General features: G+C 70.2%; 40 protein-coding genes, 1 tRNA gene and 3 rRNA genes (1 of these 44 cut by a window edge). 35 read left to right on the top strand and 9 right to left on the bottom strand.

What is annotated here, in order from left to right; translation table 11 throughout:
• From eccD to J8403_RS13305, 10 genes are all read left to right on the top strand, one after another.
• Positions 1–61 carry the end of a type VII secretion integral membrane protein EccD gene (gene eccD / locus J8403_RS13350; RefSeq protein WP_211123390.1) on the top strand. The gene continues 1397 nt to the left of window position 1, outside the view, so 61 of the gene's 1458 nt are visible here — the last part of the coding sequence; the start codon falls outside the window, past its left edge; it ends in the stop codon at positions 59–61.
• Positions 62–127: 66 nt separating this feature from the next.
• A complete protein-coding gene (locus J8403_RS13345) occupies positions 128–2560 on the top strand; it encodes an outer membrane protein assembly factor BamB family protein (RefSeq protein WP_211123389.1) in 2433 nt (810 codons plus the stop codon).
• 23 nt (positions 2561–2583) lie between these two features.
• Positions 2584–4710 carry an outer membrane protein assembly factor BamB family protein gene (locus J8403_RS13340; RefSeq protein ID WP_211123388.1) on the top strand — a complete coding sequence of 709 codons (2127 nt, stop codon included), beginning with the start codon at positions 2584–2586 and terminating at the stop codon, positions 4708–4710.
• Positions 4711–4721: 11 nt separating this feature from the next.
• Entirely contained in the window at positions 4722–6911 is a 2190-nt protein-coding gene (locus J8403_RS13335; protein ID WP_211123387.1) for a serine/threonine-protein kinase, read from the top strand.
• A gap of 78 nt (positions 6912–6989) precedes the next feature.
• Entirely contained in the window at positions 6990–9047 is a 2058-nt protein-coding gene (locus tag J8403_RS13330) for a serine/threonine-protein kinase (RefSeq protein ID WP_211123386.1), read from the top strand.
• A 241-nt stretch (positions 9048–9288) separates the two neighbouring features.
• Complete coding sequence (rpsO, locus tag J8403_RS13325; protein ID WP_020868053.1) at positions 9289–9576, top strand: 30S ribosomal protein S15; 288 nt, start codon at positions 9289–9291, stop codon at positions 9574–9576.
• 393 nt (positions 9577–9969) lie between these two features.
• The gene (locus tag J8403_RS13320) at positions 9970–12225 is read left to right on the top strand and encodes a polyribonucleotide nucleotidyltransferase (RefSeq protein WP_211123385.1); all 2256 of its coding nucleotides are present in this window, start codon (positions 9970–9972) and stop codon (positions 12223–12225) included.
• Entirely contained in the window at positions 12222–13601 is a 1380-nt protein-coding gene (locus J8403_RS13315; RefSeq protein WP_211123384.1) for a M16 family metallopeptidase, read from the top strand. The genes J8403_RS13320 and J8403_RS13315 overlap by 4 nt, the downstream gene beginning before the upstream one ends.
• Before the next feature lie 39 nt (positions 13602–13640).
• Positions 13641–14393, top strand: coding sequence for a 4-hydroxy-tetrahydrodipicolinate reductase (gene dapB / locus J8403_RS13310; protein WP_211123383.1), 753 nt, complete (start codon positions 13641–13643; stop codon positions 14391–14393).
• Positions 14394–14403: 10 nt separating this feature from the next.
• The gene (locus tag J8403_RS13305) at positions 14404–14865 is read left to right on the top strand and encodes a tetratricopeptide repeat protein (protein WP_211123382.1); all 462 of its coding nucleotides are present in this window, start codon (positions 14404–14406) and stop codon (positions 14863–14865) included.
• A gap of 26 nt (positions 14866–14891) precedes the next feature.
• Here the strand turns inward: J8403_RS13305 and J8403_RS13300 are convergent, their stop codons facing one another.
• Together J8403_RS13300 and J8403_RS13295 are read right to left on the bottom strand one after the other, a co-directional pair.
• Entirely contained in the window at positions 14892–15443 is a 552-nt protein-coding gene (locus J8403_RS13300; RefSeq protein ID WP_211123381.1) for a hypothetical protein, read from the bottom strand.
• 65 nt (positions 15444–15508) lie between these two features.
• Positions 15509–15751: a hypothetical protein gene (locus tag J8403_RS13295; protein WP_211123380.1), complete on the bottom strand. Its 243-nt coding sequence runs from the start codon at positions 15749–15751 to the stop codon at positions 15509–15511.
• Positions 15752–15930: 179 nt separating this feature from the next.
• On the opposite strand from J8403_RS13295, the gene thyX reads away from it, so the two are divergent.
• The 8 genes from thyX to J8403_RS13255 all read left to right on the top strand — a co-directional run bounded on the left by thyX (position 15931) and on the right by J8403_RS13255 (position 26180).
• On the top strand, positions 15931–16671 hold the full coding sequence (gene thyX, locus J8403_RS13290) for an FAD-dependent thymidylate synthase (protein WP_043235624.1): 741 nt from the start codon (positions 15931–15933) through the stop codon (positions 16669–16671).
• Positions 16672–16869: 198 nt separating this feature from the next.
• On the top strand, positions 16870–17769 hold the full coding sequence (gene dapA / locus J8403_RS13285) for a 4-hydroxy-tetrahydrodipicolinate synthase (protein WP_211123379.1): 900 nt from the start codon (positions 16870–16872) through the stop codon (positions 17767–17769).
• Positions 17770–17893: 124 nt separating this feature from the next.
• Positions 17894–19579, top strand: a complete 1686-nt coding sequence (locus J8403_RS13280) for a ribonuclease J (RefSeq protein ID WP_211123378.1) — start codon at positions 17894–17896, stop codon at positions 19577–19579.
• A gap of 510 nt (positions 19580–20089) precedes the next feature.
• Positions 20090–21616, top strand: a 16S ribosomal RNA gene (locus J8403_RS13275).
• 288 nt (positions 21617–21904) lie between these two features.
• Positions 21905–25022 (top strand): 23S ribosomal RNA (locus J8403_RS13270).
• A 103-nt stretch (positions 25023–25125) separates the two neighbouring features.
• Positions 25126–25242, top strand: a 5S ribosomal RNA gene (gene rrf, locus J8403_RS13265).
• Together the 16S, 23S and 5S rRNA genes form the textbook arrangement of a ribosomal RNA operon.
• A gap of 105 nt (positions 25243–25347) precedes the next feature.
• Complete coding sequence (locus J8403_RS13260) at positions 25348–26046, top strand: DegT/DnrJ/EryC1/StrS family aminotransferase (protein ID WP_211123377.1); 699 nt, start codon at positions 25348–25350, stop codon at positions 26044–26046.
• Between the two features lie 61 nt (positions 26047–26107).
• Positions 26108–26180 (top strand) — tRNA-Thr (locus J8403_RS13255).
• A 105-nt stretch (positions 26181–26285) separates the two neighbouring features.
• Here J8403_RS13255 and J8403_RS13250 read toward each other — a convergent pair.
• Positions 26286–28913, bottom strand: coding sequence for a SpoIIE family protein phosphatase (locus J8403_RS13250; RefSeq protein WP_211128228.1), 2628 nt, complete (start codon positions 28911–28913; stop codon positions 26286–26288).
• Positions 28914–29164: 251 nt separating this feature from the next.
• Between J8403_RS13250 and J8403_RS13245 the strand changes: the two genes are divergently transcribed.
• From J8403_RS13245 to J8403_RS13200, 10 genes are all read left to right on the top strand, one after another.
• Positions 29165–34720 (top strand): HAMP domain-containing protein, encoded by a 5556-nt coding sequence (locus J8403_RS13245; RefSeq protein WP_211123376.1) that lies wholly within the window; start codon positions 29165–29167, stop codon positions 34718–34720.
• 274 nt (positions 34721–34994) lie between these two features.
• Positions 34995–35672 (top strand): response regulator, encoded by a 678-nt coding sequence (locus J8403_RS13240; RefSeq protein ID WP_020868040.1) that lies wholly within the window; start codon positions 34995–34997, stop codon positions 35670–35672.
• A gap of 176 nt (positions 35673–35848) precedes the next feature.
• Positions 35849–38683: a DNA translocase FtsK gene (locus J8403_RS13235; protein WP_211123375.1), complete on the top strand. Its 2835-nt coding sequence runs from the start codon at positions 35849–35851 to the stop codon at positions 38681–38683.
• Between the two features lie 189 nt (positions 38684–38872).
• Positions 38873–39703: a helix-turn-helix domain-containing protein gene (locus J8403_RS13230; RefSeq protein ID WP_211123374.1), complete on the top strand. Its 831-nt coding sequence runs from the start codon at positions 38873–38875 to the stop codon at positions 39701–39703.
• 63 nt (positions 39704–39766) lie between these two features.
• Positions 39767–41263 (top strand): 30S ribosomal protein S12 methylthiotransferase RimO, encoded by a 1497-nt coding sequence (gene rimO / locus J8403_RS13225; RefSeq protein ID WP_211123373.1) that lies wholly within the window; start codon positions 39767–39769, stop codon positions 41261–41263.
• A complete protein-coding gene (gene pgsA / locus J8403_RS13220; RefSeq protein ID WP_211123372.1) occupies positions 41260–41892 on the top strand; it encodes a CDP-diacylglycerol--glycerol-3-phosphate 3-phosphatidyltransferase in 633 nt (210 codons plus the stop codon). Before rimO ends, pgsA begins: the two co-directional genes overlap by 4 nt.
• A complete protein-coding gene (locus J8403_RS13215) occupies positions 41889–42407 on the top strand; it encodes a CinA family protein (RefSeq protein ID WP_211123371.1) in 519 nt (172 codons plus the stop codon). The genes pgsA and J8403_RS13215 overlap by 4 nt, the downstream gene beginning before the upstream one ends.
• Positions 42408–42516: 109 nt before the next feature.
• Positions 42517–42903 (top strand): helix-turn-helix domain-containing protein, encoded by a 387-nt coding sequence (locus J8403_RS13210; RefSeq protein WP_014055327.1) that lies wholly within the window; start codon positions 42517–42519, stop codon positions 42901–42903.
• A gap of 139 nt (positions 42904–43042) precedes the next feature.
• The gene (locus tag J8403_RS13205) at positions 43043–43525 is read left to right on the top strand and encodes a Dps family protein (protein WP_211123370.1); all 483 of its coding nucleotides are present in this window, start codon (positions 43043–43045) and stop codon (positions 43523–43525) included.
• Positions 43526–43877: 352 nt separating this feature from the next.
• The gene (locus J8403_RS13200; RefSeq protein ID WP_211123369.1) at positions 43878–44201 is read left to right on the top strand and encodes a hypothetical protein; all 324 of its coding nucleotides are present in this window, start codon (positions 43878–43880) and stop codon (positions 44199–44201) included.
• Here the strand turns inward: J8403_RS13200 and J8403_RS13195 are convergent.
• Entirely contained in the window at positions 44135–44941 is an 807-nt protein-coding gene (locus tag J8403_RS13195; protein WP_211123368.1) for an Fpg/Nei family DNA glycosylase, read from the bottom strand. The two genes, J8403_RS13200 and J8403_RS13195, sit on opposite strands and share 67 nt — an antisense overlap.
• 161 nt (positions 44942–45102) lie before the next feature.
• Positions 45103–49767: an ATP-dependent helicase gene (locus tag J8403_RS13190; RefSeq protein ID WP_211123367.1), complete on the bottom strand. Its 4665-nt coding sequence runs from the start codon at positions 49765–49767 to the stop codon at positions 45103–45105.
• Positions 49768–49848: 81 nt separating this feature from the next.
• On the opposite strand from J8403_RS13190, the gene J8403_RS13185 reads away from it, so the two are divergent.
• From J8403_RS13185 to J8403_RS13175, 3 genes are read left to right on the top strand one after another with little or no spacing between them, the layout of a single operon-like run.
• Entirely contained in the window at positions 49849–50700 is an 852-nt protein-coding gene (locus tag J8403_RS13185) for an AraC family transcriptional regulator (RefSeq protein ID WP_211123366.1), read from the top strand.
• A 28-nt stretch (positions 50701–50728) separates the two neighbouring features.
• A complete protein-coding gene (locus J8403_RS13180; protein WP_211128227.1) occupies positions 50729–51442 on the top strand; it encodes an AzlC family ABC transporter permease in 714 nt (237 codons plus the stop codon).
• The gene (locus tag J8403_RS13175; protein ID WP_211123365.1) at positions 51439–51741 is read left to right on the top strand and encodes an AzlD domain-containing protein; all 303 of its coding nucleotides are present in this window, start codon (positions 51439–51441) and stop codon (positions 51739–51741) included. The genes J8403_RS13180 and J8403_RS13175 overlap by 4 nt, the downstream gene beginning before the upstream one ends.
• Before the next feature lie 19 nt (positions 51742–51760).
• On the opposite strand, the gene J8403_RS13170 is transcribed toward J8403_RS13175, so the two are convergent.
• Positions 51761–52753: a hypothetical protein gene (locus J8403_RS13170; protein ID WP_211123364.1), complete on the bottom strand. Its 993-nt coding sequence runs from the start codon at positions 52751–52753 to the stop codon at positions 51761–51763.
• A gap of 79 nt (positions 52754–52832) precedes the next feature.
• Here J8403_RS13170 and J8403_RS13165 point away from each other — a divergent pair, with 79 nt between their 5' ends.
• The 4 genes from J8403_RS13165 to recX all read left to right on the top strand — a co-directional run bounded on the left by J8403_RS13165 (position 52833) and on the right by recX (position 56203).
• On the top strand, positions 52833–53027 hold the full coding sequence (locus J8403_RS13165) for a DUF3046 domain-containing protein (protein WP_014055336.1): 195 nt from the start codon (positions 52833–52835) through the stop codon (positions 53025–53027).
• 79 nt (positions 53028–53106) lie between these two features.
• On the top strand, positions 53107–54312 hold the full coding sequence (locus J8403_RS13160; RefSeq protein ID WP_211123363.1) for an AI-2E family transporter: 1206 nt from the start codon (positions 53107–53109) through the stop codon (positions 54310–54312).
• A 136-nt stretch (positions 54313–54448) separates the two neighbouring features.
• The gene (gene recA / locus J8403_RS13155) at positions 54449–55588 is read left to right on the top strand and encodes a recombinase RecA (protein ID WP_211123362.1); all 1140 of its coding nucleotides are present in this window, start codon (positions 54449–54451) and stop codon (positions 55586–55588) included.
• Positions 55589–55591: 3 nt separating this feature from the next.
• Positions 55592–56203, top strand: a complete 612-nt coding sequence (recX, locus tag J8403_RS13150) for a recombination regulator RecX (protein ID WP_211123361.1) — start codon at positions 55592–55594, stop codon at positions 56201–56203.
• 124 nt (positions 56204–56327) lie between these two features.
• On the opposite strand, the gene J8403_RS13145 is transcribed toward recX, so the two are convergent.
• The 3 genes from J8403_RS13145 to J8403_RS44580 all read right to left on the bottom strand — a co-directional run bounded on the left by J8403_RS13145 (position 56328) and on the right by J8403_RS44580 (position 57443).
• Positions 56328–56720: a rhodanese-like domain-containing protein gene (locus J8403_RS13145; RefSeq protein ID WP_425519783.1), complete on the bottom strand. Its 393-nt coding sequence runs from the start codon at positions 56718–56720 to the stop codon at positions 56328–56330.
• Positions 56717–57259 carry a cupin domain-containing protein gene (locus J8403_RS13140; protein ID WP_137967700.1) on the bottom strand — a complete coding sequence of 181 codons (543 nt, stop codon included), beginning with the start codon at positions 57257–57259 and terminating at the stop codon, positions 56717–56719. The genes J8403_RS13145 and J8403_RS13140 overlap by 4 nt, the downstream gene beginning before the upstream one ends.
• 94 nt (positions 57260–57353) lie before the next feature.
• A complete protein-coding gene (locus tag J8403_RS44580; RefSeq protein ID WP_309471148.1) occupies positions 57354–57443 on the bottom strand; it encodes a putative leader peptide in 90 nt (29 codons plus the stop codon).
• Between the last annotated feature and the right edge of the window lie 228 nt (positions 57444–57671).

Raw genomic sequence — 57671 nt, 5'->3', positions numbered from 1 at the left:
ACCCCTGTGCCTCGCCGTGCTGGACGTCTACAGCTCGGCACGGAGCCTGACCAGTGGCTGAGAGCCTGGCCACCCCTCCGGGAGGGCCGTCCACCGTACGGCCGACCGAGGAGTTCGGGAGGCGCGGGTGGAGCCGCTGAGGGAGGACGACCCGCGGCGGCTCGGGCCGTATCACCTCATCGCGAGGCTGGCTCCCGGTGACGACGACCCCCCGGCGGCCGCCCGTCTCTTCCTCGCTCGCAGTGCCGGTGGGGTCCGCACGGTCCTGATCAGCACGCCGTCTGCCGAGTTCGCCCACGACGCGGCGTACCGGGGCCGCTTTCTGACGGAGGCGGAGAACGCACGGCGGCTCGGCGGCACTCGGCCGCTTTCCTGTCTCGCCCCCGCAGAGATCTCCGGCAACGCGTCGGACCTCCCCTGGAGCGCGCTTCCGTACCGCCCGATGCTGCCGCTGCCGGGCGCATTGCAGGTGTGTGGAGGGCCGCTTCCGATCCGGACGGTATGTGCGCTGGGGGCGGCTCTGGCCGAGACGCTGGCCGAGATCCACGGGGCGGGCCTCACCCACGCGGGGATCACGCCGGGGACCGTGTTCGTGACGGCTGACGGGCCATGGCTGGGAGGCTTCGGCGCGGTGCGGACAGCGGGGCCGGACGGGCAGACGCGGAGGGGCCTTTCCGGGCTGGCCGCCGACGACCTGCCTCCGGAGCAGGCGGCGGGCGGGCGCCCGCGGCCGCTGGGGGACGTCTATGCGCTGGGCGCCGTCCTGGCGTACGCGATGACCGGGCGGCGGCTGCCCGGCGCGGGCGAGCTGCCGCAGGAGCTGAGGAGCATCGTGCTCCCGTGCCTCGCTCCGGACCCGGCGGACCGGCCGACGGCGGCGGCGCTGGCGGACGGGCTGACCCGGGGCGTGCGGTTCCCACTGCCGGGAGGCGTGACGGCGGGCCCCTCAGGACCCACGCCGACGGTCCTCGACGGCGGGCCAGCGCGTCCGCCCGCGCCGGTGCCGTCCGGCGGGCCCGGTTCGACCGCGCTGGACGGGGGCAGCCGCGGGGCGGCGGCGTTGCTGAGCCCCGGCTGGCTGCCGGCACCGGTGGTCGTCGCACTGGCCGAGCAGTCCGCGGCGACGCTGGCGGCGGAGGTCGAGCCGGCGGAAGCGGAGTCGACGGCGGACGCGCCGCTCGGAGAAGGGGCACCGGTTCCGGGAGAGACGCCCGGCGCGCCCCAACCCATCGCCGCGGGCAGGGGGGACACGCCCGGCGGCCCGCACGCGCCGACCCGGCTGTCAGGCGGCGTGACCGCTGCCACGAGTCCGTCTCGGCAGGACGCCGTACGCCCGTCCAGGCGAACGCTGCTCATCGGGGCGGCCGGTGGCACGGCGGGTATCGCGCTCGGCGGCGGTGCGACGTGGATGGCGACTGACGAGGACCCTCCGCCGCCCACCACAGCTGAGCGGCTGGCGGCGGCCGGCCACTCCCGCCGTCGGCTCGACGGCGCCCCGCCCACACCGCTGTGGCGCCATGACGTGGCCGGCGGACCGCCGACACACCCTCCGCTCATCTGGGCGGACAAGGTAGCCGTCGTCGCGAACGACGCGGCCGTCACCGGAGTCGACCTCCATACGGGCAAGCGACTCTGGACGCAGGACCACGTCCGGCCCAGGGGACGGCTTCTGCCCATCGGTAAGGATTCGATCCTGGTCCCGGGAGACGGACTCGCCGCGCTGTCCGCCGGCACCGGCGACATCCAGTGGCGGCCGAAGAGCTTCCGGCCGGATGGCCGCACGCCGTACGCCGCCCTGCTGGCGGCCGCGGGCGGGACCGTCTGGCTCGCGGCGGGCGGCCGGGGGAGCGGCTCGGCCGACGACCGTGTCCTGATCGCCTACGACCTGACCGGGCGGGAAGAACTCTGGCGCAGTCCCCTGCCCGCCGGCGTCGACGAGGGGTATCTGACCCAGGACGCCCTCGTCGTGCGGGGTGACACCTTCCAGGCGTTCGACCGGGACCGGGGGACGCGGCGGTGGAAGCGGTCCTATGACGGCGTGACCGGCGGACGGCCGGTGACCACCGACGGCCGCAGCACCCTCATCGCCGCTGTCAGCACCACCCTGCGCGGATACGGCCTGGAGCACGGTGGCGGGCCCGCGTGGAGCGTGCGGGCCAAGGGCGAGGCCGGGTCCGGGCACACCGCGGATTTCGGTGCTCCGGTCGTGCACGACGACGTCGTCTACGCCTCCGACGGAGGCTACGCGGTCCACGCGCTCTCCACGGCCACCGGAGAGGTGCGATGGCAGCGCACCTACGCCTTCGCGATGAAGTCGCTGTCCGGGGCCCGCACACCCGACACGGTCGTGGATCCGTCCGGGCGCACGGTGCTCACGGCGAATGACGTGGAAGTCGACGCCTTCGACGCGAAGGACGGCGCCCTGCGGTGGCGCTTCATGGACCTCGGCGCCGCGTCGGACAAGGGGTCATCCGTCGTGGCTCGGCGCCGGGTGGCCGTGACGGAGGACCTGGCCGTCGTCGTCAGCGGGAGCAGCGTCTACGCCCTGCCGTTGAGCTGAGCCAGGACGCCAGGGAGGAGTGAATGGAACCGCAGCGAGAGGCCGAACCGACCCGGCTCGGCCCGTACCGCGTCATCGGCACGCTCGACGCCGGTGGGCACGCCGACGACGCGCGCCGCCGTATCGTCCGGGACGAGCGCACCGGCCGCACGGCCGTGCTGATGCTGCCGCACGAGACCCTCGCCGACGACCCCGGATACCGGGTGCGGTTCCGGTCGGAGGCAGCGAACTCCCGTCGCCTGACCGGGCCTTGGGCCGCCCCCGTGATCGATGTCGCCGGGCCCGACGCGGATCTCCCCTGGGTCGCGTATGCCTGCTTCCCCGCCCTGCCGCTTCCCGCCGCGCTGGCCGTGTATGACGGCCCCTTTCCCGAACTCACGGTGCGCGCGCTCGGCGCGGTCCTCGCTCACGCCCTCGCGCACTGGCACGCGAGCGGCCTCGTGCACGCCGGGATATCGCCGCAGGCCACGCTCCTCATGGCGGACGGGCCCCGGCTGACCGGGTACGGACTGGTGCGAGCGGCGACGCCGCACGGCCCGGACCGCGGCGCACCGCTCGGGGCCGACGCCTTCAGCCTGCCGCCGGAGCAGCGAGCGGGTGAACGGCCCAGCCCGGCGGGGGACGTCTACGCGCTGGGCGCCGTGCTCTGCTACGCCGCGACGGGCCGCCCGGACGTGGCCGAGCCGGCGCGCGCGGCACTGCCGGAAGCGCTGGGAGAGCTGCTCGCGGCCTGTCTCGCCCAAGAGCCCGGGCAGCGGCCCCGGCCGGACACGGTGGCCGGGGAGCTCCTGGCGGCATCGGCCCCCGAAGCGGTCGGCCGTCTGCCCGAGGCCGTGGCGACGGCCCTTGCCAGGCAGGCCGCGGCGTATCCGGCGGAGGTTCCCGTGCGGGCCCCCGAGCCCGTCGAGGAGGCGGCCGCCGCCGCGCCGCCGCGTCACTTCCGGCGCGCCCTGGTCGTCGGTGGCCTCTCCGGAGCGGTCGGCCTCGCGCTCGGGGCGGGCGGAGTTGCCGGTTGGCGGGCGGCCGGCGAGGGCGCGGGATCCCGTGGGGCGTCCGACCGGCGAGGGATCGCGCCCGCTCCGCTGTGGCGCCACGACATCGGGAGCGAGCCACAGCAGACACCGCTGCTCTGGCGTGGCAGGACCGCCCTTGTCTCGACCACCGACTCCGTGACCGCGCTGAACCTCCGGACCGGCAAGAAGATCTGGTCGCGTGACGACCTCTATCCCATGTCCGCCCTCACGTTGCTCGACAACGGGACGTTCGTCTCCCCGGACACCTCGGCCTTTTCCCTGGTCTCGCTCGCCACGGGCCGCATCAAGGGGGTGGAGCGGCGGTACGACGGAGTGGACGGCCCGGCGATCTACCAATTCCTCGGGGCCGTCAAGGACATCTGCTGGTTCCTGACCAGGAGGTACGGCGATGGGGGAGCGGAGAGCGGGGACCATGCGGTGGTCTCCTACGACTCCGTGCGGCGCAAGGCGATATGGAGCACGCCGCTTCCCGCTCCCTATCGCGGAGACGGCACGACCACCGCGCTGTGGCACAGCACGATGCTGCTGCTGCCGAGCCAAGGGGACGACGCGGGCGAGGACGCCTCCTCGTACCTGGCACTCGACCGCCGTAGCGGCCGGAAGCTGTGGACCCGGAAGTTCCCCGGGATGAAGGACGAGAGCGCCGAGCAGCGTCTGGTGGCTCCGGGAGATCTCCTGGTCTCCTGCGACGACCATGTGCTGAGGGCGTTCCACATCGCCGGCGGCGAAGAACGCTGGCGGATGGCGACCAAGGGGAGGGTGTCCGGCACGCCGGCCGCTCAGGGGCGGTCGCTCTACGCCACCGATTCCCGCGCCATCACCTATGCCGTCGATGTGCGCAGCGGAAGCGCGCGTTGGCGGCGCGGAAGTGCCGCTCCCCTGGAGTCCTCGTCGTTGAGAGGCGGCACCGCGGTGAGCCACTCGGGCGCCACGGTCTTCCAGGTGACCGATTCGGAGATCGAGGCCCTGGACGCGGCGGACGGTTCGCTGCGGTGGCGGTCGGCGCTCGCCGGAAGGGGCCAACAGGCCGCGGTCCCGGGCCAGGTCGTGGGCGTCGCGCCCGGAATCGTCCTCGTACTGAACGGCACCATCCTCTACGCACTGCCAGTGGACTGATACGGATACCGATGGTCTCTCCTCTCACCCATGACGATCCGCGAGCGCTGGGTTCGTACACCCTTCTCGCCCGGCTCGGCGGCGGCGGAATGGGCACCGTCTACCTCGGCCGCTCGCCCAGGGGACGGATGGTCGCCCTCAAGACCGTGCACACCCAGTACGCCGGGCAGGCCGAATTCCGTGCCCGGTTCCAGCTGGAGACCGACGCGGCACGCGTCATCGGCGGACAGTACGGCGCACAGGTCATCGACGCCGATCCCCTTGCCCCGACACCCTGGCTCGCCACCGAATACGTCCTCGGCCCGCCGCTGGACGACGCGGTCGCGCTCTGTGGCGCCCTGCCCGAACGGGCCGTACGGGCGCTCGGAGCCGCCCTGTGCGAGGCGCTCGCCCAGCTGCACCGGTCCGATGTGGTCCACCGCGACCTCAAGCCCTCCAACATCCTGCTGACCGCCCTCGGCCCCAAGGTCATCGACTTCGGCATCGCCCGTGCGGCGGGCGACGACCGGCTGACCCGTACGGGCGCGGCGGCCGGAACGCCCGCCTATATGTCGCCCGAACAGGTGGCCGGTGGTGAACACGCGGCCGCGGGCGATGTGTTCGCCCTCGCCGGAGTGCTCGTCTTCGCGGCCACCGGCCGCCCGCCCTTCGGCAGCGGACAGCCCGCCGATCTGCTCTACCGGGTGCGGTACGCCGAGCCCGACCTGTCCGGGCTGCCGGAGGGGCTGAGGGCGACGCTGGCGCCGTGTCTCGTCAAGAATCCCGGAGCGCGGCCCGGCACGCTGGAGCTGGGGGAGTGGCTCCGCGCGGGCACCGATCACGCCGATGACCTCCGGCGGTTCGCGGACCACCTGCCGGACCCGGTCCTCGCGGAGATCGCCCGGCGCTGCACGGCCGTATGGGAGGTCCGGCCCGGCAGGCTCCCGGCTCCCCGGGCAGAGCCCCATACCGAGACCGCCGGGCCGCGGCGGGTGGGAGCCGCACTCTCCCGGCGGAAGCTGATCGCGGCGGTGGGCGGCGGTGCGCTCGTGGCCGGCGGGGCGGCCGGGGCTTGGGCCTGGTTCGGGCCGGACGGATCCGACGGCGGTACGGCCGCGGCGCCCCGCTCCACCCGGCGCCCTGCCGGTGCGGGACCACGTCTGCTGTGGAAGATGTCGGTCTCCGGGGCGACCACGGATGTCAAGTCCCTGATCGTCGGCGACCATGTCGTGATCGTCCATGACAACGGATTCCTTTGCGTGGACGCGAGGACGGGCGAAAAGCGGGGCGAGAGCGACCGAACCGTCCCCGTCGTCGTCGACGGGGACCGGCTCCTCGCCTGCGAGGCGGACGACGGGAGCGACGCCACCACGATCGCTCCCGTCAACCTGGAGACGGGCAATCTCGGAACCCCGATCGCCCGTACCGGCTCCCTGGGCCTCGAGCCGAAACTTCTCGCCGTGACGGACGGCACCTTGTTCGCCGAGGGATACGCGAAGGGCGGAGAGAAGCGGCTGGCCATCAGTCTGCGTACCGGGAAACGACGGTGGAGCCGTGCCATCGCCGCGGGGACCAGCGATCCCATCGCCGCGGTAACCGCCGGTGCCTCACTCCTGCGCTTCTCGGGGGAGGAGGCCATCTCGATCGACCCACGCGACGGGGACCAGCGCTGGTCGAAGCGGATTCCGCTCGGAACGGACGCGGTGATCGCCCTGGACAGGTGCTTCGCCGTCACCGAAGACCACCTCTTCACCGGTGGGCGGGAGCTTCTCGCACTGCGCACCACCGACGGCGCGACCGCATGGCGGTTCGGCGCGCAGCGGACATCCGGGGAGAGCTACGACCCGAGCATGGAGCACTACGGCCCGCCGGTCGTCAAGGACGGTGTGGTCTACAGCGTCGAGCGGCGGAGCGGCCTCATCGCCCTGGACGCGAAGAGCGGACGGCTGCTGTGGCAGGAGAGGGCGGGAGCCGACCGGGCGACCGCCTCCGAAGCCTATGAATCCACTCCGGTCGTCGGCGAGAAGTACTTCTACGGCTCGCCGGAGAAGGACCGATGGGCCAGGGCTGTCGACCTCCGCACCCATCGCGCGGCGTGGACCTTCCAGGGCCCTTCCGGTGACAAGGACGGCGTATCCGCCTCCGTGATGCGGGCCCACCGGCGCGCGGGCCTGGTCGTCATCACCAGTGGCAAGACCGTATGCGCCATCCCGCTGGAATGACCTGGCACGCGGTCCGCCCGGCCGCCCCGCGGCCTCGTTGATCCCGACCAGCCCCCATCGACCAGGAGACCCTTCGTCATGAAACCCCTCGGCACCGGCGATCCGCTGCGCCTGGGCCCGTACCGCCTCATCGGCGTTCTGGGCGCGGGCGGCATGGGCCAGGTCTACCTCGGGCGGGACGGGCAGGGCCGGACGGCCGCCGTGAAGGTACTGCGGCCCGAAGTGGCTCACGATCCCCACATGGCCCAGCGTTTCGTGCGCGAGGCGCATGCGGCCCAGGCCGTGCGGGGCGACGGTGTGGCGCGGGTGCTCGCGGCGCAGACCGAGGGCGGGCGGCCGTGGATCGCCACGGAGTTCCTCGCCGGGCCCACGCTCGACCAGGCCGTCGAGCGGTACGGCGCCCTGGAGGAGCCCGCCGTAAGGGCGTTGGGAGCCGCGCTCGTCCGCACGCTCCACGACATCCACGGTGCCGGGCTGGTCCACCGCGACCTCAAACCGTCCAACATCGTGCTGACCTCCCGCGGCCCGAGGGTCATCGACTTCGGGATCGCCCGGCCCGAGCACGGGCTGACCCTGACCACCACGGGACAGACCGTCGCCACCCCCGGCTACGCCGCGCCCGAGCAGGTGCTGGGGCAGCGGACCGGGCCCGCGGGTGATGTGTTCTCCCTCGGCGTGGTCCTCGCCTACGCGGCGGGCGGACGACCGGTCTACGAAGGCGGCCATGTGGCCGCCGTGCAGTACCAGGTGGTGCACGGCGAACCGGAGCTGGGCTCGGTGCCCGGCGCACTGCGGCCTCTGGTCGAGCCCTGTCTGTCCAAGGACCCCAGGGGCCGCCCCGGTCTCGACTGGATCGGCCAGGCGCTGGCGCCGCCCCGCGGCGCGGACCGGGCCTGGAAGAGCGGACCGCTCGCGCAGGACATCGCACGGCGCGAGGCGGATGCCCGGCGCATGGCCGCGCTGCCCGGCGACCGTACGGGCCCCTCCCGGCGGCGGCTCATCGGCACGCTCGCCGCCGGCGGCACCGTGCTCGCGGCGGGTGGTGGAGGCGTCGCGTGGTGGCTGCTGCGCGGTGACGAGGCGGAGGCCGGCGGGCGGCCCTGGGAGGCCGAGCCGCTGTCGCGCTATGACGAAGGAACGGCCCCACAGCCGCTGTGGGGTCCGGTCCGCGTAGCGGAGACGTCCGGCACCGCTCTGCCCGCTCCGCTGCCCGTCCACGACCTCGTGGTCGTCGCGACTCCGAGCGGTGCTCTGCGCGCGTACGACGTGCGGAGCGGGGAGCGGCGGTGGACCTCCGAACGCACCGCCGCCGTCACCGCCCGCGTGCTCGCCGCGTCCGACGACGTCATCCTTACGACCGACACCAAGGGGGCGCTGCTCGCGCTGGGCACCAAGGACGGCAGGAAGCGGTGGTCGGCGCCGCGTGCCGACGTGGCGGTGCTGCTCGGCGCCGACGAGAGCGCGGCGTACCTCGCCACACGCGGCGGTGGGATACGCGCCGTGGACCTCACCTCGCACAGCACTCTGTGGACGGTCCCGGCGCCCGTGAGCACATCCGCCAAGGCACCGGCCGAAGCGGTGGTCGCCGAGGGGCGCCTGGTGATCCACGGATCGGACGGCCGCGTGGCCGCCCTCGACACCCGCACGGGCAGGACCGCGTGGGGCCCGCATCAGCAGGGGACCACCTCCGCCCTCACCCCCGCCGCCGCGGACGGCGTCGTGTACCTCGGAGGGAAGAGTCTGAGGGCCCTCGCCCTGGCGAGTGGTGAGGAGAAGTGGGCCCGCGCCGGACAGGGCGGGAGCGGCTGGAGCGCGCCGGCCGTTCGGAAGGGCGTGGTGTACGCCGTGGACGGAAGCGACCTCTCGGCGCGGCGGGCGGATGACGGGGCGGAGACGTGGACGCTGCCGTTCGCGGCCGACGATCGTCCGCTTGACGCCCCCGTCGCCGAGGGCGGCAGCGTGTGGGCGGCTGTCGACATGCGCGGGGACCAGGGTGTGGTGGCGGTCGATGTCCGCAGCGGAAGCATCGCTTGGCCGTACGCGCCGGGGGCCGAGGGAGGATGGCGGCTCGCGGCAGCCGGGAACCGCGTGTTCGCACTGCAGTCCGGCACCCTGACCGCCATGCCCGTCTTCTGACCCCACCGCCCCACCCCCAGCGCGCCCTCCTCACGCGCCCTTCCCCATCCCGCCCCCCAACCTCCCGCCCACCCCCCGCCAAGACGCTGGTACTCTGTGTGCTGGCCGTTTGCGTACGCGTCCCCGGAGGCCCCGAGTCTCGGGAGACAGCGCCCAGCGGACCCCGCCTCCCGAGTCACGGAAGATCCCCTGAGACAACGACCAGGGGCACTCGGCGGCTGATACGAACAAGGAGTACCGAGTGTCGCTCGACGCCGCTACGAAGAAGCAGATCATGACCGAGTTCGCCACCAAGGAGGGCGACACCGGCTCCCCCGAGGTCCAGGTCGCGCTGCTCACGCGCCGCATCTCCGACCTGACCGAGCACCTCAAGACCCACAAGCACGACCACCACTCCCGCCGTGGTCTGCTGCTCCTGGTCGGCCAGCGCCGCCGGCTGCTGCAGTACCTGGCGAAGAAGGACATCACGCGCTTCCGTGCGCTGGTCGAGCGCCTGGGCATCCGCCGGGGTGCGGCGGGCGCCAAGTAAGACGCCAAGGAGGGAGCGGTTCCCGCTACGGGGGCCGCTCCCTTTGCCATACACGGCGACGTACGGTTTCAGCCAAAGGTGACCCGTACGGCCTTCACGCCGGTACGTAGCCAGTGCGCTACGTACCGTAGGGGCCGGAGAGCACAGCCGTCGTGATGACGGCCGAAGCTTTGTAGTCTGGTCCCAACAACGCCATAACGAACGAGGAGGAGCGCCTCATTCCCGCCGCACCGGCGCCACAGGAGCCGGTCCTCGGTAGTGGCCCCCGGAACTGGCAATTCCGGTGGCTTCGATCGAAGACCGGCCCGGCCGCCGGCCCGCAAGGCCAGGGGCGCTGCTCCACCACCGTCCACCGTCACACGGACGAGGGACGCAGAAGAGGAGATTTCCCTGGTGGAGAACGAGACCCACTACGCCGAAGCAGTCATCGACAACGGCACCTTCGGCACCCGCACCATCCGTTTCGAGACGGGCCGCCTGGCCCGTCAGGCCGCCGGTTCGGCCGTGGCCTACCTGGACGACGACACCATGGTGCTGTCGGCCACCACCGTTTCCAAGAACCCCAAGGACCAGCTCGACTTCTTCCCGCTCACGGTGGACGTCGAGGAGCGGATGTACGCGGCGGGGCGCATCCCCGGCTCGTTCTTCCGCCGTGAGGGCCGCCCCTCCGAGGACGCGATCCTCACCTGCCGTCTGATCGACCGCCCGCTGCGCCCGTCCTTCAAGAAGGGCCTGCGCAACGAGATCCAGGTCGTCGAGACGGTCATGGCGCTCAACCCCGACCACCTCTACGACGTGGTCGCGATCAACGCCGCCTCCTGCTCCACGCAGCTGGCGGGCCTGCCCTTCTCCGGCCCCATCGGCGGTACCCGCGTCGCCCTGATCAAGGGCCAGTGGGTGGCCTTCCCGACCCACTCCGAGCTGGAGGAGGCCGTCTTCGACATGGTCGTCGCCGGCCGGGTGCTGGAAGACGGCGATGTCGCGATCATGATGGTCGAGGCCGAGGCCACCGACAAGACCATCCAGCTGGTCAAGGACGGCGCCGAGGCTCCCACCGAGGAGATCGTCGCCGCCGGCCTGGAGGCGTCGAAGCCCTTCATCAAGGTCCTGTGCAAGGCGCAGGCGGACCTCGCCGCCAAGGCCGCCAAGCCGACCGCCGAGTTCCCGATCTTCCTCGACTTCCAGGACGACGTCCTGGAGGCGCTGACCGCCGCCGTCCGCGACGAGCTGGCCCAGGCGCTGACGATCCCGGGCAAGCAGGAGCGCGAGGCCGAGCTGGACCGGGTCAAGGGTCTGGCCGCCGAGAAGCTGCTGCCGCAGTTCGAGGGGCGCGAGAAGGAGATCTCCGCCGCGTACCGCGCGCTGACCAAGACCCTGGTGCGCGAGCGCGTCATCAAGGAGAAGAAGCGCATCGACGGCCGCGGCGTCACGGACATCCGTACGCTCGCCGCCGAGGTCGAGGCGATTCCGCGGGTCCACGGCTCGGCGCTGTTCGAGCGCGGCGAGACCCAGATCCTGGGCGTCACCACGCTGAACATGCTCCGCATGGAGCAGCAGCTGGACACGCTCGCGCCCGAGACGCGCAAGCGCTACATGCACAACTACAACTTCCCGCCGTACTCCACCGGTGAGACCGGCCGCGTCGGCTCCCCCAAGCGCCGCGAGATCGGCCACGGCGCCCTGGCCGAGCGCGCGCTGCTGCCGGTGCTGCCGACGCGCGAGGAGTTCCCGTACGCCATCCGCCAGGTCTCCGAGGCGCTCGGCTCCAACGGCTCGACCTCCATGGGGTCGGTCTGCGCCTCGACGATGTCGCTGCTCAACGCCGGTGTGCCGCTGAAGGCGCCGGTCGCGGGCATCGCCATGGGCCTGATCTCCCAGGAGATCGACGGCGAGACCCACTACGTCACCCTCACCGACATCCTCGGTGCGGAGGACGCCTTCGGCGACATGGACTTCAAGGTCGCCGGCACCAAGCAGTTCGTCACCGCGCTGCAGCTGGACACCAAGCTGGACGGCATTCCGGCGTCCGTGCTGGCCGCGGCCCTCAAGCAGGCCCGCGACGCCCGGCTGCACATCCTCGATGTGATGAACGAGGCCATCGACGTCCCGGACGAGATGTCCCCCAACGCGCCGCGGATCATCACCGTCAAGATCCCGGTCGACAAGATCGGTGAGGTCATCGGCCCCAAGGGCAAGATGATCAACCAGATCCAGGAGGACACCGGCGCCGACATCACCATCGAGGACGACGGCACCATCTACATCGGTGCCGCCGACGGCCCGGCCGCCGAGGCCGCCCGCGCGACCATCAACGGCATCGCCAACCCGACCATGCCGGAGGTCGGCGAGCGCTACCTGGGCACGGTCGTGAAGACCACCACCTTCGGTGCCTTCGTCTCCCTGCTCCCGGGCAAGGACGGCCTGCTGCACATCTCGCAGATCCGCAAGCTGGCCGGTGGCAAGCGCGTGGAGAACGTCGAGGACGTGCTGAAGGTCGGCGCCAAGGTCCAGGTCGAGATCGCCGAGATCGACCAGCGCGGCAAGCTCTCCCTCATCCCGGTCCTCGAGGACGAGGAGGGCTCCGACGCGAACGCGGACGAGGCCGGCGCCGAAGCGCAGCCCCAGACGAAGGACGAAGCCGCCAAGTGACGTCCCGCGACGACGAGACGACGGCCCGCACCTCCTCGGAGGCGCGGGCCGTCGCCCGTACCCAAACGCTTCTCGAGGGCGAGAACGGCATCGGCACGGTCCGCAAGACGACCCTCCCCGGGGGCTTGCGCGTCGTCACCGAGACCCTCCCGTCCGTGCGCTCGGCGACCTTCGGCATCTGGGCGCACGTCGGCTCGCGCGACGAGACCCCGACGCTCGGCGGGGCCACCCACTATCTGGAGCACCTGCTCTTCAAGGGCACCCGGCGGCGCAGCGCGCTGGACATCTCCGCCGCCATCGACGAGGTCGGCGGCGAGATGAACGCGTTCACCGCCAAGGAGTACACCTGCTACTACGCGCGGGTGCTGGACACCGATCTGCCGCTGGCCATCGACGTCGTCTGCGACATGCTGACCGGCTCGGTGATCGGCGCGGCGGACGTGGACGCGGAGCGCGGTGTCGTCCTCGAAGAGATCGCGATGACCGAGGACGACCCGGGCGACTGTGTGCACGACCTGTTCGCCCACACCATGCTCGGCGACACCCCGCTCGGCCGCCCGGTCCTGGGCACCGTCGACACCGTCAACGCCCTGGGCCGCGACCAGATCGCCCGCTTCTACCGGAAGCACTACGACCCGACGCATCTGGTCGTCGCCGCCGCGGGCAATGTGGACCACGACGACGTGGTGCGCCAGGTGCACGCGGCGTTCGACGCGGCGGGCGCCCTGTCCCGCACCGACGCGGTCCCGGTCGCCCCGCGCTCCGGCATCCGTGCGATCCGTACGGCCGGCAAGGTCGGGCTGCTGAACCGCAAGACCGAGCAGGCCCATGTCGTCCTCGGGATGCCCGGCATCCCGCGCACCGACGACCGCCGCTGGGCGCTCGGGGTGCTCAACACCGCGCTCGGCGGCGGTATGAGCTCCCGGCTCTTCCAGGAGGTCAGGGAGAAGCGCGGGCTCGCCTACAGCGTCTACTCCTACACCTCCAGCTTCGCCGACTGCGGACTCTTCGGCGTCTACGCCGGCTGCCGTCCGAACCAGGTGCACGACGTCCTCAAGATCTGCCGTGACGAGCTCACCCAGGTCGCGGAGAACGGGCTGAGCGACGAGGAGCTGCGGCGCGCCGTCGGCCAGCTCGCCGGCTCCACCGTGCTGGGCCTGGAGGACACCGGCGCGCTGATGAACCGGATCGGCAAGAGCGAGCTGTGCTGGGGCGAGCAGATGTCGGTGGACGACATGCTCGAGCGGATCGCGGCGGTCACCCCGGACGAGGTGCGCCAGGTGGCGCGCGATGTACTGGGGCAGCGTCCCTCGCTGTCCGTCATCGGCCCGCTGAAGGACAAGCAGGCGGCCCGGCTGGACGAGGCCGTCGCCTAGCCCGTGCCGAAGCCTCCCGGATCGAAGGAAACAGGATCGATGAGCAAGCTGCGTGTGGCCGTCCTCGGCGCCAAGGGCCGGATCGGCTCCGAGGCCGTACGAGCCGTGGAGGCCGCCGAGGACCTGGAGCTGGTCGCCGCGCTGGGGCGGGGCGACGGGCTGGAGACCCTGGTCGAGGCGGGCGCCGAGGTGGCGGTCGAGCTGACCGAACCGGCCTCGGTGATGGACAACCTGGAGTTCTGCCTCCGGCACGGCATCCACGGCGTCGTCGGCACCACCGGCTGGACGGACGAGCGCCTGGCGCGGCTGCGCGGCCGGCTCGACGCCTCGCCGACCACCGGCGTGCTCATCGCGCCGAACTTCTCCATCGGTGCCGTGCTGACCATGCGGTTCGCCCGCCAGGCCGCCCGGTTCTTCGAATCGGTCGAGGTCATCGAGCTGCACCACCCCAACAAGGTGGACGCTCCCTCCGGCACGGCCGCGCGCACCGCCCAGCTCATCGCCGAGGCCCGGCGGGAGGCCGGCTGCGCCCCGCAGCCGGACGCCACCACCACGGCGCTCGACGGGGCGCGGGGCGCCGACGTGGACGGGGTGCCGGTGCACTCGGTGCGGCTGCGCGGGCTTCTCGCCCATCAGGAGGTCCTGCTGGGCGGCGAGGGCGAGACGCTCACCATCCGCCATGATTCCACCCACCACAGCAGCTTCATGCCCGGCATCCTGCTCGGCGTCCGCCGCGTGGTGACCACCCCCGGCCTGACCTTCGGCCTGGAACACTTCCTGGATCTGGACTGAGGGCACAGCGGTGCGCGCAAAGATCACATATTTCGTTCTCGCGGCCGTCCTGGTCGTCTACTTCGTGCTGGTCGGCGACCGCGGGGTGCTGCTGATCCGGGAGGGCACCCCGGTCACGGTCGTCTTCGGCCTGGCGGTGCTGGTGATGCCGCTCATCGGCGTCTGGTTCCTGTGGCAGACCACGCAGTTCGCGCGGAGCGCGGACCAGCTCGCCCGGGAGCTGGAGGCGGAGGGCGGCCTCCCGGTCGACGAGCTGGTACGGACGCCCGGCGGGCGGATCGACCGGGACTCGGCGGACGCCGTCTTCGCCAAGCGCCGGGCCGAGACGGAGCAGTCGCCGGACGACTGGCGGTCCTGGTTCCGGCTCGCCGTGGCGTACCACGACGCCCGGGACACCGCGCGCGCCCGTAAGGCGATGCAGCGCGCCATCGCCCTGCACGACGGCAAGCCGGTGCGGGCGGCCGGGGGCTGACCCGGGGCCGCCCGCGGCGGTACGGCTCAGCGGTGGGCGGCGGCCCAGCCCTCGATCGCGTCGGCGGCCCGCTCGAAGCTCTCCGGACGGCCCAGGAAGTCGGCGCCATGGGTGGTGAACACGGTCTCCGGCGCTCCGCCGCGCACCGGTTCGAGCAGCACCGCCTGGCCCTGGACGGTCCGCGGCAGGCCCAGCCACCGGACCGGCTGCTGGGCCGTGCGTATCGCGGCGATGTCCTGCCAGCGCACGGTGGTGCCGCGGAGGAGGCCGATCCGGCGCAGCCCCTGGGCGCTCACCTCGACACCGATGCGCACCAGCCTTACGGCTGTCACGATCATCAGCGCCCCGACGGCGGCGCAGATGCCCGCCGCGGGCAGCGATCCCGCCACCGCGATGATCATGGCGGAGAAGAGGACGTACGAGGCGAGCAGAAGCAGCAGAGCGGCGCCCCCGACCCTCCAGGGCCCCGGTCGGTAAGGACGGCGCCAGCGGTCCCGGTCTTCGTAGCCGAGCGGGTCCGCTCCGGCGGCCGCGTCGTCGTCATGGGCGCGGTCGGCGGTCAGGAAGGGCAGGGGCACGGAAGGTCCTCACTCACACACATGTCCGGATGGGCCTGTGCTGGGTGAGGCTATCCCAGCGCCGGTCAGCGTCCGTCGGACGCCTCGGGCTGCTGGATCTGTTGGGTGGGGTGCGACTGGCTGTCGAGGGCGGGCATCCCGAACATCAGCGAGCCGATGAACCCCGCGACGATCGTGAGCCCGATCAGGGTCCGTCCGGCTATCTGGGACGGTGTGGCGCGGGGGCGGGGCGGTGGGGTGACATTGCTGCGGAAACGGTCGGCTTCGGCGACGAAGGCGAACGGCACGGGCTCTCGCCGGCGGAACATCTGCGGGCTCTCCTTGGAACCTCGAACGTGAGTACTTCGATGTGTAGGACGTGTGAATGAGCGAATAGGTGCCCTGATCCGTCCACTTTCTGTCAGAAAGTTTGGCGGAGCGGGACTGTCGGTGGTGGCCCGTAAGCTGGGCGCCGCCCCGAGCGATGCACCACGGAAGGACCCCGCACGTGACCGAGATCCCCGCCGAGACCGAGAAGGCCGGTTTCCGCAGCGATGTGACCGTCGAGCTGGTCAAGCACAGCGCCGCCGACTCCGATGTGCTGTGGGCCGCGCGGGTGTCGACCGCGGGCGAGCAGTCCCTGGAGGAGATCACCAAGGACCCGGAGCGCTCCAAGGGTCTGATCAACTTCCTGATGCGGGACCGCCACGGCAGCCCGTTCGAGCACAACTCGATGACCTTCTTCATCAGCGCCCCGATCTTCGTCTTCCGCGAGTTCATGCGGCACCGCGTCGGCTGGTCGTACAACGAGGAGTCCGGGCGCTACCGCCGCCTGGAGCCGGTGTTCTACGTGCCGGGGGAGGCGCGCAAGCTGGTCCAGCAGGGCCGCCCCGGGAAGTACGAGTTCGTCGAGGGCACCGCCGCGCAGCACGAGCTGACCGGCCGGGTGATGGAGGACGCGTACCGCCATGCGTACGAGGCGTACCAGGAGATGCTGGCCGCCGGAGTGGCCCGCGAGGTGGCCCGTTCGGTGCTCCCGGTCGGCCTGTTCTCCTCGATGTACGCGACCTGCAACGCCCGCTCGCTGATGCACTTCCTCGGTCTGCGCACCCAGCATGAGCAGGCCGCGGTGCCCTCGTTCCCGCAGCGGGAGATCGAGATGGTGGGGGAGAAGATGGAGGCGGCCTGGTCGCGGCTGATGCCGCTCACCCACGCGGCCTTCAACGCCAACGGCCGAGTGGCCCCGTAGCCCGGGCCGGGCCCGCTCCCCGGACGGATCACCGGGCGAAGTGTCCGTATTGCGGCGTTTCGAGAAGTTCATCTAGGCTGAACAAACGGGCCCGGCACTGCTTGAACCCCCGAGCAGGCAGTGCCGGGTCCCATCTCTTCGCTCCGTCCGCCGCCCCGAGCGAGCGCCGTAGGGCGCGCTACGAGTAGCGTGGGCCCCATGGCACCGACATCCACATCGCAGACCCCTTTCGGGCGGGTGCTGACCGCCATGGTCACGCCATTCACCACTGACGGCGCGCTCGACCTCGACGGCGCCCAGCGACTCGCCGTTCATCTGGTGGACGCCGGCAATGAGGGCCTGATCCTCAACGGCACCACCGGCGAGTCCCCCACCACCAGCGATGCGGAGAAAGCCCAGCTCGTACGCGCCGTGGTAGAGGCGGTCGGAGACCGCGCCCACATCGTGGCCGGGGCCGGTACCAATGACACCCGGCACAGCGTCGAGCTCGCCCGCGCGGCCGAGCAGGCCGGTGCCCACGGGCTGCTGGCGGTCACGCCGTACTACAGCAAGCCTCCGCAGGAAGGTCTGCTGCGGCACTTCACCGCCATCGCCGACGCCACCGGCCTGCCGGTCATGCTCTACGACATCCCGGGCCGCAGCGGTGTCCCGATCGGCACCGAGACCATCGTCCGGCTCGCCGAGCACCCGCGCATCGTGGCCAACAAGGACGCCAAGGGCGACCTCGGACGCGCCAGCTGGGCCATCGCCCGCTCGCGCCTCGCCTGGTACTCCGGCGACGACATGCTGAACCTGCCGCTGCTGTCGGTCGGCGCGGTCGGCTTCGTCTCCGTGGTCGGCCACCTGGTCAGCCCCGAACTGCGGGCGATGCTGGAGGCCCATCTCGCGGGCGACGTCGCGAAGGCAACGGAGATCCACCAGAAGCTGCTGCCGGTCTTCACCGGCATGTTCCGCACCCAGGGAGTGATCACGACCAAGGCCGCGCTCGCCCTTCAGGGCCAGCCCGCGGGGCCGCTGCGCCTGCCGTTGGTCGAGCTGACCCCCGAGGAAACGGAACAGCTGAAGCGCGATCTCGCCGCGGGCGGGGTACAGCTCTAAGCAAAGAGGCGATTGGTCGCACCTTCATACTTCACAACTGCATACAGACACATCAGCAAGTGCACGAATGTCACGCGCGCCATGTGCCCAGGGGGCATGTGGCGCGCGTGGTGAGGAGAGTCTTTTGAGTCATCCGCATCCTGAGCTTGGCCCTCCGCCGAAGCTCCCCGAGGGCGGCCTGCGCGTCACCCCGCTCGGCGGCCTCGGTGAGATCGGCCGGAACATGACGGTCTTCGAGTACGGTGGCCGGCTGCTGATCGTCGACTGCGGGGTGCTCTTCCCCGAGGAGGAGCAGCCCGGAGTCGACCTGATCCTGCCGGACTTCACATCCATCCGGGACCGTCTCGACGACATCGACGGCATCGTCCTCACCCACGGGCACGAGGACCACATCGGCGGTGTCCCCTTCCTGCTGCGCGAGAAGCCCGACATCCCGCTGATCGGCTCCAAGCTGACCCTCGCCCTGATCGAGGCGAAGCTGCAGGAGCACCGGATCCGCCCGTACACCCTCGAGGTCGAGGAGGGGCACCGTGAGCGGATCGGCCCCTTCGAGTGCGAGTTCATCGCGGTCAACCACTCGATCCCGGACGCCCTCGCGGTCGCCATCCGCACCCCGGCCGGCATGGCCGTGCACACCGGCGACTTCAAGATGGACCAGCTGCCGCTGGACGGCCGCCTCACGGATCTGCCCGCCTTCGCCAAGCTCGGCGAGGAAGGCATCGATCTGCTCCTGGTGGACTCCACCAACGCGGAGGTCCCCGGGTTCGTACCGCCCGAGCGCGATATCTCCGGCGTACTGCGCCAGGTCTTCGGCAACGCGCAGAAGCGCATCATCGTCGCCAGCTTCGCCAGCCATGTGCACCGCATCCAGCAAATCCTCGACGCGGCGCATGAGTACGGACGCAGGGTCGCCTTCGTCGGCCGCTCGATGGTCCGCAACATGGGCATCGCACGCGACCTCGGCTATCTGCGGGTGCCGACCGGTCTCGTGGTGGATGTGAAGACCCTCGACGACCTGCCGGACGACGAGGTGGTGCTCGTCTGCACGGGATCCCAGGGCGAGCCGATGGCCGCGCTGTCCCGGATGGCCAACCGCGATCACCAGATCCGGATCGTCCAGGGCGACACGGTGATCCTGGCCTCGTCGCTGATCCCCGGCAACGAGAATGCGGTCTACCGGGTGATCAACGGACTGACGCGATGGGGCGCCACGGTCGTCCACAAGGGCAACGCCAAGGTCCATGTCTCCGGCCATGCCTCGGCCGGTGAGCTGCTGTACTTCTACAACATCTGCAAGCCCAAGAACCTGATGCCGGTGCACGGCGAATGGCGCCATCTGCGCGCCAACGCCGAACTGGGCGCGTTGACCGGCGTTCCGAAGAACCGTTGCGTCATCGCCGAGGACGGTGTCGTGGTCGACCTCGTCGACGGCATCGCCAAGATCGTCGGCAAGGTGCAGGCGGGATACGTGTACGTGGACGGCCTCTCGGTCGGCGATGTCACGGAGACCTCGCTCAAGGACCGCCGCATCCTCGGCGAGGAAGGCATCATCTCGATCTTCGTGGTCGTCGACAGTTCGACCGGCAAGGTCGTGGGTGGTCCGCATATCCACGCGAGGGGCTCCGGAATCGAGGACTCGGCCTTCACCGCGGTCATCCCGAAGATCGAGGATGCCCTGGTGAAGTCGGCCTCCGACGGGGTCGTGGACGCGCATCAGCTCCAGCAGCTGGCGCGTCGCGCGGTCGGCAAGTGGGTCTCCGACAGCTACCGCCGACGCCCGATGATCCTCCCCGTGGTCGTCGAGGTCTGACGTCCCCACTGACACCTCCTCAGCACCACACCGGCGCTGAACACCCGGCGGGGCTCCTCGATTTGCATCGAGGAGCCCCGCTCCAGTACGTTTACGGCTCCGCCAGAGGGGAACCCGGAGGACTCAACGGTCTCCGGAGGAGCCCACCGGCGGGGGTGGAAATCGACTCAGAGAAATTCTGATAAAGTCGGGGACACCGAAAGGGAAGGCCCTCCAACGGCCACCGGAAACGGAATTCGGACCGGAAACGGAACGGAAAACGGATCTGGTAAGGTTGGAAACACCGAAGGGAAGCGCCCGGAGAAACCGGTGAAACGGTTTCGAAGGAAGCGTCCGTTCCTTGAGAACTCAACAGCGTGCCAAAAGTCAACGCCAGATATGTTGATAACCCCGTCCATCTCGGACGAGGTTCCTTTGGAAAATACACAGCGAGGACGCTGTGAGCGGACTGGATTATTCCTCCGGTCTGCTCCGCTCTCGTGACTGTGTGACCGGGATATCCCGGAAGCATTCACGGAGAGTTTGATCCTGGCTCAGGACGAACGCTGGCGGCGTGCTTAACACATGCAAGTCGAACGATGAACCGGTTTCGGCCGGGGATTAGTGGCGAACGGGTGAGTAACACGTGGGCAATCTGCCCTGCACTCTGGGACAAGCCCTGGAAACGGGGTCTAATACCGGATACGACACGCTCCCGCATGGGATGCGTGTGGAAAGCTCCGGCGGTGCAGGATGAGCCCGCGGCCTATCAGCTTGTTGGTGGGGTGATGGCCTACCAAGGCGACGACGGGTAGCCGGCCTGAGAGGGCGACCGGCCACACTGGGACTGAGACACGGCCCAGACTCCTACGGGAGGCAGCAGTGGGGAATATTGCACAATGGGCGAAAGCCTGATGCAGCGACGCCGCGTGAGGGATGACGGCCTTCGGGTTGTAAACCTCTTTCAGCAGGGAAGAAGCGAGAGTGACGGTACCTGCAGAAGAAGCGCCGGCTAACTACGTGCCAGCAGCCGCGGTAATACGTAGGGCGCAAGCGTTGTCCGGAATTATTGGGCGTAAAGAGCTCGTAGGCGGCTTGTCGCGTCGGATGTGAAAGCCCGGGGCTTAACTCCGGGTCTGCATTCGATACGGGCAGGCTAGAGTTCGGTAGGGGAGATCGGAATTCCTGGTGTAGCGGTGAAATGCGCAGATATCAGGAGGAACACCGGTGGCGAAGGCGGATCTCTGGGCCGATACTGACGCTGAGGAGCGAAAGCGTGGGGAGCGAACAGGATTAGATACCCTGGTAGTCCACGCCGTAAACGTTGGGAACTAGGTGTGGGCGACATTCCACGTCGTCCGCGCCGCAGCTAACGCATTAAGTTCCCCGCCTGGGGAGTACGGCCGCAAGGCTAAAACTCAAAGGAATTGACGGGGGCCCGCACAAGCGGCGGAGCATGTGGCTTAATTCGACGCAACGCGAAGAACCTTACCAAGGCTTGACATACACCGGAAACATCCAGAGATGGGTGCCCCCTTGTGGTCGGTGTACAGGTGGTGCATGGCTGTCGTCAGCTCGTGTCGTGAGATGTTGGGTTAAGTCCCGCAACGAGCGCAACCCTTGTTCTGTGTTGCCAGCATGCCTTTCGGGGTGATGGGGACTCACAGGAGACTGCCGGGGTCAACTCGGAGGAAGGTGGGGACGACGTCAAGTCATCATGCCCCTTATGTCTTGGGCTGCACACGTGCTACAATGGCCGGTACAATGAGCTGCGAAGCCGTGAGGTGGAGCGAATCTCAAAAAGCCGGTCTCAGTTCGGATTGGGGTCTGCAACTCGACCCCATGAAGTCGGAGTCGCTAGTAATCGCAGATCAGCATTGCTGCGGTGAATACGTTCCCGGGCCTTGTACACACCGCCCGTCACGTCACGAAAGTCGGTAACACCCGAAGCCGGTGGCCCAACCCTTGTGGGGGGAGCCGTCGAAGGTGGGACTGGCGATTGGGACGAAGTCGTAACAAGGTAGCCGTACCGGAAGGTGCGGCTGGATCACCTCCTTTCTAAGGAGCGCATAGCCGACTGCGAGCGCATGTCTCGCACGGTTTGCTCATGGGTGGAACGTTGACTATTCGGCACGGCCGTCTGGTCCGCCGTCTCTAGTACTGCCCTTCGGGGCGTGGAACGAGACCGCTGGATGCAGGGGTCGGGCCGGGCACGCTGTTGGGTGTCTGAGGGCACGGGCTATGACGCTCGTCCCTTCGACCGGTCCCGGTGAACCACATCAATGGGTGTGGGTGACGGGGTACGGGTCGTTGTTTGAGAACTGCACAGTGGACGCGAGCATCTGTGGCCAAGTTTTTAAGGGCGCACGGTGGATGCCTTGGCACCAGGAACCGATGAAGGACGTGGGAGGCCGCGATAGGCCCCGGGAGCTGTCAACCGAGCTTTGATCCGGGGGTGTCCGAATGGGGAAACCCGGCAGTCGTCATGGGCTGTCACCCATACCTGAACACATAGGGTATGTGGAGGGAACGCGGGGAAGTGAAACATCTCAGTACCCGCAGGAAGAGAAAACAACCGTGATTCCGGGAGTAGTGGCGAGCGAAACCGGATGAGGCCAAACCGTATGTGTGTGATACCCGGCAGGGGTTGCGCATACGGGGTTGTGGGAGTGCTCTTGATCGGTCTGCCGGCCGGTCGGTGAGTCAGAAATTGTTGATGTAGGCGAAGGGCATGCGAAAGGCCCGGCGTAGAGGGTAAGACCCCCGTAGCCGAAATGTCAGCAACTTGCTTGAGTATTTCCCAAGTAGCACGGGGCCCGAGAAATCCCGTGTGAATCTGGCGGGACCACCCGCTAAGCCTAAATATTCCCTGGTGACCGATAGCGGATAGTACCGTGAGGGAATGGTGAAAAGTACCGCGGGAGCGGAGTGAAATAGTACCTGAAACCGTGTGCCTACAAGCCGTGGGAGCGTCGGACATCAGCTTGCTGGTGTCTCGTGACTGCGTGCCTTTTGAAGAATGAGCCTGCGAGTTTGCGGTGTGTTGCGAGGTTAACCCGTGTGGGGAAGCCGTAGCGAAAGCGAGTCCGAATAGGGCGATAGAGTAGCGCGCTCAAGACCCGAAGCGGAGTGATCTAGCCATGGGCAGGTTGAAGCGGAGGTAAGACTTCGTGGAGGACCGAACCCACCAGGGTTGAAAACCTGGGGGATGACCTGTGGTTAGGGGTGAAAGGCCAATCAAACTCCGTGATAGCTGGTTCTCCCCGAAATGCATTTAGGTGCAGCGTCGTGTGTTTCTTGCCGGAGGTAGAGCACTGGATAGGCGATGGGCCCTACCGGGTTACTGACCTTAGCCAAACTCCGAATGCCGGTAAGTGAGAGCGCGGCAGTGAGACTGTGGGGGATAAGCTCCATGGTCGAGAGGGAAACAGCCCAGAGCATCGACTAAGGCCCCTAAGCGTACGCTAAGTGGGAAAGGATGTGGAGTCGCAGAGACAACCAGGAGGTTGGCTTAGAAGCAGCCATCCTTGAAAGAGTGCGTAATAGCTCACTGGTCAAGTGATTCCGCGCCGACAATGTAGCGGGGCTCAAGCGTACCGCCGAAGTCGTGTCATTGCAGCATGAGGTCCAACGACCGCTGTGATGGGTAGGGGAGCGTCGTGTGCCGGGTGAAGCAGCCGTGTAAGCGAGTTGTGGATGGTTCACGAGTGAGAATGCAGGCATGAGTAGCGATACACACGTGGGAAACGTGTGCGCCGATTGACTAAGGGTTCCTGGGTCAAGCTGATCTGCCCAGGGTAAGTCGGGACCTAAGGCGAGGCCGACAGGCGTAGTCGATGGACAACCGGTTGATATTCCGGTACCCGCTTTGAAGCGCCAACGTCGAACCAGGCGATGCTAAGTCCGTGAAGCCGCCCCGGAGCCTTCGGGCAAAGGGGAGTGGTGGAGCCGACGGACCAGACCTGTAGTAGGTGAGTGATGGGGTGACGCAGGAAGGTAGTCCAGCCCGGGCGGTGGTTGTCCCGGGGTAAGGGTGTAGCCCGAGGGGTAGGTAAATCCGTCCCTCATGTGGGTGAGACCTGATGCCGAGCCGATTGTGGTGAAGTGGATGATCCTATGCTGTCGAGAAAAGCCTCTAGCGAGTTTCATGGCGGCCCGTACCCTAAACCGACTCAGGTGGTCAGGTAGAGAATACCGAGGCGTTCGGGTGAACTATGGTTAAGGAACTCGGCAAAATGCCCCCGTAACTTCGGGAGAAGGGGGGCCATTGCTGGTGATCCGATGTACTCGGTGAGCTGGTGGTGGCCGCAGAGACCAGCGAGAAGCGACTGTTTACTAAAAACACAGGTCCGTGCGAAGCCGTAAGGCGATGTATACGGACTGACGCCTGCCCGGTGCTGGAACGTTAAGGGGACCGGTTAGTCACATTTCGGTGTGGCGAAGCTGAGAACTTAAGCGCCAGTAAACGGCGGTGGTAACTATAACCATCCTAAGGTAGCGAAATTCCTTGTCGGGTAAGTTCCGACCTGCACGAATGGCGTAACGACTTCTCGACTGTCTCAACCATAGGCCCGGTGAAATTGCACTACGAGTAAAGATGCTCGTTTCGCGCAGCAGGACGGAAAGACCCCGGGACCTTTACTATAGCTTGATATTGGTGTTCGGTTCGGCTTGTGTAGGATAGGTGGGAGACTGTGAACTCTGGACGCCAGTTCAGGGGGAGTCATTGTTGAAATACCACTCTGGTCGTGCTGGATGTCTAACCTGGGTCCGTGATCCGGATCAGGGACAGTGTCTGGTGGGTAGTTTAACTGGGGCGGTTGCCTCCTAAAGGGTAACGGAGGCGCCCAAAGGTTCCCTCAGCCTGGTTGGCAATCAGGTGTTGAGTGTAAGTGCACAAGGGAGCTTGACTGTGAGACCGACGGGTCGAGCAGGGACGAAAGTCGGGACTAGTGATCCGGCGGTGGCTTGTGGAAGCGCCGTCGCTCAACGGATAAAAGGTACCCCGGGGATAACAGGCTGATCTTCCCCAAGAGTCCATATCGACGGGATGGTTTGGCACCTCGATGTCGGCTCGTCGCATCCTGGGGCTGGAGTCGGTCCCAAGGGTTGGGCTGTTCGCCCATTAAAGCGGTACGCGAGCTGGGTTTAGAACGTCGTGAGACAGTTCGGTCCCTATCCGCTGTGCGCGTAGGAGTCTTGAGAAGGGCTGTCCCTAGTACGAGAGGACCGGGACGGACGAACCTCTGGTGTGCCAGTTGTTCTGCCAAGAGCATGGCTGGTTGGCTACGTTCGGGAGGGATAACCGCTGAAAGCATCTAAGCGGGAAGCCTGCTTCGAGATGAGGACTCCCACCCACTTGATGGGTTAAGGCTCCCAGTAGACGACTGGGTTGATAGGCCAGATATGGAAGCCGGGTAACCGGTGGAGTTGACTGGTACTAATAGGCCGAGGGCTTGTCCTCAGGTGCTCGCGTCCACTGTGTTGGTTCTGAAGCAATGAACCGTATTGAACCTCCCCCTTTTGTTGTTTCTTTGGGGTGTGGTTCCGGTTCAACTTCATGGTGTTTCGGTGGTCATAGCGTTAGGGAAACGCCCGGTTACATTTCGAACCCGGAAGCTAAGCCTTTCAGCGCCGATGGTACTGCAGGGGGGACCCTGTGGGAGAGTAGGACACCGCCGAACAAATATTGCAGAGAGCCCTGTCGGGACTTCGGTCACCGGCAGGGCTCTTCTGCTGTTGTGTTGTGGGCTACTCGGTGTTCATGTTGCCTGGGCAACATGCCGCTCATGGGGACACCTACGGATGAGCTGCTGCATGAGTTGACCCGGGCGCGGGTGCGGCCGGGCGACGAGGTAATCGTGCCGTCCTACGGCACTCCCGAGGCCGCCGAAGCGGTGCTGCTGGCCGGCGCCAGGCCGGTGTTCGTGGACATCGACGCCCATACCTACTGCATAGACCCGGCCGCGGTGGCCGAGGCACTGACGCCCCGGACCGCGGCCATCGTGGCCATTCACACCTTCGGACATCCCGCCGACATGGCGGCCCTCACCGACCTCGGCCAGCGGCACGGCGTGCTGGTGATCGGGCACGGGTCGGCCGGTGAGCCCGCCGGGGAGATTCTGCGGCGGCAGGCCAACGCGGCCTATCTGGACGGAAAGTTGCGCGGTGTTCTCACGCCGCCGGTCGCGCCCGGCGTGGAACACACCTATCAGCAGTACGTCGTTCGGGTCCCCGGCAACGGCCGGCCGGACCGGGACGCCTTCGCCCGCACGCTGCGTTCTCGCGGCGTCGTATGCCATGTGCCCGTACAGACCCCCGCGCACCGCACCGCGCGCTTCCGGCGCGATCTGTGGCTCGCGGAGACCGAGCGTGCGGCCGATGAGTGCCTGGCGCTGCCCGTCGATCCGACCATGTCGCGGCGGGAGTTGCAGCGCGTGGTCTCGGCCTGCAACGCGCTGGGCGGGCTGCTGCAGTCAGCCGCTTGAGGCACGGGGGCGAGTGGTCGGGAGCGCACCCGAGTTCGGGTATGATCTATCCCGTCGACGCGCCCCAATAGCTCAGTCGGCAGAGCGTCTCCATGGTAAGGAGAAGGTCTACGGTTCGATTCCGTATTGGGGCTCTCCTGCGAAAGGCCCCCGCCATATGGCGGGGGCCTTCGTCATGTTCGGGCTTTGTCGTGTTCGGGCATTGCGCCGGGGCGTCCCGGCGTCCCCGGCCGCCCGCCTCAGGAGTCGGCGGGCTCGGGGACGCGCATCGCCAGGATCGCCATGTCGTCCGACGGCGGCTCCGCCGCGAAGCGCTCGACGGCCCGCAGCACCCGGGCGGCCACCGCGCCCGCCGTAAGGCCGGTACAGGTCGTGAGGACGTCGATCAGGCCGTCGTCGCCGAGCATCCTGGTGCCCTCGCGCCGCTCCGTCACACCGTCGGTGACGCACAGCAGCACATCGCCCGGGTCGAGCGTCACCGTCTGCTCGTACAGCTCGAGGTCCTCCATGACGCCGAGCAGCGGCTGGGGCTCGGCCGCCGCCTCCACGCTGCCGTCCTGGCGCAGCCGGAGCGGCAGGGGGTGCCCGGCGCAGACGACCTTGAGGACGGCACTGCCGTCGTGCTGCGGCCACAACTCCCCGTAGAGGAGGGTCAGGAAGCGGCTGCGGGCGCCCTCGTCGAGGATGGCCGCGTTGAGCCGCTCCAGGACCGCCGGGCCCCCGAAACCCTCACGGGCGAGCAGCCGCAGGGCGTGCCGGGCGAGTCCGGTGACCGCGGCGGCCTCCGGACCGGTGCCGCAGACGTCGCCGATGGCGAAGCCGTACGCCCCGTCGCGGATCGGAAAGAGGTCGTAGAAGTCGCCGCCGACCTCATTGCCCTCGCCCGCGGCGCGGTAGATGACCTCGACCTCGACTCCGGGGACCTCGGGCAGCTCGGGCGGCAGCAGACTGCGCTGCAGGGACTGGCTGATGGCGGTGCGCTCCGAGTAGAGCCGCGCGTTGTCCAGGGCGAGCGCGGCCCGGCGGGAGAGGTCCTCGGCGAGCTCCAGGTTCTCCTGGCGGAAGTGCTCGTCGGTGGGCTTGCCGAGGATGAGCATGCCGATGACGCGGTTACGGGCCACCAGGGGCAGCACGACCGTCTCCCCGCCGACCGCCGAGGCGGTCGCGAGCGAGGCGCCGGGGCCGGAGGAGGGGCGGGCGGAGTCGCCGAGGCTGAGGCTGCGCAGCGAGGTGCGCAGGGCGGCGGCGTGGGCCGCGTCGTAGGGGCCGGACCAGCCGCGGGCCCCGCCGGTGGGGACCTGCTCCGGTGGGTCGATCTTCATCAGCAGGGCCTTGAGCCCGTCGATGCGGTCCTCGTCCTCGTGCAGGACGTACGACAGCTCGGGCTCGGACGCCTGGTCGGCGACCGTATAGACGGCGCACCAACTGGCCAGCGTGGGCACGGTCATCTGGGCCATCAGTGCCAGCGTCTGGTCGCGGTCCAGGGTGCCGGCGAGGAGGTCGGACGCCTCGACGAGGAAGGACAGGGAGCCGCGGCGCAGCCGCTCCAGCTCGGTGAGGCGGGCGCGCTCGACGGCGAGGGCGATGCGGTCGGCGGCGAACTGCAGCCGCAGGGCCTCTTCGTTGCTGTAGCGGGCGGGGGACTCGGCGGCGACGCCGAGCGAGCCGGTGAGCCGGCCCTCGACCTTGAGCGGGACGGTGACGACGGAGCGCATCCCCGTGTTCACCAGCAGTGGGACGGCGCCGGGCACCGCGGACAGGTCCTCGTGGACGGCGGGCATCCGGGCCGAGCCGTAGCGTCCGGTGCCCGCTTCGACGGGGACGCGGGCGAAGCGCTGGCGGGCGGAGGGCAGCCCGGTGGAGGCGCGGACCTCCAACTCGGTCTCGTCGTCGGTGGCGAGCAGCAGATAGGCGGCGTCGCCGTCGAGCATGTCGCGGGCCCGTTCGACGGTGCGCTGGAGCAGACCGTCGAGGTCGTCGGGGGCCGGGGAGCCGATGAAGACCTCGAAGGCGTCGGTGGCCTGGCCCCGGTCGGAGGTTTCGGCGGTGTCGACATTGGCGGCGCGCATCGGGCTCTGCAGCACCGCGCGCTCGCGTTCGCGCACCAGCAGACAGACGGTGGACGGCTCGCCCTCGGCATCGCGGATGCGCAGATGGGAGGCGTAGACGGGGGCGACGCGGCCGTCGGCGCCGCGGATGCCGTAGGAGCCCTCCCAGCGGGAGAGCAGGAGCGCCTCGGCGACGCCGGTGCCGGTGCCGGGGGTGTGGGGCCAGGCCGCGAGGTCGGTGAGCGGCTTGCCGATGACCTGCTCCGGTGGGTAGCCGAACAGCTCCTGAGCGTCGTCGTTCCAGGCGCTGATCAGACCGCCGCTGTCGACCTGGACGACGCCGACCCGGACCCGGGCGTCGGCGATGGGCAGGGCGCTGGAGGGCAGGGCGGGCCCCGCGGCTCGGGTTCCGGCCGGGCGGTCGGGGAAGTCGAGCTGGAACCAGACCCGCTTGTGGGTCGCGGTGTACTCGACGCCCCAGCGGCCGGCGAGGGCCGCGCACAGCAGCAGACCGCGGCCGCCCTCGCGGTCGGGGTTTCCGAAGTGGTGGCCGCCGTTGCTCTGCAGCGGGACCTCGCGCTCGGGGTAGCGGTCGGCGACCTCGACGCGCACGCCGGTGTCGGCGCGGATGCAGACCACATCGGCGGTGGTACCGGCGTGCACCACCGCGTTGGTGACAAGTTCGCTGGTCAGGACGACGGCGTCGTCCACGATGTCGGTGAGGCCCCACCCCTGGAGGGTGTCCCGGACAAAAGTGCGGGCGGCGGCGACCGAGCGTCCCACCGGCTCGAAGGTGGCGGCTGCCCGCGCGGTGATCACAGGTCTCCTCATATGTGTCTCGGCGAACTGCTCACCCATGTCGCAGCGCCCCTCCGATGCCCTGGCCGGTTGCCAGGTTACTTACCACCGGCGCCCGCGCGAATGCCGGTCGGCCTCGATTCCCCCCAGAGTGGGCGTTCGAGGGTGTGGGATGCTGCCGAACTGTTATGGCCTGGTTGGGGCATGGTGAAACACTGGGGAAGCTGGAAGAAGAACCCGACGAGGATGGTCAACCCTGCGGGAGGGACACGGTGGAGTCTGGCGCAGCGGCGCGGGGCACGAATACGCGCGCGAAAGGCGGACGGTCCCGGAGCAATGGGACGACTGAAGTGGACACGGCGGCCCTGAACCGGCTGCTGACCGCGATGACGGCCATGCGGGACGGAAACTTCCGCAAGCGGCTCACGGTCTCGGGCGAGGGCGTGATGGCCGAGATCGCCGCGGTCTTCAACGAGGTCGCGGACCGCAATCTGCAGCTCACCGGTGAGCTGACGCGGGTGCGGCGGGTGGTCGGCCGCGAGGGCAAGCTCACCGAGCGGCTGGAGACCGGCGCCTGTGAGGGCCAGTGGGCCGCGGCCATTGACGCGTCCAATGCCCTGGTGGACGATCTTGTGCGGCCGGTGTCCGAGGTGGGCCGGGTGCTGTCGGCGGTCGCCGAGGGCGATCTCGAGCAGCGCATGGACCTGCGGGCGCAGGGCGCCGATGGATCGGCGCATCCCCTGAGGGGCGAGTTCCTGAAGGTGGGGCGCACGGTCAACGGCCTGGTGGACCAGCTCTCGGCGTTCACCGATGAGGTGACGCGGGTCGCGAGTGAGGTCGGCACCGAGGGCAAGCTGGGCGGCCAGGCCCGAGTGCGTGGGATGTCGGGTTCGTGGAAGGACCTCACGGAGTCCGTCAACACGATGGCCTCCCGTCTCACCGCTCAGGTGCGTGATATCGCTCTCGTGACGACGGCGGTGGCCAAGGGTGATCTGTCCCGGAAGGTCACGGTTCACGTGTCCGGGGAGATGCTCGAGCTGAAGGAAACCGTCAACACGATGGTGGACCAGCTCTCCTCGTTCGCCTCCGAGGTGACCCGGGTGGCCCGTGAGGTGGGCACCGAGGGCGAGCTCGGTGGCCAGGCGAAGGTTCCGGGCGTCGCGGGCGTCTGGAAGGACCTGACCGACTCCGTCAACCTCATGGCGGGGAACCTGACCGCGCAGGTGCGCGGGATCGCCCAGGTCACCACGGCGGTCGCCAACGGCGATCTGTCGCAGAAGGTGACGGTGAGCGCACGCGGCGAGGTCGCGCAGCTGGCCGACACGATCAACACCATGACCGAGACGCTGCGCACCTTCGCGGACGAGGTGACGCGGGTGGCCAGCGAGGTGGGCGCCGAGGGGCTGCTGGGCGGTCAGGCGCAGGTGCCGGGTGCGGCGGGGACGTGGAAGGACCTCACCGATTCGGTGAACACCGCGTTCCGGAACCTCACCGCGCAGGTGCGGGACATCGCGCAGGTGACGACGGCGGTGGCGAACGGCGATCTGTCGCAGAAGGTCACCGTCGATGTGGCCGGCGAGATGCTGGAGCTGAAGAACACCACCAACACGATGGTCGACCAGCTGCAGTCCTTCGGCGCCGAGGTCACCCGGGTCGCCCGGGAGATCGGCGTCGAGGGCGAGCTGGGCGGTCAGGCGCAGGTGCCGGGTGCGGCGGGGACGTGGAAGGACCTCACCGATTCGGTGAACACCGCGTTCCGGAACCTCACCGGACAGGTGCGCAACATCGCCCAGGTGACGACGGCGGTGGCGAACGGCGATCTGTCGCAGAAGGTCACCGTCGATGTCTCCGGTGAGATGCTCAAGCTGAAGAACACCGTGAACACCATGGTGGACCAGCTGTCCTCGTTCGCCGACCAGGTCACCAGGATGGCCCGGGACGTGGGCACCGAGGGCCGGCTGGGCGGTCAGGCCCGGGTGGACGGGGTCAGCGGCGTCTGGAAGGACCTGACCGACTCCGTCAACTCCATGGCCGGGAACCTGACGGCGCAGGTGCGCGGTATCGCCCAGGTGACGACGGCGGTCGCGCGCGGCGATCTGTCGCAGAAGATCGAGGTGGACGCGCGCGGCGAGATCCTGGAGCTGAAGAACACCATCAACACGATGGTCGACCAGCTCTCCGCCTTCGCCGAGCAGGTGACCCGCGTCGCCCGTGAGGTGGGTACGGACGGCCGGCTGGGCGGTCAGGCGCAGGTGCCCGGTGTGGCGGGCGTATGGCGCGATCTGACCGACTCGGTGAACGGCATGGCGGGCAATCTGACCGCCCAGGTGCGCAATATCGCGCAGGTCGCCACGGCGGTCGCGCGCGGTGACCTCTCCCAGAAGATCGACGTCGATGCGCGCGGCGAGATTCTGGAGCTGAAGAACACCCTGAACACGATGGTCGACCAGCTATCGTCCTTCGCGGAGGAGGTCACCAGGGTCGCCCGTGAGGTGGGCACCGAGGGCCAGTTGGGCGGCCAGGCCGAGGTGCAGGGCGTTTCCGGGACGTGGAAGGACCTCACCCAGTCCGTCAACAGCATGGCCAACAACCTGACGTCCCAGGTGCGTTCGATCGCGGAGGTGACGACGGCGGTCGCCAAGGGCGATCTGTCGAAGAAGATCACCGTCGATGCCAAGGGCGAGATCCTGGAGCTGGTCACCACCGTGAACACGATGGTGGACCAGCTGTCGTCGTTCGCCGAGCAGGTGACCCGGGTGGCCCGTGAGGTGGGCACCGAGGGGCAGTTGGGCGGTCAGGCGCGGGTTCCGGGCGTGACCGGTATCTGGAAGGACCTGAGCAACAACGTCAACCTGATGGCCAACAACCTGACCATCCAGGTGCGGAACATCTCGCAGGTCTCGGCGGCGGTCGCCAACGGCGATCTGACGAAGAAGGTCACGGTCGAGGCGCGCGGCGAGGTCGCGGCGCTGGCCGACACCGTCAACACGATGGTGACGACGCTGTCCTCGTTCGCCGACGAGGTCACCCGCGTGGCGCGCGAGGTGGGCACGGACGGCATCCTGGGCGGCCAGGCGCGGGTGCCCGGCGTCTCGGGGACGTGGAAGGACCTCACCGAGTCCGTGAACTCGATGGCGTCCAACCTGACCGGACAGGTCCGCAACATCGCGATGGTCACCACGGCCATCGCCCAGGGTGATCTGACCAAGAAGATCGACATCGAGGCGCGCGGCGAGATCCTCGAGCTGAAGACGACCATCAACACGATGGTCGACCAGCTGTCGTCGTTCGCCGACCAGGTGACCCGGGTGGCCCGCGAGGTGGGCACCGAGGGCCAGCTGGGCGGCCAGGCGCGGGTGCGGGACGTGGCCGGCACCTGGAAGGACCTGACCGAGTCGGTGAACGAGATGGCCGGCAACCTGACCCGTCAGGTGCGCGCCATCGCCGAGGTCGCCACGGCGGTGACCCGCGGCGATCTCAACCTCAAGATCGATGTGGACGCCTCGGGCGAGATCCAGGTCCTCCAGGACCACATCAACACCATGATCGCCAACCTGCGCGAGACGACGCTCGCCAACAAGGAGCAGGACTGGCTCAAGGGCAACCTCGCCCGGATCTCCGGTCTGATGCAGGGACGGCGCGACCTGGAGGACGTCGCCCGGCTGATCATGAGCGAGCTGACCCCGGTGGTCTCGGCCCAGCACGGCGCGTTCTTCCTGGCCGTACCGCCGGGCGAGGGCACCGAGGTGGTCGCGGACAGCACCTCGGACGACGGCTACGAACTGCTGCTGGTCGGCTCCTACGGCTACACCCTCGGCTCGATGCCCACGCGCTTCAAGGCCGGCGAGACGCTGATCGGCACGGTCGCCGAGGAGAAGCGCCCGATCCTGGTGGAGAACGTGCCACCGGGCTATCTCAAGATCGCCTCGGGGCTCGGTGAGGCGGCTCCGGCCCATGTGATCGTGTTGCCGGTGCTCTTCGAGGGGCAGCTGCTGGGCGTGATCGAGCTGGCCTCGTTCCAGCCCTTCGCCCAGATCCAGAAGGACTTCCTCAACCAGATCGCCGAGATGATCGGCACCAGCGTCAACACCATCAGCGTCAACACCAAGACCGAGGTGCTGCTGAAGCAGTCGCAGGAGCTGACCGAGCAGCTGCGCGAGCGCTCCGCCGAGCTGGAGAACCGGCAGAAGGCCCTCCAGGCGTCCAACGCGGAGCTGGAGGAGAAGTCCGAGCGGCTGGCCCGGCAGAACCGCGACATCGAGGTCAAGAACACCGAGATCGAGGAAGCCCGGCAGGTGCTCGAGGAGCGCGCCGAGCAGCTCGCGGTCTCGATGCGCTACAAGAGCGAGTTCCTGGCGAACATGTCGCATGAGCTGCGCACACCGCTCAACTCGCTGCTGATCCTGGCCAAGCTGCTCGCCGACAACGCCGACGGCAATCTCTCGCCGAAGCAGGTGGAGTTCGCCGAGACCATCCACGGCGCGGGCTCGGACCTGCTGCAGCTGATCAACGACATCCTGGACCTGTCGAAGGTCGAGGCGGGCAAGATGGACGTCAGCCCGACCCGTATCGCCCTGGTCCAGCTCGTCGACTATGTGGAGGCCACCTTCCGGCCGCTGACCGCGGAAAAGGGCCTGGACTTCTCCGTAAGGGTGTCGCCGGAGCTTCCGGCGACGCTGCACACCGACGAGCAGCGGCTGCTGCAGGTGCTGCGCAACCTGCTGTCCAACGCGGTGAAGTTCACCGACAGCGGCGCCGTGGAGCTGGTCATCCGGCCGGCGGGCGCGGATGTGCCGCACGCCATCCGGGAGCAGCTGCTGGAGCACGGCGCCCTGCGCGACGCGGACGCCGACATGATCGCCTTTTCGGTCACCGACACCGGTATCGGCATCGCGGCCAGCAAGATGCGGGTGATCTTCGAGGCGTTCAAGCAGGCCGACGGCACCACCAGCCGGAAGTACGGCGGCACCGGACTCGGCCTGTCCATCAGCCGGGAGATCGCCCGGCTGCTCGGCGGCGAGATCCACGCGGCCAGCGAACCGGGCCGCGGCTCGACCTTCACGCTCTATCTGCCGCTGCACCCCAGCGAGCTGCCGCCGCAGGGCTATCCGCAGCTGGCCCCGAGCAGCTCGGGGCCGGGCCCGCTGGCGCTCGCGGCGCTTCCCAGCGGTGCGGAGGAGACCGCGGAGAACGGGGCCGGGGCGGAGCAGGAGGGCGCACAGGACGCCTCCGGCGCTTCCTCGGCGGCGCGTGGCCGTGGCGGCTCCGGGCTGTTCCGGCGGCGTCAGCGGGCCGAGCAGGAGGCCTCACGGGCCGACGGGGAGCAGGCACCGCCGCAGGCGGAGCTGAGCGTCCGGTCGTCCGGCCGACGCCCGGGCCGGCAGTCGCAGGCCGCCGAGCCCTGGCTGCTGGGCGGCCAGGACCTGGTGGCCCCGGAGCCGGTGGGTGGTTTCCACGGCGAGAAGGTGCTGATCGTCGACGACGACATCCGTAATGTCTTCGCGCTGACCAGCGTGCTGGAGCAGCACGGGCTGCAGGTCCTGTACGCGGAGAACGGCCGGGAGGGCATCGAGGTCCTGGAGCAGCACGACGATGTCGTGCTCGTCCTGATGGACATCATGATGCCGGAGATGGACGGCTACGCCACGACGGCCGCGATCCGCAGGATGCCCCAGTTCGCCGGGCTGCCGATCATCGCCCTCACCGCGAAGGCGATGAAGGGCGACCGGGAGAAGAGCATCGAAGCGGGCGCGTCGGACTACGTCACCAAGCCGGTCGACACCGATCATCTCCTTACGGTGATGGAGCACTGGATGTCGACTGAGTGACCCGCGGTACGCCCGGGGCGGCCGTGGTGTTGACTGAGTGTCGCCGAACACGTGTGGGAACGCGGTATTCGGGGAACCTTCTGGTCTCCCACCGCGTTTCTGCTACGTGCACAGTGACATCGCGGTGACAGGGTGTGGCGAACAGCGGGGTGCGGCTACCATGACCGGCACAAGGACGGGCGGCGCAAGGGAGTCGTCCCCTGGGGCGGCGCCCGGTGCTTCCCCCAGCTCTTCGAGCTGGGGAGACCCCAAGCCGGGACGAGGAGGACGGGGCATGGTGCAGAAGGCCAAGATCCTCCTGGTCGATGACCGGCCGGAGAATCTGCTGGCGCTGGAGGCCATTCTCTCCGCGCTCGATCAGACCCTGGTGCGGGCATCGTCAGGGGAGGAAGCGCTCAAGGCGCTGCTGACGGACGACTTCGCGGTGATTCTGCTGGACGTCCAGATGCCGGGCATGGACGGATTCGAGACCGCCGCGCACATCAAGCGCCGGGAGCGGACCCGCGACATCCCGATCATTTTTCTCACGGCGATCAACCACGGCCCTCACCACACCTTCCGGGGCTATGCGGCCGGCGCGGTGGACTACATCTCCAAGCCCTTCGACCCCTGGGTGCTCAGAGCCAAGGTCTCGGTCTTCGTGGATCTGTACATGAAGAACTGCCAGCTGCGGGAGCAGGCGTCGCTGCTGCGGCTGCAGTTGGAGGGCGGTCAGCCCGCCGCCGGTGAGGCCAAGGAGTCGGCGGGGCTGCTCGCCGAGCTGTCCGCGCGGCTCGCCGCCGTCGAGGAGCAGGCCGAGGCGCTCTCCAAGCAGCTGGACGAGTCGGCCGATGCCGCCGCCGTGGCCACCGCGGCCCATCTGGAGCGCAAGCTGACCGGTCTGCGGCGGGCGCTGGACGCGCTGGAGCCCGGTGCGGGCAGCGGGGCCGGCCAGGTCCCCTCGCAGAACTGAGCGGTCACCCCACCGTCACCGTCGGTCGGTCATCGCCGACCGGTCACCCGCACTTTGACGCGCCGTCACGGCCGCCTCACCGTCTCGACGGCGCAGCGGCACCGGTGTGACGTCCGTGGTGCCTGATACCCCCGCCATGCGTGCTCCGTACGGCGGACGCGGGTAATCTCGCCTCCATGGCCTCTCGTACGTCCGGCAAGGGTTCCCAGAGCACGGCGGGCACCTCGAAGAAGCGCGCCGGGCAGTCCGGAGGCGCTGCGAAGAAGGCGGTCGCCAAGAAGGCGCCCGCGAAGAAGGCACCCGCCAAGAGGGCCGCCGCGCCCGCGAAGAAGGCAGCGGCGAAGAAGGCGGCGCCGCCTCCCGCGCCGAATCCCACCAGTGGCGTGTACCGCGCCGTGCGCGCGGTGTGGATGGGCATGGCGCGCGCCGTCGGGGCGATGTTCCGCGGCATAGGACGCGGCGCCAAGGGACTCGACCCCGCCCACCGCAAGGACGGCAGCGCCCTGCTGCTGCTCGCGCTCGCCCTGATCGTCGCGGCGGGCACCTGGTCCAATCTGGACGGGCCGGTCGGCAGTCTGGTCGAGATGCTGGTCACCGGCGCCTTCGGCCGTCTCGACCTGGTGGTGCCGATACTGCTGGGCACCATCGCCGCCCGGCTGATCCTCCACCCGGAGCGGCCGGAGGCCAACGGGCGGATCGTCATCGGGCTCTCGGCGCTCGTCATCGGCGTTCTGGGGCAGGTCCACATCGCCTGCGGCGCCCCGGGGCGCGGCCAGGGCACCGAGGCGATACAGGACGCGGGCGGCCTGATCGGCTGGGCGGTGTCCCGGCCGCTGATCTATCTGATGGGCGACGTGCTGGCGGTACCGCTGCTGGTGCTGCTCACCGTCTTCGGGCTGCTGGTGGTCACCGCGACGCCGGTCGCCGCCATTCCGCAGCGGCTGCGGCAGCTGGGCGTCCGGCTCGGCCTGCTGCGGGACGACGAGGACGCGTACGCGTCGGAGGCCGGGTACGACGCGGGGGAGTACGCCGACGAATGGCGCGAGACGCCCGCCAGAGGCGCTCGCAGGACCTCGCTCGCCAAAGAGGACCCGGACGGTGCCGGAGGCCCGGAGCGGGCCGAGGAGGAGGCGCTGCGCAAGCGCCGGCGCTCGCGCCGCTCGTCGTCCGCGGGGCAGCCGCTGGACCGGCCCATGGACGCCGTGGACGTGGCGGCCGCGGCCGCCGCCTCGCTGGACGGGGCCGTGCTGCACGGTGTGCAGCCCTCGCCGCTGGTCGCCGGGCTCAGCAGCGGGATTTCGGGCGAGCGTGAGGACGGGGCCGCGAGCGGCGGGGTGCCGGTCGCGCGCGACGCCGACAAGGAGTCCGGGAAGGGCGCCGGGAAGGGCGGCGCCAGGGGCAGGGCGGCGGCCGGGAAGGGCCGTACGGACGGAGCCGGCGGGGCGGACCCGGCCCAGGTCCCCGACCTCACCCGGCCCGTGACCGAGACGAGCGAGCCGCTGCCGCCGCGCGCCGAGCAGCTGCAGCTCTCCGGCGACATCACCTACTCCCTGCCCTCGCTCGAGCTGCTGGAGCGCGGCGGTCCCGGCAAGACCCGCAGCGCGGCCAACGACGCGGTCGTGGACTCGCTGACGAAGGTGTTCACGGAGTTCAAGGTGGACGCCGCCGTCACCGGCTTCACCCGCGGCCCGACGGTTACCCGCTACGTGGTGGAACTGGGCCCGGCCGTCAAGGTCGAGCGGATCACCGCGCTGACCAAGAACATCGCCTACGCGGTCGCCAGCCCCGATGTGCGGATCATCAGCCCGATCCCCGGCAAGTCGGCCGTCGGCATCGAAATCCCCAACAGCGACCGCGAGATGGTCAACCTGGGCGATGTGCTGCGCTCGGCGGACTCCGTGGGCGACGACCATCCGATGCTCGTCGGGCTGGGCAAGGACGTCGAGGGCGGCTATGTGGCGGCCAATCTGGCCACCATGCCGCACGTGCTGGTGGCGGGCGCGACCGGTTCCGGCAAGTCGTCCTGCATCAACTGCCTGATCACGTCGGTCATGGCGCGGGCCACACCGGACGATGTGCGGATGGTGCTGGTCGACCCCAAGCGCGTGGAGCTGACCGCCTACGAGGGTATTCCGCATCTGATCACACCGATCATCACCAACCCCAAGCGCGCCGCGGAGGCGCTCCAGTGGGTCGTGCGGGAGATGGATCTTCGCTATGACGACCTCGCGGCGTACGGCTTCCGCCATATCGACGACTTCAACGCGGCGGTCCGCAAGGGGAAGGTGAAGGAGCCCGAGGGAAGCGAGCGGGAGCTCAAGCCCTACCCGTATCTGCTGGTGATCGTCGACGAGCTGGCCGATTTGATGATGGTCGCACCGCGGGACGTCGAGGACTCGATCGTGCGGATCACGCAGCTGGCCCGCGCTGCCGGTATCCACCTGGTGCTGGCCACCCAGCGGCCCTCCGTGGACGTCGTCACCGGTCTGATCAAGGCCAATGTGCCCTCGCGGCTCGCCTTCGCCACCTCCTCGCTGGCCGACAGCCGCGTCATCCTGGACCAGCCCGGCGCCGAGAAGCTGATCGGCAAGGGTGACGGCCTCTTTCTGCCGATGGGCGCGAACAAACCCACCCGGATGCAGGGCGCCTATGTCACCGAGGCCGAGGTCGAGGCGGTCGTCGCGCACTGCAAGGCGCAGATGGCACCGGTCTTCCGCGACGACGTGACGGTCGGCTCGTCGAAGAAGAAGGAGATCGACGAGGAGATCGGCGATGATCTCGATCTGCTCTGCCAGGCCGCTGAGCTGGTGGTTTCCACCCAGTTCGGCTCGACGTCGATGCTGCAGCGCAAGCTGCGGGTGGGTTTCGCCAAGGCGGGGCGGCTGATGGATCTCATGGAGTCGCGGAACATCGTCGGCCCGAGCGAGGGATCCAAGGCGCGCGATGTGCTCGTCAAGCCGGATGAATTGGATGGCGTGCTCGACGTGATCCGCGGTAAGGCTCACTCATAAGGGTTTGGCGGGCAACCGTTTCCCCTACCGAAACGTCAAGTTGAGGGAGGTGGCGGAGTGAGACCCCAGAATCGTGATCGAACGGCAATCCCGATGGCGGACAAACTCCGTCCTCCCGCTTGCCCGACCCTTTCGCCCCACCCCTAGACTGAACCCCCAGCAGGTGGCTCACGCTCGAAAGGCGCCCCCGTGTCCATCGGCAACCTTCCCGAAGACGGCAACTCCCCCGAAGACGACCGGGTTTCCATCGGTCGCGCCCTCCAGCAGGCCCGTATCTCCGCGGGGCTGACCGTCGAAGAGGTCAGTTCCTCCACCCGGGTGCGCACCCCCATCGTGCGGGGCATCGAGCAGGACGACTTCTCGCGCTGTGGCGGCGATGTCTACGCCCGCGGACACATCCGCGTGCTCGCGCGCGCCGTGGGCTGTGATCCGGAGTCCCTGATCGCACAGTTCGACGCCGAACACGGCGGCCGGCCCACGCCGACCGCGCCGGCGCCGCTGTTCGAGGCCGAGCGGATCCGCCCCGAGCCCCGGCGCCCCAACTGGACGGCCGCGATGGTCGCGGCGATCGTCGCCGTCGTCGGATTCGTGGGCTTCACTCTTTTCAGGGGCGGCGACGGCGACGGCTCGACGGTCGCCGACGACCCCGCCTCGCCCAAGCCCAGCGCCTCCGCGCCCACCAACAGCGCCGCCCCCTCCAAGCCCGCCACCCCGAACAAGCCCGACCCGTCCGACAGCGCCATCGCGGGCGTCCCGGCGGACAAGGTCACCGTCAAGCTGACCGCCGAGGGCGGCCAGAGCTGGATCTCCGCCCAGGATCACAACGGCCGGCTGATCGAGGAGGGCGTGCTGCGCGAGGGCGATTCCAAGACCTTCAGCGACAGCAGGCGCATCGATCTGGTGCTGGGCAACGCCGGGGCGATCAAGCTGTTCGTGAACGGCAAGGAAGTGAAGAACGTGGGCACCAGCGGCGCCGTCCAGCGGCTGAGCTACACCAAGGGAGACCCCGAAGCGGGCTGAGCCACAGCAAGATCGGGAGCCCTGCCAGCGGGGGCTGTCGTGGGGACGAAGTAGTCTGACCCCATGCCCGAACGCCGCACTGTCGCCCTTGTCACCCTTGGCTGCGCCCGTAACGAGGTGGACTCGGAGGAGCTCGCAGGCCGCTTGGCGGCGGACGGCTGGGAGCTCGTCGAGGAAGCCACCGAGGCGGACGTCGCCGTCGTCAACACCTGTGGCTTCGTGGAGGCCGCCAAGAAGGACTCGGTCGACGCCCTGCTGGAGGCGAACGACCTGAAGGACCACGGCCGCACCCAGGCCGTGGTCGCCGTCGGCTGCATGGCCGAGCGGTACGGCAAGGAGCTCGCGGAGGCGCTGCCCGAGGCCGACGGGGTGCTCGGCTTCGACGACTACGCCGACATCTCCGACCGGCTGCAAACCATCCTCGCCGGTGGCGTCCACGCCTCCCACACCCCTCGCGACCGCCGCAAGCTGCTGCCGATCAGCCCCGCCGAGCGGCAGGACGCCGCCTCGGTTGCGCTGCCCGGCCACGCCCAGGACACCGCGCCCGAGGACCTGCCCGAGGGGGTGGCCCCCGCCTCGGGGCCGCGGGCCCCGCTGCGCCGCAGACTGGACAGCAGCCCGGTCGCCTCGGTGAAGCTGGCCTCCGGCTGCGACCGCCGCTGCTCGTTCTGCGCCATCCCGTCCTTCCGCGGCTCCTTCATCTCGCGCCGCCCCTCCGATGTGCTGGGCGAGACCCGCTGGCTGGCCGAGCAGGGGGTGAAGGAGATCATGCTGGTCTCCGAGAACAACACCTCCTACGGCAAGGACCTCGGGGACATCCGGCTGCTGGAGACGCTGCTGCCGGAGCTGGCCGCGGTGGACGGCATCGAGCGGATCCGGGTCAGCTATCTGCAGCCCGCCGAGATGCGCCCGGGGCTGATCGACGTGCTCACCTCGACCGAGAAGGTCGCGCCGTACTTCGATCTGTCCTTCCAGCACTCGGCGCCCGGGGTGCTGCGCGCCATGCGCCGCTTCGGCGACACCGACCGGTTCCTGGAGCTGCTCGAGACGATCAGAGGCAAGGCGCCGCAGGCCGGTGCCCGGTCGAACTTCATCGTCGGCTTCCCCGGCGAGACCGAGGACGACCTGGCGGAGCTGGAGCGCTTCCTCGGTGAGGCGCGGCTGGACGCCATCGGCGTCTTCGGGTACTCGGACGAGGACGGCACCGAGGCCGCCGGTTACGAGAACAAGGTCGACCCCGAGGTGGTCGCCGAGCGCCTGGAGCGCGTCTCGCGGCTCGCGGAGGAGCTGACCGCCCAGCGGGCGGAGGAGCGGCTCGGCGAGGTCGTCGAGGTGATGGTGGAGGAGATCGACGACACCGGGGCAGTCCTGGGCCGTGGTGCCCACCAGGCGCCGGAGACCGACGGCCAGACGCTGCTCAGCACCGACGGGGAGCCGGAGGTGGGCCGTATGGTCGAAGCGAAGGTGATCGCGACGGAGGGAGTGGACCTCGTCGCGGAGCCGCTTGAGCCGCTGGAGCGGCAGGGTGGCGGCGAGCCCACCGGGAAGGCGGACAGATGACGGGTGTCCCGGCCTCCGCCGCGGGAGGTCACCGCCGTCCGGCGGCCGCTGTCCGGCCCGCCGGTTTGTGGAACATCGCCAATATCCTCACCATGGTGCGGCTGCTCCTGGTGCCCGGGTTCGTGTTGTTGATGCTGCACAATGGCGGGTACGACCCGGCGTGGCGCTCCGTCGCGTGGGCGGCGTTCGCCATCGCGATGATCACCGATCTCTTCGACGGTCATCTGGCCCGCCGGTACAACCTGGTCACCGACTTCGGGAAGATCGCCGATCCGATCGCGGACAAGGCGATCATGGGCGCCGCCCTGATCTGTCTGTCGGCCCTGTCCGACCTCCCCTGGTGGGTGACGGGCGTGATCCTCTTCCGTGAGATCGGAATCACACTCATGCGGTTCTGGGTGATCCGGATCGGGGTCATTCCGGCCAGCCGGGGCGGAAAGCTGAAGACGCTCGCGCAGGGCACCGCCGTCGGGATGTACATCCTGGCGCTCACCGGGCCGCTGGCCACGCTGCGGTTCTGGGTGATGGCCGTGGCCGTGATCCTTACCGTGGTCACCGGCCTCGACTACGTCCGGCAGGCGATCGTGCTGCGCCGGGCGGGCCGGGCGACGGAGGAGGCCGCGAGGTGAGCGGCGACGGGACGGCGGCCGAGGTGCTGGCGCTGCTGGAGCGGCGCGGGCAGACCCTGGCCGTTGCCGAATCGCTCACCGGCGGTCTGGTGGCGGCCGAGCTGACCGCGGTGGACGGCGCCTCCCGCTCCTTCCGCGGCTCGGTGACGGCGTACGCCACCGACCTCAAGCACGAGCTGCTGGACGTGGACGGGGCGCTGCTGGCCGAGCGCGGCGCGGTCGACGCCGAGGTGGCCCGGCAGATGGCGTACGGCGTACGGCGTGCGCTGGGCGCGGACTGGGGCGTGGCCACCACCGGTGTGGCCGGTCCCACACCACAGGACGGCCAGCCCGTGGGCACCGTTCATGTGGCGGTCGCGGGGCCCTCGGAGGCGGTGGCCGCGGCGGCGCTGCGGCTCGAAGGAGACCGCGCCGGAATTCGCGGACAGACCGTCCGCGCCGCAGTCAAGCTGCTGTTCAGCGAATTGATCGCGACAGCAGGGGCAAAGGATACGGAACAACACGACGAGTTTTGATGTTTGCAGCCCTGAGTGAACACGACATCGCTCCCCGCACGGGCGCAGCCCGAGGCGGTACGGTGGGGCGTGAAGGATCCGGATCCGAGGTCCGAGGAGGGAGCCAGCGATGATTCTGCTCCGTCGCCTGCTGGGTGACGTGCTGCGCCGGCAGCGCCAGCGCCAGGGCCGTACTCTGCGCGAGGTTTCCTCCTCCGCCCGGGTGTCGCTCGGCTATCTGTCAGAGGTCGAGCGCGGCCAGAAGGAAGCCTCATCCGAGCTGCTGTCGGCGATCTGCGACGCCCTTGAGGTGCGGATGTCGCAGGTCATGCGCGAGGTCAGCGACGAGCTGTCGCTCGCCGAACTGGCCGAGTCGGCCGCGTCGACCACCGAGAAGGTCCCGGCGCCCATGCGGCCCGTGCTCAATCCCGTCTCTGTGACGTCCGTGACGGGCGTTCCGGAGGAGCGGGTGACCATCAAGTCGCCCAAGGAAGCCGTGGACGTGGTGGCGGCCTGAGGGCCTGACCAGAGCTCTTCGAGGCCCCGGCCGGTAGTCATACCGGCCGGGGCCTCGATGTTTGTCCGGCCGGATTCGGGTCACCCCACATGGAGAGAGGTAATCAAGAGGGGCCAAACGGTCGAACAGGAGGAACCGGATGTCTGTGGTGAGGAGCCCGCTGCCGGAGGAACACCTCAAGGTCGTCGCTGACGCGCTGCAAGGCGCCCTCGTCGATCTCGTCGACCTCCATCTGGTGGGCAAGCAGATCCACTGGACGGTCGTGGGCCCGCGATTCCGCACGATCCATCTGCAGCTCGACGAGGTCGTGGCGACGACCAGGGATCATGCCGACACGGTGGCGGAGCGGGCCTCGGCGCTCGGGGTGGCGCCGGACGGACGTGCTCAGACGGTCGCCGCGACCAGCGGTGTGGCCACGGTCAAGGACGGCTGGACCGATGACAACCAGGCCATTACGACGCTCGTGGACGCCCTTGGAGCGGTGATCACGCGCATGCGGGAGCGGATCCGCGCGACCGATGAGCCGGACCCGGTGACCCAGGACATTCTCATCGAGCTCACCCGTGACCTGGAGAAGCATCACTGGATGTTCCAGGCCGAGAACGGCGGCCATCGAGCCTGAGGCGTCGACCCGGGCCCGGGCACGGGCCTGAGGGCGCTGGAGACGTCGGCTGAGATGCCGACTCAGGCGCCGAGCCGGGCCCCGGGCGAGCTGAGGCCGACGGGGCGCGGGGGCGGGTGACAGCCCGGCGTCGGGGCGGGCGACCGAGGTGGTCGCCCGCCCCGACGCCGGGCGATTCTCTTTTCTGCCCCTTCGACCTGGTGTTTCGGCTCTGCGGCTCGCTCTGGGTGCGCGGTTTCGCCCGGCTGGGCACACTGGGGGGATCGCGAGTGTCCGACACGCGCCGACGTGCTTCCTGTGCGCCCTCCCGCCGTATGCGAACAGGCGTCTAGCGTCGCCGAAGGAGGCAGTCATGGCAGCCGTCGGAGGGGTCGACGCCCAGGGCCTCAGGCCGGTCCGGTGGGTGCTCGCGCTCGCTCTGGGCGGGGTGTGGTGGTGGTCCGTGCTGCGGCTGGCGATACAGCCGGGAGAGGCCGGGCCGGTCGAGGGGGCGTTAGCGGTCGGTGGCTGGGGGCTGAGCCTGCTGCCGGTGCACTGCGGTCCCTCGCCCAGAAGGGGCGGCGCCCGCGGGGGAGGCCCTCCCGGCGCCCGCGGAGAAGGCCCTCCGCGTCAGGACGGGGCGGGCCCCTGCGGTCCGGCCTGGCAGCTCGGGCACCAGAAGGTCGAGCGCTCCTGACCCGCACGGCCCTGGTCGGCGGCGCGCACCGGCGTACCGCAGCGCAGACAGGGCCGCCCCGGGCGCCCGTACACCCACAGTCGGCGGTCGGGGCGCGGTTCGGCCGTGGTGACCCGGGCGCGCCGGTTCCTGTTGGCCTCCAGCAGCTTCTTGGCGTGGGCCACCAGGCGCTCGGGGGAGGACACCTCACCGATCGGCAGCCAGGGCGAGACACGCAGCACGAAGCACAGCTCGGATTTGTAGACATTGCCGATGCCGGCCAGGTTCCGCTGGTCCAGCAGCGCTTCGCCCAGGGGCCGGGACGGATCGGCGAGCAGGCGGCGCAGCGCCTCGTCCGGATCCCAGTCGGGGCCGAGGAGATCGGGGCCGAGATGGCCGACGACCCGGTCCTCGTCGCCGGTGCGGAGCAGTTCGAGGACGGGGAGGCGGTAGCCGACGGCGGTGTGGGCGGCGGTGGCGAGGATGGCCCGGATCTGGTGGTGGGGGCCGCCGCGCCATCGCTCGCCCGGCTCGTACACCTGCCAGGATCCGTCCATCCGCAGATGGGAGTGGAGGGTCAGCCCGCCCTCGACGCGGGTGAGCAGATGCTTGCCGCGCGGTACGACCTCGAGGACCTGGCGGCCGGTGAGGTCGACGGTCGCCAGGCGGGGGACGCGCAGGTCACTGCGGGTGAGCGGAGAACCGGCGAGGGCCTGGTGCAGGCGCTGTGCGGTCTGCCAGACGGTGTCTCCTTCGGGCATGGCATCCATGATGCCCGTGGGGGCTGACAGGTGGGAGCGCTCCGTCTCCGTCCGGTGCGGAGCCCGCGTTGGATCAAGGCCGCCCGGGGGAGCGAGTGCGCCGCGTGGGGTGGGATCGCCATGGGTGCTGGGGAGTCGTGTGGCGCCGAGGGCGCTGGCGATCAGGGACGCAGCCGGAAGCCCCGCGGGGTCGGGTGGAAGCCCGCCGCTTCCAGGAGCTTGCCGATCGGGGACGAGAGCGCCTGGGCGCCGTTGACGCGCTCGACGGTGACGGAGCCGAGCGCACCCGCGCGGGCGGACTCGGCCAGCGCCTCCACCGCCGTCAACAGCCGGACGTCGTCCTCGGGGGAGGCGGCCTCGGCCTCGCCCGAGGGCCAGGCGAGCAGGGTCTTGCCGCCCCGCTCCATGTAGAGCGCCAGCTCTCCGTCGACGAGCACCACCATCGCTCCCGCCTTACGGCCCGGCCGGTGGCCCGCGTCCGCGGGCGGATCGGGCCAGGGGAGCGCGGCGCCGTAGGCATTGGCGGGGTCGGCCGAGGCGAGCACGAAGGCACGCCGGGACTGCCCCCGCTGTCCGTCGAAGGCGGGGGCCGCCGTGCGGTCGCGGGCCGTGCTGACCGCGCGCAACCGGTCCACCGCGCCGTCCATCGCGAACTGGGCGGCGCCGAGCCCCTCGACCACATAGCCGCGGCGCGCCTGGCCGGTCTCCTCGAACGCGGACAGCACCCGATAGGCGGCGGAGAAGCCGCCCTCGACCCCCTCGGCGGCGACCGCCCCGCGGGTGACCACGCCGTGCCGGTCGAGCAGGGTGCGTGCAAGGGCGTGGGCACGGTGGGTGGGCTCGGGCTCGCGCTCCGGCAGCAGGGACCAGCGCCCGGCCACGGTGGGCGGGCCGTTGCGCGATGCCGTGGGTCGGCCGGTGCGGCCCGTCAGACCGCCGTAGCGGCCCCGGGGGACCGTGCGCTTGGCGCGATGGGCGGTGGAGCCCGCCGTACGGCCCGAGCCCAGCAGGGAGCGCAGCGGGGCGAGGGTGTCACCGGTGACCCGGCCGGACCAGACCAGGTCCCACAGGGCCTCGGCGAGCTGGGGATCCTGGAACTCGTGCCCGGCGGCGCGGGCCTGCTCGGCGATCTGGCGGAAGAACAGCCCGTACCCCCCGGCCAGGGAGTCGAGGACGGCCTGGTGGAGGGGGCCCGCCTCAAGGGGGTGCGGGGTGTGGAGCAGCAGCGGGGCGGTGTCGGCCAGGTGCAGGGTGACCCAGCCGTCCTTCCCCGGCAGCGCTCCTGCTCCGGCCCAGACGACCTCCCCGGAGGCGGCGAGCTCGTCGAGCATCGTGGGGGAGTAATCGCTCACCCGGGAGGGCAGGACCAGCTTCTCCAGGGCGGACGCGGGCACGGGCGCGCCCTGGAGCTGCTCGATCGCGCGCACCAGCCCGTCGATACCGCGCAGGCTGTGGGTGCCCAGATGCTGCCACTGCGGGAGGAACGCGGCGAGCGCCGAGGGCGGCACGGGCTCCAGCTCATGGCGCAGCGCGGCCAGGGAGCGGCGCCGCAGCCGGCGCAGCACGGTGGCGTCGCACCATTCCTGGCCCACTCCCGAGGGGTGGAACTCGCCCTGGACGAGGCGGCTGTCGGCGGCCAGGCGGTGCAGGGCGCCCTCCGTGACGGCCACGCCGAGGCCGAAGCGGGCGGCGGCCTGCGCCGAGGTGAACGGGCCGTGGGTGCGGGCATAGCGGGCCAGCAGATCGCCCAGGGGGTCCTTGACCGGTTCGGTGAACGCCTCGGGGACGCCGACCGGCAGCGCCGTACCGAGCGCGTCCCGCAGCCGCCCCGCGTCCTCCACCGCGGCCCAGTGGTCCTCGCCCGCGATCCGGACCCGGATGGCGCGCCGGGCCCCGGCCAGGTCCTCGGCCCACCCGGACTCGGCACCGCGCTCGGCCAACTCGGCGGCGGTGAGCGGGCCGAGCAGCCGCAGGACGTCGGCGACGCCCTCGGCGTCCTTGATCCGGCGGTCCTCGGTGAGCCACTGCAGCTCGTGCTCCAGCTCGGCCAGGACATCGGCGTCGAGCAGCTCGCGCAGCTCGGCCTGGCCCAGGAGCTCGGCCAGCAGCCGCGCGTCGAGCGAGAGCGCGGCGGCGCGCCGCTCGGCGAGCGGGGAGTCGCCCTCGTAGAGGAACTGCGCCACATAGCCGAAGAGCAGCGAGCGGGCGAAGGGGGACGGCTCGGGGGTGGTCACCTCCACCAGCCGGACCCGGCGGGCCTCGATGTCGCCCATCAGCTCGGTGAGGCCGGGGACGTCGAAGACGTCCTGGAGGCATTCGCGGACGGCTTCGAGGACGATCGGGAAGGAACCGAACTCGCTCGCCACCTGGAGGAGCTGGGCGGCGCGCTGGCGCTGCTGCCACAGCGGGGTGCGCTTGCCCGGGTCGCGGCGGGGCAGCAGCAGCGCGCGGGCGGCGCATTCGCGGAACCGGGAGGCGAACAGCGCGGAGCCGCCGACCTGGTCGGTGACGATCTGGTTGATCTCGCCCTTGTCGAACGCGACATCGGCAGCGCCCACCGGCGACTGGTCGGTGTCGTACTCCACGCCCTGGCGCATCGGGTCGGCGTCGAGGAGGTCGAGCCCCATCAGGTCGGCGTCGGGCAACCGCAGCACGATGCCGTCGTCGGCGTGCATGACCTGGGCGTCGATGCCGTACCGCTCGGACAGACGGGAGCCCAGGGCCAGCGCCCAGGGGGCGTGGACCTGCGCGCCGAAGGGGGAATGGACCACCACCCGCCAGTCGCCCAGCTCGTCGCGGAACCGCTCCACCACGATCGTGCGGTCGTCCGGCACATGTCCGCAGGCGCGGCGCTGCTCGTCCAGATACCCGATCACGTTCTCCGCGGCCCAGGCGTCCAGACCGGCGGCCAGCAGCCGCAGCCGGGCGTCCTCGGGCGACAGCGCGCCGACCTCGCGCAGGAACGCGCCCAGGGCGCGGCCCAGCTCCAGGGGGCGGCCGAGCTGGTCGCCCTTCCAGAAGGGCAGCCGGCCGGGGACGCCGGGGGCGGGGGAGACCAGGACTCGGTCGCGGGTGATGTCCTCGATCCGCCAGGAGGTGGTGCCCAGGGTGAACACATCGCCCACCCGCGACTCGTAGACCATCTCCTCGTCGAGCTCGCCGACCCTGCCGCCGCCCTTCTTGGGGTCGGCTCCCGCCAGGAAGACGCCGAAGAGCCCGCGGTCGGGGATGGTGCCGCCGGAGGTCACCGCGAGCCGCTGCGCCCCGGGGCGGCCCGTGACCGTATGGGCGACGCGGTCCCACACCAGGCGCGGCCGCAGCTCCGCGAAGGCGTCGGAGGGGTAGCGGCCCGCGAGCATGTCGAGGACCGAGGTGTACGCCGACTCCGGGAGCGAGGCGAACGGCGCGGCGCGGCGGATCAGGGCCAGGAGCTCGTCCACGTCCCAGGTGTCCATGGCGGTGATGGCGATCAGCTGCTGGGCGAGCACGTCCAGCGGGTTGGCGGGCACCCGCAGCGATTCGATGGCCCCCTCGCGCATCCGCTCGGTGACCACCGCGGCCTGCACCAGATCCCCGCGGTACTTCGGGAAGACGACGCCGGTGGAGACCGCGCCCACCTGGTGGCCGGCCCGGCCCACCCGCTGCAGACCGGAGGCCACCGAGGGCGGTGACTCGACCTGGACGACCAGGTCGACCGCGCCCATGTCGATGCCGAGCTCGAGGCTGGAGGTGGCGACGACGGCGGGCAGACGGCCGGCCTTGAGGTCCTCCTCGACCAGGGCCCGCTGCTCCTTGGACACCGAGCCGTGGTGCGCGCGGGCCAGCAGCGCGGGCGCGCCGCGGGCGGCACCGGACTCGGCCATCAGCTCGGCGGGGGAGTGGTCCTCGGGCAGGGCCTCACCGGTGGCCCGCTCGTAGGCGATCTCGTTCAGCCGGTTGCACAGCCGCTCGGCCAGGCGGCGGGAGTTGGCGAAGACGATGGTGGAGCGGTGGGCCTGGACGAGGTCGGTGATCCGCTCCTCCACATGGGGCCAGATCGACGGCCGCTCGCCCGCCTCGCCCTCCTGGGCGGGGGCGCCGCCCAGCTCGCCCAGGTCCTCCACGGGGACGACCACCGACAGGTCGAACTCCTTGCCCGACGGCGGCTGGACGATCTCCACCTTGCGCCGCGGCGACAGGAACCGCGCCACCTCGTCCACCGGCCGCACGGTCGCGGACAGGCCGATGCGGCGGGCGGGGCGATCGAGCAGCTCGTCGAGGCGCTCCAGGGACAGCGCGAGATGGGCGCCCCGCTTCGTCCCCGCGACGGCGTGGACCTCGTCCAGGATCACGGTCTCCACCCCGCGCAGGGCCTCCCGGGTGGCGGAGGTGAGCATCAGGAACAGCGACTCGGGGGTGGTGATGAGGATGTCCGGCGGGCGGGTGGCCAGGGCGCGGCGCTCGGCGGCCGGGGTGTCGCCCGACCGGGTGCCCACGCGGATCTCCGGCTCGGGCCTGCCCAGCCGTACCGACTCCTGGCGGATGCCGGTCAGCGGGCTGCGGAGATTGCGCTCGACGTCCACCGCCAGGGCCTTCAGCGGGGAGACATACAGCACCCGGCAGCGCTTCTTCGCCTCGGCGGGTGGCGGCTCACCGGCCAGCTTGTCCAGGGCCGCCAGGAAGGCGGCCAGGGTCTTGCCCGACCCGGTGGGGGCGACCACCAGGACGTCCGAGCCCTCGCCGATCGCCCGCCACGCGCCCTCCTGCGCGGGCGTGGGCGCGGTGAAGGCGCCCGTGAACCACCCGCGGGTGGCCGGGGAGAATGCGTCGAGCGCCGAGCCTGCCATGCCCTCCATCGTGCACCGCACCACTGACAATGGACGGAGTCGCAGGTCAGAAGGGGCCCGGGCGGGGCGCACAATGGTGCCATGGTCAACCGGGAGAGCGCGCGGCACTGGCGGTACCCCCAGCTTCCGGGCGTCGATCTGCTGCGGGCCCGCTACATCCACAAGACCTTCGTATGGCACACCCACGAGGCCTTCGTGATCGCCGCGATCACCGAGGGCGTCGAGGAGTTCCACCACCGCGGCACCGTCGAGCGCACCGGACCGGGCGGGCTCGCGCTCATCAATCCGGAGGTACCCCACACCGGACGGGCGGGGGCGCCCGAGGGGTGGGCGTACAGCGTGCTGTATCCGGCCGCGGACCTGGTCGCCGGTGTCGCCGCGGAGACGAGCACGCTCCGTGGCACGGCCGGATTCCGGGTCCCCTCCGTCGACGACCCCCAGGGCGCGCGGCTGGTCACCGCGGTGCACCGGGCCGCCGAGGAGGGCAACGCGCTGGCCGCCGACAGCCTGCTGCGCATCGTGCTCGCCCGACTGCTGCGCGAGCATGGCGGCCCGCTCCCCGAGCGCACGGCGCGCACCGCGGGTGCGCGAAGGGCGGCGCGCGCCCGCGCGATCCTCTTGGAGCGCATGGCGGACCCGCCGTCCCTGGAACGGCTGGCGGCCGAGCTGGACACCGGTCCCTTCGCCCTGCTGCGCGCCTTCCGCGCCGCCAACGGGATGCCGCCGCACACCTGGCTCACCGACGCCCGGGTCCGCCGGGCCCGGCAACTGCTGGACGCCGGCACCGCGCCCGCCGAGGTGGCCGTCGCCGTCGGCTTCACCGACCAGTCCCATCTGAACCGTCACTTCACCCGCATCGTGGGGGTGCCACCGGGCGCTTACCGACGGGAGCGTGCAAGAACGTACAAGACCGGAGTCGAAGCGCTCTCCTAACGTGCGCGGTGTGTCAGAACAGATAGAGATGCGAACCGATCCCGCCGCGCCTCCGGCGGACTCGGCCGTTGTCCGCGATGCCCTGGGCGTCGGTGTCGCCGTGGGGCTCTCCGGCTTCGCCTTCGGGGTGACGTCGGCGGGCGCCGGCCTCGGCCTGCTGCAGACCTGCGCGCTCAGCCTGCTCGTCTTCACCGGGGCGTCGCAGTTCGCCCTCGTGGGCGCGCTGGCGGCGGGCGGCAATCCGTTCACCGCCGCCGCCGGGGCGTTCTTCCTCGGGGTGCGCAACGCCTTCTACGGGCTGCGGCTGTCCGGACTCCTCGGGGTGCCGCGCGCGGTACGCCCCCTGGCGGCCCACTGGGTCATCGACGAGACCTCCGCCGTCGCCCTCGCCCAGCCCGACCGGCGCACCGCGCGGCTCGGCTTCACCATCACCGGGCTGACCCTGTACGTCCTGTGGAACCTCACCACGCTGATCGGCGCCCTGGGGGCGTCCGCGCTCGGTGACACCGACGCCTGGGGCCTGGACGCCGCCGGGCCCGCCGTCTTCCTCGCCCTGCTGGCCCCCATGCTCAGCGGCACCGTCGAGCGGGCCGTGGCCGGTCTCGGCGTCCTGCTGGTGCTCCTGTGCCAGCCGGTGCTGCCCGCAGGCGTCCCGGTCCTGGTGGCGGCGCTCGCCGCCCCCGCCGTCCTTACGGTGCACGGGCGCATGACGCGCGGCACGGAGCCGGGTGAGCGCCGATGACCATCTGGATCGCCATCGGCGTCACCGCGGCGGGCTGCTATCTCGTCAAGCTGCTGGGCCTCTCGGTGCCCGCCGGAGTCCTGGAGCGCCCGCTCGTCAGGCGTCTGGCCGCGCTGCTGCCCGTGGCCTTGCTCGCCGCCCTCACCGCCCAGCAGACCTTCAGCGACGGCCGGCATCTCCTCCTGGACGCGAGGGCGGCCGGGGTGGGGGCGGCGGCGCTCGCGCTGGTGCTCCGCGCCCCCTTCCTCGTGGTGGTCGCCGTGGCCGTCGTCGTCACGGCCGGCGTCCGGGCCCTGTGACCGCCGTGGACGCCCGCGCTCAGATCCGCCGTCCGTAGGCCCGCAGCGTCAGCAGCGCCTCGATGGTCGCCACCGACCGCCACTCCAGCGTGGCCCCCGGCGTCCATGGGCGCCGGGGCGGCGGCCAGCCGCCGTCCTCCTGCTGCGCGGCCACGAGCACGTCCAGGGACCGCTCCACCTCGGCGTCGGTGAACCACCGGCGTGCCAGCGAGCCGGGGGTACGGGCGATGTCGTGCACCTGGAGGGGCTCGCCGGGGCCCTGCCCCGGCGGCAGGGAGCGGTCCTCGGCGTCCTCGGGGGTCGTCGGCGGCACGATCAGCCGCTCCTCCCGTACCCGGCGGCCGAGCCGCTCGGCCGCCGCCTCGGCGCGTGCCCGGTCCGGCGCCCCGTCGAGGAAGGCGACGGCCGCCGCGACCTCGTACGGACGCGTCGTCGCGCCGCCCTCCCCCAGGGCGGCGACCGCCGCCCAGCAGAAGTCCGTGGCCCGGAAGAGCCACGCATGCCACACCTCGTTGCGGTGCAGCAGCCCCACCACCGGCCCGGTGGTCAGCAGATCACTGCGCGCATCGTCCGCCGACGGGACCCAGGGGGCCGCCGGATAGCCGCGCAGCGAGGGGTGGCAGGCGGGCAGCGCGCCGTCCGGGGTGGACACGGACGTCAGATAGCGGCACAGCCGCTCCACCCGCTGCCCGCCGCAGCGCCCGATCCCGTCGAGCACCCGTAAGGCGTGCACGGCATGCAGCGGCTGGCTCACCGGACCGCGCAGATCCGGCTCCAGCGCATGGCCGTAGCCCCCGTCGGTCCCCAGATACGCGGCCAGCGCGGTCTCGACCGCCTCGGCGCCGCCGCCCAGGAAGTGATACGCGAATCTGCGCTGCTCCAGCACGCGGGCGGTCAGCCAGACGAACCGCTCGGCGCGGGAGAGCGCGGAGGACTCGGCCGGCTGAGCCGGCTCGGCGGGCCCGGGCGGGGGAAGGGAGGGCGAGGAGGGGAGGCTTGCGGATCGTTCCATGGACAGACCGTAGGCCGCGGGACACGGTCGGTAGGGGGCTCACGCGTGGGTGCACCCCCGGGAGCGCGATACTGGTCACATGCGGTTGACGGACTTCTGGCAGCGAATGGCGGACCACTTCGGCGAGGCGTACGCCGACTCCTTCGCGCGCGATCATGTGATGTCGCAACTCGGCGGCCGGACGGTGCACGAGGCACTGACGGACGGCTGGGAGGCCAAGGACGTCTGGCGCGCGGTCTGCGCCGCGATGGAGATCCCCGAGAGCAGGCGCTGAGCGGACCTCCGGCCGCTCCGGACGCACCAGCTTCCGGGGTGGCCGGATTTCTTCGTCCGGTGTAGGCCACACTTGCTCCGTGGCCCCGACCGAAGAGACCCTCCCCTCCGACGCCGACGACACCCCGAGCGCCGCTCGGGCCTCCTCGGACTCCCCGCAACCCGCCGCGCGCATGCCGCGCTGGCTGCCGCGCGCCATGGTGCTCGCACTCGCGCTGGTGGCCTGCTACCGCCTTGCGACCTGGGCCTTCGATCAGCTGACCGGTCTTCTGCTGAACATCCTGATCGCGTTCTTCCTGGCGCTCGCGATCGAACCGGCCGTGGACCGGATGGCCGCCCGCGGCATGCGCCGGGGGCTGGCCACCGGGCTGGTCTTTCTCGCCATCCTCATCGGCACCGCGGGCTTCTTCACCCTGCTCGGCTCGATGCTGGCCGATCAGATCATCACCATGGTCCAGGACTTCCCGCAGTACCTCGACAACGTCGTGAAGTGGATCAACGACACATTCCACACGCATCTGTCGCGGCTGGAGATCCAGGACAGCCTGGTGCACTCCGACTGGCTGCAGAGCTACGTCAAGAACAGCGCCGACAATGTGCTGGACGTCTCCGCACAGGTGCTCGGCGGGTTGTTCAAGACGCTGACGGTGACCCTGTTCGCCTTCTACTTCGCCGCCGACGGGCCCCGGCTGCGCCGCGCGCTGTGCTCGGTGCTGCCGCCGACCCGGCAGGTCGAGGTGTTGCGCGCCTGGGAGATCGCGGTCGCCAAGACCGGCGGCTACATCTACTCCCGCGGGCTGATGGCGCTGATCTCCGGTATCGCCCACTACATCCTGCTGGAGGCCCTGGGTGTGCCCTACGCCCCGGCGCTCGCCGTCTGGGTGGGGCTGATCTCGCAGTTCATCCCGACCATCGGCACCTATTTGGCCGGGGCGCTGCCGATGCTGATCGCGTTCACCATCGACCCCTGGTACGCGCTGTGGGTCCTGGTCTTCGTCGTGATCTACCAGCAGTTCGAGAACTATCTGCTGCAGCCGAGGATCACCGCCAGGACGGTGGACATCCACCCGGCCGTCTCCTTCGGATCGGTGATAGCGGGCACCGCGCTGCTGGGCGCGGTGGGCGCGCTGATCGCGATTCCGGCGACCGCGACGCTGCAGGCGTTCCTCGGCGCGTACATCAAGCGCTATGACGTGACCGACGATCTGCGGGTGCACGGGCGCACGCGGCGGCGCGGCATGTCGGCCCTCTCACGGATGCGCGCCGCGTTGGTGCGGCGTAGTTGACACAAAAATCGAACATCCATTCTGATGGAGGCCCGACAGGTTATCCACAGGCCGAGGACGTCAGGGCCGCTTGTCAGTGGCAGGCGCTAGCGTCATGGACGTGAAGCGATCGACTCAAGCAAACCGGGTGGGACCCATGGCAGGAACGGACCGCGAGAAGGCGCTCGACGCCGCGCTCGCACAGATTGAACGGCAATTCGGCAAGGGCGCCGTGATGCGCATGGGCGATCGGCCGAACGAGCCGGTCGAGGTCATCCCCACCGGGTCGACCGCTCTCGATGTCGCCCTCGGTGTCGGCGGTCTGCCGCGCGGCCGGGTGGTCGAGGTCTACGGCCCGGAGTCCTCCGGTAAGACGACCCTGACCCTGCACGCGGTGGCCAATGCCCAGCGGGCCGGCGGCACCGTCGCCTTCGTGGACGCCGAGCACGCCCTCGACCCTGACTACGCGCAGAAGCTGGGCGTGGACACGGACTCCCTGATCCTGTCCCAGCCGGACAACGGCGAGCAGGCGCTCGAGATCGTGGACATGCTGGTCCGCTCCGGCGCCCTCGACCTCATCGTCATCGACTCCGTCGCCGCCCTGGTGCCGCGCGCGGAGATCGAGGGTGAGATGGGCGACTCCCACGTCGGCCTCCAGGCCCGGCTGATGAGCCAGGCGCTCCGCAAGATCACCAGCGCGCTCAACCAGTCCAAGACCACCGCGATCTTCATCAACCAGCTCCGCGAGAAGATCGGTGTGATGTTCGGCTCGCCGGAGACCACGACCGGTGGCCGGGCGCTGAAGTTCTACGCATCGGTGCGCATCGACATCCGCCGCATCGAGACCCTCAAGGACGGCACCGACGCGGTCGGCAACCGCACCCGCGTCAAGGTCGTCAAGAACAAGGTCGCGCCGCCCTTCAAGCAGGCCGAGTTCGACATCCTCTACGGCCAGGGCATCAGCCGCGAGGGCGGCCTGATCGACATGGGTGTCGAGCACGGCTTCGTCCGCAAGTCCGGTGCCTGGTACACCTATGAGGGAGACCAGCTCGGTCAGGGCAAGGAGAACGCCCGCAACTTCCTGAAGGACAACCCCGATCTGGCCAATGAGATCGAGAAGAAGATCAAGGAAAAGCTCGGCATCGGGGTGAGGCCCCAGGACCCGGCGGCCGCGGCACCCACCACGGACGCGACCGGTGCCGCGGGCGTGACCGACGCCGCACCGGCGAAGGCCGTGGCCGCCCCGGCGGCCAAGTCCGGGGCGAAGGCGGCCAAGACCGCCGCGGCCAAGAGCTGATCCATGACACGGCGGACCGAATGGCCGGACGGCCCAGGCCGTCCGGAGCGCCCGGACCGTCCGGACAGCGGCGCCCCCTCCTTGTCGAGGGCCGAGCAGGGGCCGCCGCCCGGCCCGGAGGAGCAGGCGCGGGCGATCTGCCTGCGCCTGCTCACCGGGACCCCACGCACCCGTAAGCAGCTCGCGGACGCGCTGCGCACCCGGGGCATCCCCGATGACGCGGCGCAGGAGGTGCTGTCCCGGTTCGAGGGCGTCGGCCTGATCGACGACGCGGCGTTCGCCGAGGCATGGGTGGAGTCCCGGCACCACAGCCGGGGGCTCGCCCGGCGGGCGCTCGCCCGTGAGCTGCGCACCAAGGGCGTGGATTCCGCCCTGATCGACGAGGCCGTGGGACAGCTCGACGCCGATCAGGAGGAGCGGACGGCGCGGGAGCTGGTCGAGCGCAAGCTGAGGGCCACCCGTGGCCTCGACCGGGAGAAGCGGATCCGCCGTCTCGCCGGGATGCTGGCCCGCAAGGGCTATTCCGAGGGGCTGGCACTGCGGGTGGTGCGGCGTGCGCTGGAGGAGGAGGGGGAGGACCCGGACCTCCTGGAGCGCCACCTCCCCGACCTCTGAGCCCCCGGCGGCCCCGTCGCGGCGGGGCTGTGGGCTGTGGCGGCCCTTGGGGGCAATCCGGTGAAGCCGGCTACCGAGAACGAGCGATGTCCGGTCGTGCGGCGCCCGAATCCGGTGGGTGGCGCTAGCGCACCGGGAGGCCCGCGGCGCGCCATGCCTGGAAGCCGCCGATGAGATCGGTCGCGCGCGCCAGGCCCAGCTGACGCAGTGAGACCGCGGCGAAGCTGGACGCGTAGCCCTCGTTGCACACCACCACGACCCGCAGATCGTGATGGGTGGCCTCGGGCAGCCGGTGGTCGCACTGCGGGTCGAGCCGCCACTCCAGCTCGTTCCGCTCGACGATCAGTGCCCCCGGGATGGTGCCGTCGCGCTCCCGCAGCGCCGCGTACCGTATGTCCACCAGCAGCGCGCCCTGGACCTGCGCCGCCGCGGCATCGAGGGGCTCCAGCCGATCGAGTTCCTCGCGGGCCTCGGCCAGCAGTTCGTCAACGCTCCGCTTGGTCGTGCCCATGGTCATCCCCACTCCTCGGGCCGCTCGACCTGCTCCAGCCGCAGCGTATGACCGGTGCGGCTGTAGCGCCGCATCAGCGGCAGCGGCGGATAGTAGGCGTGCACCGACACCGCATGCTCGGTGTCGGACGGATTGATCACCTCATGCACATGATGGGGCCCGAAAGCCCGGCCCTGCCCGGCGGGCAGCCGCCGCTCGCGGTCCACATCGTCGGCCAGTTCAAGGGTCTTCCAGCCCTCGGTGGGCAGACGCGCGGCGAGCGACTGCTCGTTGAGCGCACCCGCCGCCGCGACGAAGGCGCCATGGGAGCCGCCGTGGTCGTGCCAGCCGGTGCCGGTGCCCGGAGGCCAGCCGATCAGCCAGGCTTCGCTGCCGCCCGGCCCGTCGAGGCGCAGCCAGGTGCGGCCCTCCGGATCGAGCGGAAGGGAGGCGACGAGCTCGGCGTCGGCGGCGGTCCGGCGGGCGAAGTCGAGCAGCTCCGCGGCGCTGGGCGGAGCGGCCGGGCCGGATGCCGGGTCCGTGATGACGTCCGTGGAAGGGCGCACGGGACCGGGGGTGGAAGTGCGTACGTCGGGCACAGAGAACCGTCCTGAGTGATCGCGAAAGAGGCGCGGCCGCGCCGCGCGGGAAAGAAGCGGATCAACAGGACGGACGACAGACACAGCCCGCGTAGCGGACCAGGTCCAGATGGACCCTCCGCCAGAAGCGAGGCAAGCAGGTGTCAGTCACGCTGCGAAGTGAATCATGTGCCGGAAAGGAAGGTCAACCTCACCGGCTCGCGCCCGGACCACGCACGCTCGGCCCGCGAACCGGGCGCCCGGCCGCGGGCCGCACGCCCGAGCACAGACCGGGCGCCCGGCCGCGGGCCGCGCGCCCCGGGACTGACCGCAACGCCCGGAGAACAACCGGCCGCGCGCCGGATCGCGAGACCGAGCGCGCTCCGGCGCGCGGCCTCCT

This window comes from Streptomyces yatensis (assembly GCF_018069625.1).
Classification (GTDB): Bacteria; Actinomycetota; Actinomycetes; order Streptomycetales; family Streptomycetaceae; genus Streptomyces; species Streptomyces yatensis.
Note: the sequence above shows the minus strand (reverse complement) of the source record. Positions and strands in the feature narration are given on the sequence as shown.

Bases quoted from the DNA above. Each gene is read 5' to 3' on its own strand.
- J8403_RS13340 (WP_211123388.1), top strand. From the start codon at position 2,584: ATGGAACCGCAGCGAGAGGCCGAACCGACCCGGCTCGGCCCGTACCGC.
- J8403_RS13335 (WP_211123387.1), top strand. From the start codon at position 4,722: ATGGTCTCTCCTCTCACCCATGACGATCCGCGAGCGCTGGGTTCGTAC.
- J8403_RS13330 (WP_211123386.1), top strand. From the start codon at position 6,990: ATGAAACCCCTCGGCACCGGCGATCCGCTGCGCCTGGGCCCGTACCGC.
- dapB (WP_211123383.1), top strand. From the start codon at position 13,641: ATGAGCAAGCTGCGTGTGGCCGTCCTCGGCGCCAAGGGCCGGATCGGC.
- J8403_RS13295 (WP_211123380.1), bottom strand. From the start codon at position 15,751: ATGTTCCGCCGGCGAGAGCCCGTGCCGTTCGCCTTCGTCGCCGAAGCC.
- dapA (WP_211123379.1), top strand. From the start codon at position 16,870: ATGGCACCGACATCCACATCGCAGACCCCTTTCGGGCGGGTGCTGACC.
- J8403_RS13260 (WP_211123377.1), top strand. From the start codon at position 25,348: ATGGGGACACCTACGGATGAGCTGCTGCATGAGTTGACCCGGGCGCGG.
- J8403_RS13240 (WP_020868040.1), top strand. From the start codon at position 34,995: ATGGTGCAGAAGGCCAAGATCCTCCTGGTCGATGACCGGCCGGAGAAT.
- J8403_RS13235 (WP_211123375.1), top strand. From the start codon at position 35,849: ATGGCCTCTCGTACGTCCGGCAAGGGTTCCCAGAGCACGGCGGGCACC.
- rimO (WP_211123373.1), top strand. From the start codon at position 39,767: ATGCCCGAACGCCGCACTGTCGCCCTTGTCACCCTTGGCTGCGCCCGT.
- pgsA (WP_211123372.1), top strand. From the start codon at position 41,260: ATGACGGGTGTCCCGGCCTCCGCCGCGGGAGGTCACCGCCGTCCGGCG.
- J8403_RS13210 (WP_014055327.1), top strand. From the start codon at position 42,517: ATGATTCTGCTCCGTCGCCTGCTGGGTGACGTGCTGCGCCGGCAGCGC.
- J8403_RS13205 (WP_211123370.1), top strand. From the start codon at position 43,043: ATGTCTGTGGTGAGGAGCCCGCTGCCGGAGGAACACCTCAAGGTCGTC.
- J8403_RS13200 (WP_211123369.1), top strand. From the start codon at position 43,878: ATGGCAGCCGTCGGAGGGGTCGACGCCCAGGGCCTCAGGCCGGTCCGG.
- J8403_RS13195 (WP_211123368.1), bottom strand. From the start codon at position 44,941: ATGCCCGAAGGAGACACCGTCTGGCAGACCGCACAGCGCCTGCACCAG.
- J8403_RS13190 (WP_211123367.1), bottom strand. From the start codon at position 49,767: ATGGCAGGCTCGGCGCTCGACGCATTCTCCCCGGCCACCCGCGGGTGG.
- J8403_RS13185 (WP_211123366.1), top strand. From the start codon at position 49,849: ATGGTCAACCGGGAGAGCGCGCGGCACTGGCGGTACCCCCAGCTTCCG.
- J8403_RS13180 (WP_211128227.1), top strand. From the start codon at position 50,729: ATGCGAACCGATCCCGCCGCGCCTCCGGCGGACTCGGCCGTTGTCCGC.
- J8403_RS13175 (WP_211123365.1), top strand. From the start codon at position 51,439: ATGACCATCTGGATCGCCATCGGCGTCACCGCGGCGGGCTGCTATCTC.
- J8403_RS13170 (WP_211123364.1), bottom strand. From the start codon at position 52,753: ATGGAACGATCCGCAAGCCTCCCCTCCTCGCCCTCCCTTCCCCCGCCC.
- J8403_RS13165 (WP_014055336.1), top strand. From the start codon at position 52,833: ATGCGGTTGACGGACTTCTGGCAGCGAATGGCGGACCACTTCGGCGAG.
- recA (WP_211123362.1), top strand. From the start codon at position 54,449: ATGGCAGGAACGGACCGCGAGAAGGCGCTCGACGCCGCGCTCGCACAG.
- recX (WP_211123361.1), top strand. From the start codon at position 55,592: ATGACACGGCGGACCGAATGGCCGGACGGCCCAGGCCGTCCGGAGCGC.
- J8403_RS13145 (WP_425519783.1), bottom strand. From the start codon at position 56,720: ATGACCATGGGCACGACCAAGCGGAGCGTTGACGAACTGCTGGCCGAG.